This is a genomic window from Stenotrophomonas sp., from assembly GCF_032103445.1.
In the GTDB taxonomy this organism is placed as follows: Bacteria; Pseudomonadota; Gammaproteobacteria; order Xanthomonadales; family Xanthomonadaceae; genus Stenotrophomonas.
In genome coordinates this window covers 114,174-163,069 of record NZ_DAMDFR010000004.1, presented here as the reverse complement: position 1 = coordinate 163,069, position 48,896 = coordinate 114,174, and the positions used below count along the sequence as shown (strand labels likewise).

Annotated in this window: 55 protein-coding genes and 1 pseudogene (1 of these 56 only partly in view); 46 read left to right on the top strand and 10 right to left on the bottom strand. The window is 61.8% G+C overall.

Annotated elements, in window-relative coordinates; genetic code table 11:
* Positions 1 to 52: 52 nt before the first annotated feature.
* On the bottom strand, positions 53 to 2,608 hold the full coding sequence (gene mutS / locus RT551_RS03165; RefSeq protein ID WP_313455607.1) for a DNA mismatch repair protein MutS: 2,556 nt from the start codon (positions 2,606 to 2,608) through the stop codon (positions 53 to 55).
* A gap of 203 nt (positions 2,609 to 2,811) precedes the next feature.
* On the opposite strand from mutS, the gene RT551_RS03160 reads away from it, so the two are divergent.
* The 26 genes from RT551_RS03160 to RT551_RS03035 all read left to right on the top strand — a co-directional run bounded on the left by RT551_RS03160 (position 2,812) and on the right by RT551_RS03035 (position 25,206).
* Positions 2,812 to 4,755 carry an integrase gene (locus tag RT551_RS03160; RefSeq protein ID WP_040008484.1) on the top strand — a complete coding sequence of 648 codons (1,944 nt, stop codon included), beginning with the start codon at positions 2,812 to 2,814 and terminating at the stop codon, positions 4,753 to 4,755.
* Positions 4,742 to 5,512, top strand: coding sequence for a nucleotide-binding protein (locus RT551_RS03155; RefSeq protein ID WP_008266608.1), 771 nt, complete (start codon positions 4,742 to 4,744; stop codon positions 5,510 to 5,512). Before RT551_RS03160 ends, RT551_RS03155 begins: the two co-directional genes overlap by 14 nt.
* A 168-nt stretch (positions 5,513 to 5,680) precedes the next feature.
* Positions 5,681 to 6,226, top strand: a complete 546-nt coding sequence (locus tag RT551_RS03150; protein WP_049446852.1) for a hypothetical protein — start codon at positions 5,681 to 5,683, stop codon at positions 6,224 to 6,226.
* Positions 6,227 to 6,609: 383 nt separating this feature from the next.
* On the top strand, positions 6,610 to 6,963 hold the full coding sequence (locus tag RT551_RS03145) for a hypothetical protein (RefSeq protein ID WP_040008476.1): 354 nt from the start codon (positions 6,610 to 6,612) through the stop codon (positions 6,961 to 6,963).
* A 59-nt stretch (positions 6,964 to 7,022) separates the two neighbouring features.
* Entirely contained in the window at positions 7,023 to 7,451 is a 429-nt protein-coding gene (locus RT551_RS03140) for a hypothetical protein (RefSeq protein ID WP_146256386.1), read from the top strand.
* Between the two features lie 162 nt (positions 7,452 to 7,613).
* Positions 7,614 to 8,180: a hypothetical protein gene (locus RT551_RS03135; RefSeq protein WP_008267292.1), complete on the top strand. Its 567-nt coding sequence runs from the start codon at positions 7,614 to 7,616 to the stop codon at positions 8,178 to 8,180.
* 86 nt (positions 8,181 to 8,266) lie between these two features.
* On the top strand, positions 8,267 to 8,956 hold the full coding sequence (locus RT551_RS03130) for a DNA N-6-adenine-methyltransferase (RefSeq protein WP_313455605.1): 690 nt from the start codon (positions 8,267 to 8,269) through the stop codon (positions 8,954 to 8,956).
* A complete protein-coding gene (locus RT551_RS03125) occupies positions 8,949 to 9,737 on the top strand; it encodes a hypothetical protein (RefSeq protein ID WP_146256385.1) in 789 nt (262 codons plus the stop codon). The genes RT551_RS03130 and RT551_RS03125 overlap by 8 nt, the downstream gene beginning before the upstream one ends.
* Positions 9,730 to 10,392 carry an N-6 DNA methylase gene (locus RT551_RS03120; RefSeq protein WP_049451765.1) on the top strand — a complete coding sequence of 221 codons (663 nt, stop codon included), beginning with the start codon at positions 9,730 to 9,732 and terminating at the stop codon, positions 10,390 to 10,392. Before RT551_RS03125 ends, RT551_RS03120 begins: the two co-directional genes overlap by 8 nt.
* Positions 10,393 to 10,891: 499 nt before the next feature.
* Complete coding sequence (locus tag RT551_RS03115; protein WP_140222693.1) at positions 10,892 to 11,062, top strand: ribbon-helix-helix protein, CopG family; 171 nt, start codon at positions 10,892 to 10,894, stop codon at positions 11,060 to 11,062.
* A 46-nt stretch (positions 11,063 to 11,108) separates the two neighbouring features.
* Positions 11,109 to 12,758: a phage/plasmid primase, P4 family gene (locus RT551_RS03110; RefSeq protein WP_100468024.1), complete on the top strand. Its 1,650-nt coding sequence runs from the start codon at positions 11,109 to 11,111 to the stop codon at positions 12,756 to 12,758.
* Positions 12,759 to 12,820: 62 nt separating this feature from the next.
* Complete coding sequence (locus RT551_RS03105; RefSeq protein WP_100468025.1) at positions 12,821 to 13,066, top strand: hypothetical protein; 246 nt, start codon at positions 12,821 to 12,823, stop codon at positions 13,064 to 13,066.
* A gap of 66 nt (positions 13,067 to 13,132) precedes the next feature.
* Positions 13,133 to 14,146: a zincin-like metallopeptidase domain-containing protein gene (locus RT551_RS03100; RefSeq protein WP_100442698.1), complete on the top strand. Its 1,014-nt coding sequence runs from the start codon at positions 13,133 to 13,135 to the stop codon at positions 14,144 to 14,146.
* A gap of 594 nt (positions 14,147 to 14,740) precedes the next feature.
* Positions 14,741 to 16,267: an ankyrin repeat domain-containing protein gene (locus RT551_RS03095; RefSeq protein WP_049441817.1), complete on the top strand. Its 1,527-nt coding sequence runs from the start codon at positions 14,741 to 14,743 to the stop codon at positions 16,265 to 16,267.
* 107 nt (positions 16,268 to 16,374) lie between these two features.
* Positions 16,375 to 16,791, top strand: coding sequence for a hypothetical protein (locus RT551_RS03090; RefSeq protein WP_099605711.1), 417 nt, complete (start codon positions 16,375 to 16,377; stop codon positions 16,789 to 16,791).
* A gap of 100 nt (positions 16,792 to 16,891) precedes the next feature.
* Positions 16,892 to 17,365, top strand: coding sequence for a hypothetical protein (locus RT551_RS03085; RefSeq protein WP_049441812.1), 474 nt, complete (start codon positions 16,892 to 16,894; stop codon positions 17,363 to 17,365).
* Positions 17,365 to 17,562, top strand: coding sequence for a hypothetical protein (locus tag RT551_RS03080; RefSeq protein ID WP_049441810.1), 198 nt, complete (start codon positions 17,365 to 17,367; stop codon positions 17,560 to 17,562). Before RT551_RS03085 ends, RT551_RS03080 begins: the two co-directional genes overlap by 1 nt.
* The gene (locus RT551_RS03075) at positions 17,559 to 18,137 is read left to right on the top strand and encodes a hypothetical protein (protein WP_049441808.1); all 579 of its coding nucleotides are present in this window, start codon (positions 17,559 to 17,561) and stop codon (positions 18,135 to 18,137) included. The genes RT551_RS03080 and RT551_RS03075 overlap by 4 nt, the downstream gene beginning before the upstream one ends.
* 220 nt (positions 18,138 to 18,357) lie before the next feature.
* The gene (locus RT551_RS03070) at positions 18,358 to 18,678 is read left to right on the top strand and encodes a hypothetical protein (RefSeq protein ID WP_049441806.1); all 321 of its coding nucleotides are present in this window, start codon (positions 18,358 to 18,360) and stop codon (positions 18,676 to 18,678) included.
* A gap of 11 nt (positions 18,679 to 18,689) precedes the next feature.
* The gene (locus tag RT551_RS03065) at positions 18,690 to 18,989 is read left to right on the top strand and encodes a hypothetical protein (RefSeq protein WP_049419368.1); all 300 of its coding nucleotides are present in this window, start codon (positions 18,690 to 18,692) and stop codon (positions 18,987 to 18,989) included.
* Entirely contained in the window at positions 18,986 to 20,101 is a 1,116-nt protein-coding gene (locus RT551_RS03060) for a hypothetical protein (RefSeq protein ID WP_100468027.1), read from the top strand. The genes RT551_RS03065 and RT551_RS03060 overlap by 4 nt, the downstream gene beginning before the upstream one ends.
* Complete coding sequence (locus tag RT551_RS03055) at positions 20,098 to 20,622, top strand: hypothetical protein (protein ID WP_313455602.1); 525 nt, start codon at positions 20,098 to 20,100, stop codon at positions 20,620 to 20,622. Before RT551_RS03060 ends, RT551_RS03055 begins: the two co-directional genes overlap by 4 nt.
* A 303-nt stretch (positions 20,623 to 20,925) precedes the next feature.
* Positions 20,926 to 22,308 (top strand): Eco57I restriction-modification methylase domain-containing protein, encoded by a 1,383-nt coding sequence (locus RT551_RS03050; RefSeq protein ID WP_238380092.1) that lies wholly within the window; start codon positions 20,926 to 20,928, stop codon positions 22,306 to 22,308.
* Positions 22,305 to 23,246 carry a BsuBI/PstI family type II restriction endonuclease gene (locus RT551_RS03045; RefSeq protein ID WP_100468030.1) on the top strand — a complete coding sequence of 314 codons (942 nt, stop codon included), beginning with the start codon at positions 22,305 to 22,307 and terminating at the stop codon, positions 23,244 to 23,246. Before RT551_RS03050 ends, RT551_RS03045 begins: the two co-directional genes overlap by 4 nt.
* A gap of 69 nt (positions 23,247 to 23,315) precedes the next feature.
* Positions 23,316 to 24,401 carry a DUF697 domain-containing protein gene (locus RT551_RS03040; protein ID WP_100468031.1) on the top strand — a complete coding sequence of 362 codons (1,086 nt, stop codon included), beginning with the start codon at positions 23,316 to 23,318 and terminating at the stop codon, positions 24,399 to 24,401.
* 292 nt (positions 24,402 to 24,693) lie between these two features.
* Positions 24,694 to 25,206, top strand: coding sequence for an H-NS family nucleoid-associated regulatory protein (locus tag RT551_RS03035; RefSeq protein ID WP_100468032.1), 513 nt, complete (start codon positions 24,694 to 24,696; stop codon positions 25,204 to 25,206).
* 538 nt (positions 25,207 to 25,744) lie between these two features.
* Here RT551_RS03035 and RT551_RS03030 read toward each other — a convergent pair.
* Together RT551_RS03030 and RT551_RS21565 are read right to left on the bottom strand one after the other, a co-directional pair.
* A complete protein-coding gene (locus RT551_RS03030) occupies positions 25,745 to 26,695 on the bottom strand; it encodes a GIY-YIG nuclease family protein (RefSeq protein ID WP_197570716.1) in 951 nt (316 codons plus the stop codon).
* Positions 26,696 to 26,712: 17 nt separating this feature from the next.
* Positions 26,713 to 26,825: pseudogene (locus RT551_RS21565) on the bottom strand (hypothetical protein); the annotation flags it as partial.
* Between the two features lie 351 nt (positions 26,826 to 27,176).
* Between RT551_RS21565 and RT551_RS03025 the strand changes: the two are divergent.
* The 3 genes from RT551_RS03025 to RT551_RS03015 all read left to right on the top strand — a co-directional run bounded on the left by RT551_RS03025 (position 27,177) and on the right by RT551_RS03015 (position 30,658).
* Positions 27,177 to 27,674 (top strand): spore coat U domain-containing protein, encoded by a 498-nt coding sequence (locus RT551_RS03025; protein WP_008266871.1) that lies wholly within the window; start codon positions 27,177 to 27,179, stop codon positions 27,672 to 27,674.
* Between the two features lie 116 nt (positions 27,675 to 27,790).
* Positions 27,791 to 28,447: a fimbria/pilus periplasmic chaperone gene (locus tag RT551_RS03020; RefSeq protein ID WP_197570717.1), complete on the top strand. Its 657-nt coding sequence runs from the start codon at positions 27,791 to 27,793 to the stop codon at positions 28,445 to 28,447.
* Between the two features lie 9 nt (positions 28,448 to 28,456).
* On the top strand, positions 28,457 to 30,658 hold the full coding sequence (locus RT551_RS03015; RefSeq protein ID WP_313455598.1) for a fimbria/pilus outer membrane usher protein: 2,202 nt from the start codon (positions 28,457 to 28,459) through the stop codon (positions 30,656 to 30,658).
* Here the strand turns inward: RT551_RS03015 and RT551_RS03010 are convergent.
* A complete protein-coding gene (locus tag RT551_RS03010) occupies positions 30,655 to 31,488 on the bottom strand; it encodes a hypothetical protein (protein ID WP_008267208.1) in 834 nt (277 codons plus the stop codon). The genes RT551_RS03015 and RT551_RS03010 overlap by 4 nt on opposite strands.
* Positions 31,489 to 31,632: 144 nt before the next feature.
* Between RT551_RS03010 and RT551_RS03005 the strand changes: the two genes are divergently transcribed.
* Positions 31,633 to 32,085: a BLUF domain-containing protein gene (locus RT551_RS03005; RefSeq protein ID WP_040008429.1), complete on the top strand. Its 453-nt coding sequence runs from the start codon at positions 31,633 to 31,635 to the stop codon at positions 32,083 to 32,085.
* Positions 32,086 to 32,124: 39 nt separating this feature from the next.
* On the opposite strand, the gene RT551_RS03000 is transcribed toward RT551_RS03005, so the two are convergent.
* Positions 32,125 to 32,487 carry a response regulator gene (locus RT551_RS03000; protein ID WP_008264577.1) on the bottom strand — a complete coding sequence of 121 codons (363 nt, stop codon included), beginning with the start codon at positions 32,485 to 32,487 and terminating at the stop codon, positions 32,125 to 32,127.
* A 1-nt stretch (position 32,488) separates the two neighbouring features.
* The gene (locus tag RT551_RS02995; RefSeq protein ID WP_008267080.1) at positions 32,489 to 33,631 is read right to left on the bottom strand and encodes a PAS domain-containing sensor histidine kinase; all 1,143 of its coding nucleotides are present in this window, start codon (positions 33,629 to 33,631) and stop codon (positions 32,489 to 32,491) included.
* Positions 33,632 to 33,792: 161 nt separating this feature from the next.
* On the opposite strand from RT551_RS02995, the gene RT551_RS02990 reads away from it, so the two are divergent.
* Entirely contained in the window at positions 33,793 to 34,170 is a 378-nt protein-coding gene (locus tag RT551_RS02990; RefSeq protein ID WP_024957536.1) for a response regulator, read from the top strand.
* A 44-nt stretch (positions 34,171 to 34,214) separates the two neighbouring features.
* Here RT551_RS02990 and RT551_RS02985 read toward each other — a convergent pair whose 3' ends face one another.
* Positions 34,215 to 35,597: a YbhB/YbcL family Raf kinase inhibitor-like protein gene (locus RT551_RS02985; protein ID WP_197697522.1), complete on the bottom strand. Its 1,383-nt coding sequence runs from the start codon at positions 35,595 to 35,597 to the stop codon at positions 34,215 to 34,217.
* Between the two features lie 615 nt (positions 35,598 to 36,212).
* Between RT551_RS02985 and RT551_RS02980 the strand changes: the two genes are divergently transcribed.
* The 5 genes from RT551_RS02980 (at position 36,213) to RT551_RS02960 (ending at position 41,181) form a co-directional block, all read left to right on the top strand.
* On the top strand, positions 36,213 to 36,722 hold the full coding sequence (locus tag RT551_RS02980; RefSeq protein ID WP_049427000.1) for a DUF892 family protein: 510 nt from the start codon (positions 36,213 to 36,215) through the stop codon (positions 36,720 to 36,722).
* Between the two features lie 84 nt (positions 36,723 to 36,806).
* Positions 36,807 to 37,751 carry a Ku protein gene (locus RT551_RS02975; RefSeq protein WP_024957538.1) on the top strand — a complete coding sequence of 315 codons (945 nt, stop codon included), beginning with the start codon at positions 36,807 to 36,809 and terminating at the stop codon, positions 37,749 to 37,751.
* 18 nt (positions 37,752 to 37,769) lie between these two features.
* On the top strand, positions 37,770 to 37,946 hold the full coding sequence (locus RT551_RS02970; RefSeq protein WP_008266817.1) for a DUF3606 domain-containing protein: 177 nt from the start codon (positions 37,770 to 37,772) through the stop codon (positions 37,944 to 37,946).
* Positions 37,947 to 37,958: 12 nt separating this feature from the next.
* Positions 37,959 to 40,505, top strand: a complete 2,547-nt coding sequence (gene ligD / locus RT551_RS02965; protein ID WP_008264674.1) for a DNA ligase D — start codon at positions 37,959 to 37,961, stop codon at positions 40,503 to 40,505.
* A 106-nt stretch (positions 40,506 to 40,611) separates the two neighbouring features.
* Positions 40,612 to 41,181 carry a DUF488 domain-containing protein gene (locus RT551_RS02960; RefSeq protein WP_024957540.1) on the top strand — a complete coding sequence of 190 codons (570 nt, stop codon included), beginning with the start codon at positions 40,612 to 40,614 and terminating at the stop codon, positions 41,179 to 41,181.
* A 654-nt stretch (positions 41,182 to 41,835) separates the two neighbouring features.
* Here the strand turns inward: RT551_RS02960 and RT551_RS02955 are convergent.
* A complete protein-coding gene (locus tag RT551_RS02955; protein WP_080354857.1) occupies positions 41,836 to 42,114 on the bottom strand; it encodes a hypothetical protein in 279 nt (92 codons plus the stop codon).
* A gap of 6 nt (positions 42,115 to 42,120) precedes the next feature.
* Positions 42,121 to 42,375: a hypothetical protein gene (locus RT551_RS02950; RefSeq protein ID WP_049427005.1), complete on the bottom strand. Its 255-nt coding sequence runs from the start codon at positions 42,373 to 42,375 to the stop codon at positions 42,121 to 42,123.
* A 313-nt stretch (positions 42,376 to 42,688) separates the two neighbouring features.
* Here RT551_RS02950 and RT551_RS02945 point away from each other — a divergent pair, with 313 nt between their 5' ends.
* From RT551_RS02945 to RT551_RS02900, 10 genes are all read left to right on the top strand, one after another.
* Entirely contained in the window at positions 42,689 to 43,252 is a 564-nt protein-coding gene (locus RT551_RS02945; RefSeq protein ID WP_146264675.1) for a hypothetical protein, read from the top strand.
* 64 nt (positions 43,253 to 43,316) lie between these two features.
* Positions 43,317 to 44,012 (top strand): ankyrin repeat domain-containing protein, encoded by a 696-nt coding sequence (locus RT551_RS02940; protein ID WP_049427010.1) that lies wholly within the window; start codon positions 43,317 to 43,319, stop codon positions 44,010 to 44,012.
* Complete coding sequence (locus RT551_RS02935; protein ID WP_080354855.1) at positions 44,009 to 44,155, top strand: ankyrin repeat domain-containing protein; 147 nt, start codon at positions 44,009 to 44,011, stop codon at positions 44,153 to 44,155. The genes RT551_RS02940 and RT551_RS02935 overlap by 4 nt, the downstream gene beginning before the upstream one ends.
* A 61-nt stretch (positions 44,156 to 44,216) precedes the next feature.
* On the top strand, positions 44,217 to 44,603 hold the full coding sequence (locus RT551_RS02930; RefSeq protein WP_049427012.1) for an H-NS family nucleoid-associated regulatory protein: 387 nt from the start codon (positions 44,217 to 44,219) through the stop codon (positions 44,601 to 44,603).
* 815 nt (positions 44,604 to 45,418) lie between these two features.
* Positions 45,419 to 45,559, top strand: coding sequence for a hypothetical protein (locus tag RT551_RS02925; RefSeq protein ID WP_162792537.1), 141 nt, complete (start codon positions 45,419 to 45,421; stop codon positions 45,557 to 45,559).
* A gap of 40 nt (positions 45,560 to 45,599) precedes the next feature.
* Positions 45,600 to 45,839 (top strand): hypothetical protein, encoded by a 240-nt coding sequence (locus RT551_RS02920; RefSeq protein ID WP_040008402.1) that lies wholly within the window; start codon positions 45,600 to 45,602, stop codon positions 45,837 to 45,839.
* Entirely contained in the window at positions 45,836 to 46,210 is a 375-nt protein-coding gene (locus RT551_RS02915) for a hypothetical protein (protein ID WP_100468038.1), read from the top strand. The genes RT551_RS02920 and RT551_RS02915 overlap by 4 nt, the downstream gene beginning before the upstream one ends.
* 476 nt (positions 46,211 to 46,686) lie before the next feature.
* Positions 46,687 to 46,938 carry a hypothetical protein gene (locus RT551_RS02910; RefSeq protein WP_100468039.1) on the top strand — a complete coding sequence of 84 codons (252 nt, stop codon included), beginning with the start codon at positions 46,687 to 46,689 and terminating at the stop codon, positions 46,936 to 46,938.
* A 36-nt stretch (positions 46,939 to 46,974) separates the two neighbouring features.
* Complete coding sequence (locus RT551_RS02905) at positions 46,975 to 47,160, top strand: hypothetical protein (RefSeq protein ID WP_049452601.1); 186 nt, start codon at positions 46,975 to 46,977, stop codon at positions 47,158 to 47,160.
* On the top strand, positions 47,160 to 47,465 hold the full coding sequence (locus tag RT551_RS02900; protein ID WP_157806598.1) for a hypothetical protein: 306 nt from the start codon (positions 47,160 to 47,162) through the stop codon (positions 47,463 to 47,465). The genes RT551_RS02905 and RT551_RS02900 overlap by 1 nt, the downstream gene beginning before the upstream one ends.
* A 44-nt stretch (positions 47,466 to 47,509) precedes the next feature.
* Here the strand turns inward: RT551_RS02900 and RT551_RS02895 are convergent, their stop codons facing one another.
* A protein-coding gene (locus tag RT551_RS02895) for an AAA family ATPase (RefSeq protein ID WP_227851959.1) crosses the window boundary here: on the bottom strand, positions 47,510 to 48,896 show its 3' portion. Its footprint extends 1,220 nt past the window's final position; only the last 1,387 of its 2,607 coding nucleotides appear in the window; its start codon lies off the right edge, out of view; the stop codon is at positions 47,510 to 47,512.

Sequence of the window (48,896 nt, the reverse complement as noted above, 5' to 3'; positions counted from 1 at the left end):
CCGGCCCACGGACCGCCTGGGCCGGCCAACGGCCGGCGCTACCGGATCACCGTCAAATCAACGCCTTCAGGCGATACAACGCCTCCAGCGCCTGCTTCGGGGTCAACTCATCCGGATCAATCGCCGCCAGCGCCTCCTGTGCCTTGCTCGACGGCGCGGTAAACAACCCGAACTGCTGCGGGGCATCCAGCGCCTGCGGAGCCATGGTGGCGGCGACCGTCTCACCGCCGCGCTGCTCCAGCTCGGCCAGCCGACGCCGTGCCTGCGCCACTGTCGCACGCGGCAGGCCGGCCAGTGCGGCCACCTGCAGGCCGAAACTGCGGTTGGCCGGGCCATCCTTCACTGCATGCATGAACACCAGCTGCTCGCCGTGCTCCACGGCATCCAGATGCACGTTGGCAATGCCACTGGCACCGCCTTCATGCTGCTCGTCGGCCAGCGCGGTCAGCTCGAAATAATGCGTGGCAAACAGGGTGTAGCAGCGATTCTGGTACGCCAGGTGGCGCGCCACCGCATCTGCCAGGGCCAGGCCGTCGTACGTGGAGGTACCGCGCCCGATCTCATCCATCAGCACCAGCGAATGCTCGGTGGCGTGATGCAGGATGTAGCTGGTTTCAGACATTTCCACCATGAAGGTGGACTGCCCGCGCGCCAGGTCGTCGCCCGCGCCGATGCGGGTCAGAATGCGGTCGATCGGGCCGATCACCGCGCGGCTGGCCGGCACGAAACTGCCGATATGCGCCAGCAAAACGATCAATGCGTTCTGGCGCATGTAGGTGGACTTACCGCCCATGTTCGGGCCGGTGATGACCAGCATGCGGCGGTCCGGATGCAGGTCCAGGTCGTTCGGCTCGAATGGCTGTTCGCGCACCGCTTCCACCACCGGGTGGCGGCCGCGTTCAATGCGCAGGCAGGGCGCGGTTTCCAGTTCCGGGCGCGCCCAGTCCAGCGCCTGCGCGCGTTCGGCGAATGCGGCCAGCACGTCCAGCTCGCTCAATGCGGCGGCGCACTGCTTGAGGGGCTCCAGATTCGCGCCCAGCGTGTCCAGCAGTTGTTCGTACAACAGCTTCTCGCGCGACAGTGAACGCTCGCGTGCTGACAGCACCTTGTCTTCAAACGACTTCAGTTCTTCGGTGATGTAGCGCTCGGCATTGGTCAGAGTCTGGCGGCGGGTGTAGTGCACCGGTGCCTTGTCCGACTGACCCTTGCTGATCTCAATGTAGTAACCATGCACGCGGTTGTAGCCGACCTTCAGCGTGGCGATACCGCTGCTGGCGCGTTCGCGCTGTTCCAGGTCGATCAGGAACTGATCGGCGTTGGTGGACAGGCGGCGCAGTTCATCCAGTTCGGCATCGAAGCCCTCGGCAATCACGCCACCATCGCTGAGCTTCAGCGGCGGGGTCGGTGCAACCGCGGTTGCCAGCAGGTGCGCGCTTTCGTCGTGCTCGCCCAACGAAGCATGCAACGCCTGCAGGCGAGGGGAGTCCAGTTTGGCCAGCACCGCGCGCACGTCCGGCAGCAACGCCAGGCCATCACGCAGGGTGGAGAAATCACGCGGGCGCGCCGAGCGCAAGGCCACACGAGTAAGAATGCGTTCGAGGTCGCCAAGTGCGCGGAAGGCATCGCGCACGTCGCCATCGGCACCGCGATCAATCAGCGTGGCGACCGCGTCGTGGCGCTGCACCAGCACCTCGCGCAGGCGCAGCGGACGGTGCAGCCAGCGGCGCAGCAGGCGGCCGCCCATCGGCGTCACCGTGGTATCGAGCACGCCCAGCAGGGTATTGCGGGTGTCGCCATCAACGCGCGTATCCAGTTCCAGATGACGGCGCGTGGCCGCGTTCATGGCAATGGCTTCGCTGGCGGTTTCAGTGGCAATCGCAGTCAGATGCGGCAGGCGCTGCTTCTGGGTTTCTTCCACATAACCGAGCAGGGCACCGGCGGCGGCGGTAGCACGTGGCTTGTCGTCGATGCCGAAGCCGGTCAGGTCATGCAGCTTGAAGAAGTTCAGCAGCTGGCGGCGGCCACTGTCGGCATCGAACAGCCACGGCGCGCGGCGGCGGATGCCGCTGCGGTGCTTCAGGAATTCCGGCCAGTTCTCTTCATCGGGCACCAGCAGTTCGGCGGGCTCAAGGCGGGCCAGTTCGGCTTCCAGGGCGTCGTCGGTATCGACCTCGTTGACCAGGAAGCGGCCGCCAGCCAGATCGGCCCAGGCCAGCCCGTAACCTTGCTTGTTGCGCGACAGTGCCATCAGCAGGGTGTCGCGACGCTCGTCCAGCAGCGCCTCGTCGGTCACCGTGCCCGGGGTGACAATCCGCACCACCTTGCGTTCCACCAGCCCCTTGGCCAGCGCCGGGTCGCCGATCTGTTCGCAGATCGCCACCGATTCACCCAGCGCCACCAGCCGGGCCAGATAGCCCTCGTAGGCATGCACTGGCACGCCTGCCATCGGAATGGGGGCACCGCCCGAGCTGCCGCGCTGGGTCAGGGTGATGTCCAGCAGCCGGGCCGCCTTGCGTGCGTCGTCGTAGAACAGCTCGTAGAAGTCCCCCATGCGGAAGAACAGCAGCAGGTCCGGATAATCGGACTTGGCTGCGAAGAACTGCTTCATCAGGGGGGTGTGCTCTTGACTCCCCTTGGATTCGTTCCGTTTTGTTTTTGAATCAGTGGCTTGCAATGGAGTCCGTCTCGGTGAGTGAAGGCGGGTTGCCGTCAGAAACGGCAAGTAACGGGGTTTTTTGTTGCGATGGTGTTGCGACGGCCGGTTGCTTGGGCAAAGATCGTGTTGCGACGCCAATCGGGACACGGACGATCATGCCAAAAAATGTTGCGACGGACCGCGCCACCCGGCGCCAGGCCACCAAGTTTAGTCTGACCCACCAACAGGTGATGGAGCTTTCAGTTCGGCGCATCCCTGCGTCGGGAGGCTTGGGCAAGCGCGCCAAGCTGGTGGAGCGGCCGGCGGAGCAGGGCGATAAGGCCTATCGCGTGCTGGATGGAAACCAAGGGGCGCCGGTAGGGTTTGGCTTCTACGTGGGCAAGACCCGGACGACCTATGAAGTGGTTCGGCGCGGAACGCAGGGGGTCCGCCGCTTTGCGTTGGGCAACGTCACGGACATGGGGCTGGAAGAGGCCTACTCCGTGGCCCGGGAGCTGATTCAGGAGCTCAAGGCGTCAGGCGAGAACCCGAAGACTCGGGCAGCGCGGGCTAGCCAGCAGCAGCAAGAGGACGGTCGACTGGCTCGGCTCACCGTGGCCGACTGTTTCGACGTCTACATCGCCGACATGAAGGACCGGGTGACCAAGCGACTGGTGAAGCAGTCCAGCCTGACGGCGTTGGAGGACAGCCTTGCTCGATTGTCACGTCCGGAAGTGGGGTTCGCTCAGCGGGCCGTGGCCGATGTGACCGACGACGACGTGGAAGCCGCGTTCGACGCGTTGCGCAAGAGCGCGATGGTCCGATCCAACCGCATTCCGACCCCGATGCGAGAAGCTTTGGCGGGCTACGAGGACTGGGCGGAGCTGGATACGCGGACACTGGAAAGCCTGGGGATCACGGGAAAGTATGTCCAGCGCGTCCGGGCCAGTGGCCTGGCCGCCACCGAACACAGCTTCACGGATGCCCATCGCGCGGTGGCCATGGTGCTGAAACGTGAGAGCGTCCTGGCGGGACGGGAAGGGCGAGAGTCTAGGCTGAGGCACAACCCCCTGCAGGCCATCTTTGATAGGCACTTGCTGAGAGGCGCCCGGAACCTCCGCAAGCATTATGAGAAGGCGGCGGTCCGCAATCCGCTGACCGACAACACGCTCCCAAAGGTGTTGCAGTCGATTGTGGGGCGCCGGGATGAGCAGGGTGGCCACAACGCCGGCGCGTCCGATTATCTGCTGCTGACCTTGCTTTGGGGCACGCGTCGAAGCGAAGCCGCGCAACTGCGCTGGATGGATCGCTGTTCCCACAGCGAGTTGATCCAAGAAGAAGTGTCATGGGTCTGGCTGGGCCAGCCCGGGGAGATCAACCGCTATACGAAGCGGGAGGGCCCGCAGGTCTTCATGTTCGACACCAAATCGGGCGAAGAGCGCTTCCTGCCGATCAGCTACTTCGCGGAGAGGGTGCTGCGACTGCGCTTTGAAACCCGGCTGGACGACGACGGTGCCCTGCGCGAACTGGCTGCAGCAGAGTCGTTGCTGAAGTCAGCCAAGGCCAAGGGGGCGGCACGAACGGTCCTTGCTGCACTGGAGGCAGGCGTCCAGGAAGCGTTGCGCAAGGTGGACCGGACACGCTTCGTGTTCCCCGCCCGCTCTAGCCGCAGCAAGTCGGGCCATTACCTCGATAGCAAATCGATCCTCGCCAATGTGCGTCGCGACGCGGGCTTGGTTGGGCAGCAGGGAGATACGGGGGACATTCGGGATGACGTCGACCAGGGCCTGACCACGCATGATTTGCGGCGGACCCTTGGGCGTTATGCGGCCCTGAAGTTTGGCGAGAGCCGCATTGTCTCGCAGATGCTCCACCACCACGTCCGCACGGCCGGTGGCGATGGCATGTCTCCGGTCTCCGAACGCTACACGCAGCAGGAGTGGGCACGCCTTCGCGAGGCATTTGGTGAGGTTGAGGAGATGATGGTGGCCCGCAGTCCCCGGGTCTGGAACCGGCTCAAGGGGCTGGACAAGCCCCGCCTCGACGAGGCCGGCGAGGAGCCGGTTAAACTGTTCGCTCCAAGGAACAGGAAGTTGGCGCTGAGCCATGCAGACGATTGAAACGGTTCGCAGTGACGAGGACTACCGCGCCAAGCTTCAACGCGCGCTGGACCAAGAGCTGTCGCGCGCTGCAGCCGGCCTGACGCCCACCGTTTCAACCAAGGCCGCAGCCCAGTTTCTCGGGGTGCATTTCGACACGCTGGGCGAGTGGCGCCGCCGGTCGCCCCCGCTGGGGCCGCCCTTTCAAAAAGGCGCGGGCAGCCTTCACGGCGGGGCCAATCAGCACGTCCGCTATCTGTACGAGGATCTCGTCGAGTGGCAGCGCGCTCGATTGGGTCGCTCAGCCAAGGAGCGCCGGCTGGTGGCAGAGGAAGACGCTCTGCGCCAGCAGATCCGCGAGCTCGAGCGGGAGCTCGCGGTAAAGACGGGCCGGACGGAGTTGGAGAAGCTCAAGAAGGCGGTCGGCAAGGGCGTGTCCTTCCTGTCGTTGCGAGACTGCGTGTCGATCAGCCATGGGTGGGTAATGAGCGACGGCTGTATCGCCGGTCACGTTCTCTCGGTCTCGGAAGATCTGCTGGACCGGGCCCTGGACGAAGGCAACGTGTGGGATGCATCGCTGTCCGAGGCTCTGCTGGAGGCTTGGGTCAGCGTCGACGCAAGAGAACCCTACGACGCCGCCATGAGCGCTGCGTTGGACGAGGTGGAAAAGGTCTTGCGGGTGGCGCGTTCTTCTGCCCGCCAAGACGCATTGGACGACTCTCTGCCTGAGCCTGCCCGACCCGCAAAAGATGTCGGTGGCGGTCGATTCCGCTTCTGAGGCCGCCCAGTGAGAGAACGCCAGCCAACAGCTAAAGGTCGAGACCCAGGGATTATGGGGGGCAAGCGTCGTGGCCGGCCTCGAAAAGATCCGACGTCACCGCTCGTTACATTGAGCGAGCAACATCAGGACGAGCTATCGCGAGCAAGAAAAGGCTTGGAGCCTGATGTGAGCGGCGCCGTCGCCGCTTACACGATGGGCATCAGCCTAGACTCATTGAACAGTCGACGCCGGGCGGGGAAGGGGCTCTTTCCTGATTTCACGAGGGCGAAGAGCAACAAAGGTGGCACCCGTTACAACTGGAGATCCGTCCTGGATTGCAGCGAGGCGGAGGTGAACGGGCGATGGATATCGGCCGGCCGCCAACGTATCGAAGAGGATGAGGCAAGTGCGCTGTCGGCAGCATTGGCTGTAGCCAAGATCAGGCGCGCTGAGGCCGATGCCGAGATTGAATCCCTGACAAAGGCACTCAAGCGGCTTGGCATTAAGGCGCTTGAACGCGTGCTGCCTTGGGCGGTGGATGATCGAGGGCGGGTGCTTGGCTCTGCCGCGGCCTACCCTGCCCACCTCGCAAAGCCTCACACGACCCTGGAGGCGCTCCAGATGCCCTGGGTCGAGCGGCGTCTGCACGACGTGCTGATGGACGCTGTCGACTCGATCCTGAGCGATGTCCGCCAAGCGCTGAACAGGGCGCGTGAGGCAAGCCTCGGCTGAGGCAAAGGCTTACCGCGAAATGGGATGCCCGAATGCCGGGTCCTCGCGCACTTTGTCGTGAAAATGATTGCTTGCAAGCCCTTGAAAAACGATCACTTTCAGTGATTTAGCCCTTCATGGGAGGTCGCCAGCGAGTGGGTAGGATGGGCGCACAAGAAACGGAGACGCCCTTGAACACTTCCCCCGCCTACCAGGCCCGCCCAGTGGCACTGCTCTCAGCACGCACTTTGGGTCGGTGCCTAAGGAAACCTGTAGTCCGGGCGTGACCGCTTCCGAGTAAGGGCGTAGGTCAGGCCAAGCGGCTCACTACTTCGATCACTTCTTCCGCGCGGCAGATCTGCCGCGACGGCGAAGCTTTACCCAAAAACCAAGGAGATGCTCCCGTGGGACTCGATATGTTTGCAGGAAAAACCCGTAAAGACGTGGTGGACAACACCGCCGTGCCGATCATGGAATGGCGCAAGCACCCGGATCTGCATGGCTACATGCAGGCGCTGTATGCCAGCCGGAGCGGCTGCAAAGACCCGATGAAGTTCAACAAGAAGCCCCTGTTTCTGTCTAGGCAGGACCTGGAGGACCTCCGGCAGGCCGTGCTTTCCGGACAGCTTCCGAAAACGGAGGGGCACTTCTTTGGCGAGTCTCTTCCCGAAGAACAGCACTTCGACCTGATCTTCATCGATGGAGCGTGCCGCCTCATCGATCAGGGTTGGAATGTCTTCTACGACTCGTGGTGGTGATCTCTGTCCTCTCGTACCGCTACCCAACCTTCCGCATCCATCAACCTTCGGAGTCCATCGTGAGCAAGAAGCCCAGCAGCAAATCCCGCCGTAATCGGAAGTCGAATCGTTCCTCTCGATCTCATGGAGCGATCGTTCCGCAGATCTATTTGACGACCAGTGCGGCTTCCCTCATTGAGGGGATGGATAGCATTGAAAGGGAACTCTTTGAAATGACGCTCCCGGACTTGCTGACGTCGGAGGAAGTCACGTCCTGCATTCAAGTTTACGGTTCTTACCGAGCAGTCGTGACCCATTTCGACACGCAGTTTGTGGTCGAGTCCGTGGGGTGCCGCGCCGCTACGAAAGGCCATTCATCCAAGCCCGGCTTTGTTCTGGATACATACGATCAGCATGCACCCGGCGATTTGCAGCCTCCCTCGTGGCTCGGCAGCTTCCAGCCCCTCCTGCGCACGGCGCCGCTGCCCGGCTTGCAGTCCGAGTCGTAACCCCAACCCGGGCAGCGATCGCCTTTCCGGGCTTGCCTAAGGCAGTGCGGGCATCGCTTGCCTCTCTGCTGGCGCGCAGTAACCCAACCCCATAAAGCAAACGTTCAACGCGGCCCTTTGGCCGTGAGGGCGGAGCTTTGCCAAATCATCAAGGAACAGCCAATGAAACAGCGATACACCATCAGCGTCACCGGCCCGGTGTGGGTCGACTACAGCGTCGCCATGGATGTCACGTGTGTGTCCGATGCGATCAACCATCTTGAATCGCTTGATCCTGAAATCGCCGCACAGTGGCTGATTGAGTCATCGGCCTACTCTCTGGAAAGAATCGAACACGAGGTATGCGGAGGCGTGGGGGACGCGGTGTACGAGGCGATCCCGGACTACGTGTTCAACCGAGCCGGTGAGATGGAGTTCGGATCGGACGAGGAGGACGACCACGATGGTGTCGCCGATCCCGTCGCGCCCGCGTTGCCGCAACGCCTCTTGCTGACGGCGACGGGGCTCGCCAGCCGCCGCTACACCTTCGAAGCCGAGTCATGGGAAGACGCATTGAGTCAGTTTCACGGGCTCAGCACCGAGGAGCTCAATGCGCCGACGTGGAGCATTTGGGGAATTGATCTGGACGTGGACGTCAGCCTTGTCGTGGGGGCATTGGTCGAGGGCGGTGAAGCCGACGAAGACGCGCTGGAAGACATTGCCATGCACCTGGACGTGCAGCTGCCGTAGATGCCCTTGCTGTACCTCGGACCCGCTACGCAGGTCTGAATCCCTCGAACTAACAACAACTCCCTATCAACCATAAGGTGTGCACATTGAACATCCTCTCCGCTTCGTCTGACCCGAACAACCTCTTCATGCCGAAGGAGCGCAAAACCACCTCCATCCCCCGGACTAAAAAGCTCGCCGCAGCCACAGTTGGTTTCGACCGCTTGCCGCAGTTCGAGACAACCACCACTTGGCTCACCCCTCCGGAGCATATTTGGGGCAGCCCGAGGGAAGGCTTCACGGGCCTGGGGCCCTTCGACCTGGATCCGGCAACGCCCGAGAACGGGATGCCGTGGCCCACCGCGGCTCGGACGCTCAAGCCCAGCGATGACGGCCTGGCGTCGGAATGGCCGGCGGATGCCTTCGTTTTCATGAACCCGCCGTTCGGCCGGGGGCAAGAGGCCTGGATGGAGAAGATGGCCAACCACCCGGGGGGCGGCATCGCCCTGGTGTTTGCGCGAACCGAGACCCGCTGGTTCCAAAGTTTCGTGCTGAACCACCCCGATGTCAGCGCGGTGGTCTTCCAGGAGGGCCGCTTGAAGTTCCACCGGGCCAACGGAGACGTAGGTGACGCGCCCCCTGCTGGCCCTGCGTGGATTGCCTACGGCGAGGAGGGCGCCCGTCGCTTGAAGCGGGCGGTCAGGGAGGGGCAGATCCGCGGATGTTTCCTGGAGCTGGACTTTGCCCGGGTGAGTTCTGGGGTGGGCGCTGACGTGGGGGCGGCCAACGATGAGTAAGGGCACTTCGAAGAAGGCAAAGCCGACCGATCCCCGCAACAATGCTTACCAGCGGTTGTTGAAGGCTATCCAAGCCATCCCCGGGGAATCGCCCAGGGAAAAGATGCGCAAGTTCACCGCGTTTGCGCTGAAGGTTTGCGTGATCAATCAGGCCGAGGAGTTGTTCACCCGGGGATTTGGGCCCTTGGTCGCCTGGTGTGACTTGACGCTGCTTGGGACTGACGTGCAAGGAAGCGAGGATTGGTGCCACGAAGCGGGCCAGGCCTACGGCGGCGCAGTGGAAACCTTCGAGCCGTTCGAATGCATCCTGGGCCGATTGTTTAATGAGTTGGTGTGGTCAGGGAAAAAGAACGACGCTCAACATTTCACCCCTTGGGGCTTGGCGAGGGCGATGAACGCCTTTGCTCAAGCGCCTCAAAAAGACGAGTGGCCCATGGGTGACCCCACCTGCGGAGCCGGCACGCTGTTGCTTGTGAAGCTTCACGAACTGGCCGGGAAGGATTCGAAGGCCCTTCGGGGGCTTACCGTGAAAGCGAACGACCGCGATCCGTTGTGTGCTGCGATGACCGCACTTCAGTTGCTGTCAAACCAGTTGATCTGGCGGATGCCCATCGGGCGCGTGGTGGTCGAGTGCAAAGACATCATCACTCAATACCTGGAAACGCGGGTGGTGTTTTGGTCTCTCACGCGAGATCGGTTCATCGCCATGGATGAGGAGATCCGGCTCGAGAAGGCCAACCGGGTGACGGGCGCTGACATGGGGGCGGCCAACGATGAATGAGGTCGCCAACCTTGTGAAGGCCATCCGCGCCATCCCTTCCACTCCTGGCAAGCCGTGGAATCCGCGGGTTGCATTCGAAACGTTCGTTCAGCACGCACTGATGTCAATGGCACATATCCACGCAGACACCAAGGGTCACCTCGACACCAAAGTCCTTGCTTTTGGACCCTTGAAAAAAAATGTCGAAGAAGCGCCTGAAGTGGTAGCAGCCATCAACGCTTACATCAAAGCGGTCTTCGCAAGCAGGCCGTTTGACGATGTCCTGGGACGGGTCCATGCCGAGCTGCTGGCCAGGAAGGGTGGGGAAGGGCTGGGTCAGTCTTTCACTCCCGGCGATCTTCTCGATCTGGTTCAAACCCTTGCCACCAGGCATCGGCCTGGTGGGAGCGGAGCCAAGGTCTACGACAGCTGTTGCGGCGCGGGTTCGCTTGCCCTTGCCGCGATCAGGAGTCAACAGAAACACCTTCCAAGCGAAAAAATCCTGGTGCTGGCGGGGGACATCGATCCGTTGTGCGCAGCGATGACGGCTTTGCAGATCCACGCGAATCAAACGTTTCATTTCTTGCCGCTTGGGGCGGTCAAAGTCACGGTGGGGAACGAACTGATCGGTCCCAGGCGCCCCGGGTTTTGGTCCCGCTTCCACCTCTACGAGTAGAGGCCGGAGGCCCGCCTTTCCCTCTTCAAGACTCGGCGGCGAGCAGCCGCCGGCTCTTGCTTCAAGCCGCTTTTGCTCTTGTTTTTCCTAACAGGTAACAAGCACCTGTTACCCCCTTGTTACCCGTGAAAGCCTTGTCCCATAAGGAGGTAACAAGGGGTAACAGGGTAACGGGTGGATCGCGAGCTCCCGATGGGTGTATGCATGGATGTTGTGAGCGGTGAGTGGATTTTTCTTGCGTGGATCTCTTAAACCACTTGTTACCTTGTTACCACCTGTTACCCCCAGTAAACATAAGGGTTTGAAGGGTAACAAGTGGGTAACAAGCACTTGCTACCTCCCAGGCTGATGCTTGAGGTATTTCACACTTTCAAGTGTTTCTGGAGCATCGAAAGCAGAAACGAACATCCGTTGGCGCGAGCCCTTGCCAGTTCCGTAAAGCCTGCTTAGATGGATTTGTGGCCACAACAGGACCACAAATCAAGAAACGGAGCAGGCAGTGAAGACGAAACGCGAAAAGACCGCACGGGATGAGTTGTTGAAGGCCCGGGTCAGCAAAAGTTTTAAGGCGTTGGTGGAGGAGACGGCGGTGGCCCGTGGGCAAACCCCTTCCGAGGCCATGCGTCAGGCGCTTCAAGAGTGGGTGCATCGCCCCAGTCAAGCGGCATAAAAAACCCCGGGTGCGAACCGGGGCGTTTACTACTAGGGATTACAACATGAAGAGTAAGTCGAAGACTGGCCCTGTCAAGGGCGGGGAGGCCAATGGCGACGCCGTTGATCAGGCTCCTAAGAAAAAGGGCAAGGCCTTTGGGGCCGATGCCAATCCCAACGACGCCACGGATGACCTGGGCGTTATTGGGGAAGACCTCTCGTTTGAGCTGGCTTATGCCGACGATATGCGCCGCGCCAACTGTTTCCGCATTGGCGGCAAGATGGACAACGGCGAGATCGATTTTTCGCTGTATCAGTGGGATGAGTCCGAAGGCATCTGGGCCCTGCAAGCCACCCGGGAAGTAGAAGCCCACGCGTTGGACTGGATGCGCAAGCACGCCCCGGAGGACGCCAAGCAGAGCAGCGCGACCAGCTGCGTCAAGACGGCCATTCTCGAAATGATCCGCTTGCCAGGCATGAAGTTGCCTGAAAGCCAGCATCGGGCCATCGTGCCGCTGAAGGGCGGTTACCTGGAGATCCTCAAGGACGCCAACAAGAAGGCCTACATCGAATACCTGCCGGCCGACCCCAAACACGGGATCACTTCCTTGGTCCCAGCGAAGCTCAACCTCGACCAGGTGAGGTCCGGCCGCTACACCCCCAAGCCGTTGGACCCCAAGTCGCGGTGGGCCAAATATCTGGATCGCTTCATGCCTGACATGGCCGTGCGAGGGTTGCTTCAAGAAGCCATGGCGTCGTCGGTCATGCCGATGTGCCTGGAAAAAGCCTTCCTGTTGCTGGGAAGCGGCAGCAACGGCAAGAGCACCTTGCTTCACGTCCTGCGAGCCATCCACCCCAAGAACACTGCGGTCCGCATCGACAAGCTGGATGGGCAGTTCGCCATGGCACCTCTCGCTTCCAAGACTCTTTATCTGGCGACAGAGGCGCCCAAGGTCCTCTCCGATCCCATCCAGCAGGTCTTGAAGGCGCTTATCTCGCGCGATCCCATGTCAGCGGAGAACAAGGGCAAAGATGCCTACACCACGGTGCCGCGCGGCACGCTCTTCCTGGCACTGAACGCCATGTTCTCGGTGACGAGTCACGAACACGGCTTCTGGCGAAAGATTTGCATGATCCCGTTCAATGTGCGCCTGGCCGAGAACGACAAGGACCGCGATCCGGACTTCCACAAGAAGCTGACCGAGGACCCGGCGGAAATGGCCGTGATCATCGACTGGCTGCTGGAGGGGGCCATGCGCCTCATTGAGCGTGGCGGCCTGCCCGAGGAAATGCCCGAGGCCGTCAAAGCGCTGGCCGAGCAGACCCGGCAAGAGACGGACACCACGGCATCTTATTTCGCCGAGCGCATGGTCATCGAAGAAGAAGGCACGTGGACCGACAAGAACGACATCTATGCCGACTACCGCGATTACGTGCTGGAAGAGCTGGGGCGCAAGCCGGTGGGCGCAGAAGAGCTTTGGAAGCGCGTGCGCGAACGGATGCCGGGGCTCCAGCAGAAGCAAAAGAAGGCGACGAAGGGCTCGAAGGCCGAGCGCTGGGTCAACCTGCGCGTGGGGGGATTGAAGCCGCGCCTGGAGGGCGGGCCTCCCCAGGCCATCCCGGACGAGGAGGTTCCGTTGGGTGACCCTCTGAGCAAAGAGGCCATGGAAGCCATCGCCCTCCTGTCGGGCGCACCGATGGCTGAAGCCGCGTAGGCCTTTACAACCGGCGACGTTGCGCTATTGCAAAGGGGTATCCAAACCAAAACGGAGCCCCCATGCCATTGCCCAACCACATCCCCGACGACGCGTTCCCCGAATCGGCCATCGGCCCGGCCGATCTGGAGAGTCCAGAGACGCCGGAAGCGGACCCGCAATACTTGCTCGTGCAGAGCGGGTTTGGTCTCCACGTCCGTCTTGGCAAAGACGGCGACCAGGGATTGCGCAGCGAGGACGAAATCGCCGAGCTGGTGCGGCGAGCGTTGTATCACCGCAAGAGTCTGACCCTTCATATCGAGTTCTGACCCCATCCACCCACAACCACCTGTTGAGAGGCGCAGGAGGTTGAAAAAGATCTGAGGCAACCACCCATGTCCAAGTATTCGGATCTCATCCAAACCACCGCCGAGCGAATGCTCCAACTCATGCAGCAAGGCACCATCCCCTGGCGCCGGCCCTGGAACGACCCCGACGCCCCGCAGAACGGCTCGATCAACGGGCCGTGGAATCCAACCTCGGGCAAGTCCTATAGGGGCTCGAACACACTGATCCTTCTCGGGGCGCAGATGGCCCATGGCTACAACGACAATCGCTGGCTGACCTACCGGCAGGCAGAAAGCATTGGGGCCCAAGTCAGGCGCGGCGAGAAGGGCCAGCAGATCGCTTACTGGGATTTCAGCAAGACGGGCAAGGCCAAAGACGGGGCCGAGCCGTTGACCGAGGGCGAAGAGAAGAACGGATACCAAGGGCCATCGGTGTTCGTCGCCACGGTGTTCAATGCCAGCCAAATGGACGGCATGCCCGAGCCCCCGCCGCCCTTCGTCATGCCCGAGTCGATCCGCAACTTGCGTGTGCGGGAGTTGTTGGACAAGCACCAACCAAAACTTCATCACGATGGCGGCAACCGGGCTTTCTACTCCATCGCCGCGGATTCGATTCACCTGCCGAAGCACCACACTTTCAGCGATGACGTGAGCTACCAGGCCACGCTGCTCCACGAACTGGCCCATTGGACCGGGGCCAAGCACAGGCTCGGCCGCGATCTAACCGGGCGATTCGGGACGGAGGGGTATGCCAAGGAAGAGCTTTGTGCAGAAATCTCAAGTTTGTTCATTTTAGAGCGCCTCGGGATCGGGCTGGGGAAAGAACACGAAAAACAGCACGCAGCATACTTGCAGAGTTGGATGAAGGCCCTCGCCGATGACCCCAGGACCCTGTTCCGTGCAGCCAGCCAAGCGGAGAAGGTCATGACCTTTTTGGACATCCCGGCGTTTGAACGCGAGCCGCTGCCCCAGGTCAAGAAGGAGCAGGACATGGAGCAGGGGCGAAAGGCGGAAGCCGGCCGAAGGTCCCCATCGCGACGCAAGGAGCGCCAAGTTGCTTGACGCAGGTGGGGGATTGACCTTTTGAGGTTTTGAGTTAGAAATAAATGTGTCGGGGGAAGTCCTGGCCGTGCTTCGATTCCTATCCTTCTAAGTGATAACTTTTGCAGGGTGAGCAGTTAGGAGGTGATTGGGTGGTTATCCTTGCTGTATTGGTGGTTTCCGGTGGTTGCTGTCGCCGGGGTGGAAAGAATGCTTAGTTAACCGACCTGAGAAATCACTAACTAGGCGCCATGTTTTTTCTTGAGCTTCTTACGCTGGGTTGAGAGGGGTGGCGAAAGCCGCCCCTTTTCTCTTTGCAGCCCCTTGCGCATCCCCCTTTCTTTGTTAAGACATGAGTATCACTCACCAAGCGGAGGAACCATGGCTGGCAACGTCTTTTCAAATCTACTTCGACCCTTCATCCGTCAAAAGGACACGGAACTACCAGGCGTGGCTTCTTCTGAGCCGCCTGAACCCCCGGTCCGGGAGCGCTTGGATGATTCAAGCCAGCGGCCAGTGGCTTCAGCGGAGCCGGCAACCCTTTCGCCCGTTGAGGGCCCTCAAAGTGTGCCCCCATCGTTCAACGATGAGGCAACGGATCGGTTGGGGAACACTTTGGCCTTCGCTGGTCTGAAGACGAAGGGTCGCTTCGAGGACGAGGTAAGGCAGGCCATCGAAGACGGCGCCGATGTGAAAGGGTATCGCGACGCGCGCGGCGATTCCGCCTTGCATAAATGTCAGGAGCCGTGGCAGATGGAACTGCTTATCTCGGCTGGGGCGGATGTTCACGCGTTGGACAAACAAGGGCGTTCGCCTTTTGATCGCCTGTTGAGCACATACCAAAGGGAACCCGCTTGGTCCGAAAAACCTACTGCGGAAGGTTTGGCGCTGTTGGCGAAGGCCGGAGCGGATGTCAATGCCCTAAGCCAAGGGCAATCCGCTCTGCATGTTGCTGCGAAGCGAGGGCTTGAAGGCGATTGCCACATGCTTATCGATGCCGGCGCCGACGTGAATCTGCGGACGGACGGGGGAGACACCCCGCTCCACCTGGCCAGCGACCCAAGCGTTGTGCTGCGCTTGCTGGATGCCAAGGCCGATCCCTCCCTGCTGAACTCGAATGGCGAGCCAGCGCTCAAACATGATCCGGTGCTTTATCGAGAAAACGCTCGGAACCACCGAGACGATTTTTCGCCGCGTGAGCGCGTCGATGCGGCGACCGACCCGATTTTCCTGGCCGAAACGCCCAGCGAGCTTGTCGCTGCGTTGGGGCAGGGCGGTAGTGTGAGGGACACCGATGCGCTGGGCCGAACCGCGCTTCATTACGTCAAAACGGGGGAGATGGTGCAGGCGTTGGTGTTGGCCGGGGCCCAGGTTGACGCAAAAGACATGGAGGGAAACATTCCTGCCCATACCGCGGACGAGCGCGCGATGGAAGAGTTGGTCGATGGGGTGGGGCGAGGCGTTTCGCAACACCATGTGGAGAACGACAGGGGGGAAACCCCTTATGCGACCCGGGATTACTACCACGAGGATCGGTATTGGGATGCCGAAGCGGAAGAGCAGGCCGCGGAAAAGGCGGAGGAGACGAAGGAGGAGCAGGACCGCGTGCTCAACATTGTGGCCCTCGTTGAGGCCGGCGACGCCAAACGTCTGCTGGAGCAGGTGGATCCCAACGAAGAACTGGTCAGTCGGAACCGAACGTTCAACATCGACGGAGACGAGGGCTGGGCCTACAACAACTATGCCGGCTACAGCGTCCTCCATGAAGCGGCGAAGCAGGGAAAGACGGAACTCTGCCGAGAACTGGTGTTCGCAGGGGCGGACTGGGACAAGGGGTGTAAGCTCGTCGGCGAGCAAGGCTTTGACAACCATGTCAACGGCTTTCGAAACGAGCCTGGCATGAAGCCCATCGATTTTGCGAGCAACCGAGAGACCAAGTCGTTCTTGAACAACGCTGAGAACGAGCTGCGAGCCCACAACCGATCCAAGCTCTTGGACGAGCTTCTTCCCGCTGCCAATGCTTGGAAGCCACCGGAAGGCGGGTTTGCGGCCGACGCCCAGCGCCAGGTCGGTGCGGCCATGAAGGCCCACGGGCAGGACGGCCAAGCCCAGGAAGCCCCTCGCTTGCGAGCGCGCTTCTAAGGCCAAGGGAAAGGGCGGCGAAAGCCGCCTTTTTCTTTTCCATATCCCCTTGCGCATCTCCTTTTCTTTGTTATGGGTATTTCTACCTACACAAAAAAGGAAGATGTATGCGTAATCTTTGTTTGTCGGCCATCGCCGGTGCGTTGTTGCTCTCTGCGGGGTGTTCCAGTCAACCCAGCGCCGCTGCACTTGAAAGAGAAGCTGCGCCCACTGCGGTGATTCTGTTGGGCGAGGTAGACCTGCCCAAGGGGGCGACCCTGGACGATTTCCCCAGCCTTCTCAATGCCGGGGGCATCCCTTGGGAGAAGGTTCAAGAAAGAAAGGTTCAGCTCGAAGGCTCCTTCGACCGTCCTTGGAGCGACGGCCGTTCGTTGGCCGTGACCGCTGACGTTCTCGGCCGAACCACCCGGTTGATCGTGCGGGCTGGCGACCAGCCACGGCTTTCATCGCCGGCCATTTGTGTTCGCGGTGTTGGGTGGGATGCCGTCGCGTCGGATATTTCGCAAGCGCATCCCTGTAAGTAACGACAAAGGCGGCGAAAGCCGCCTTTTTCTTTTCCCGATCCCCTTGCGCAAACCAAACCTTTTGTTATGGGTAGTGCAACCCATAACAAAAGGAGGCCTCATGCGCGTTTTGGTTCTTTCTCTGGTCCTTGCCGGCCTGCTCCCCTTGACGGCCTCCGCTGCGGACAACAGTTCCGCCCGTCGTTACGGCACCAGTGAAACCTTGAGTGTTCAGAACGCCCGCCTGGGCGAGGTGCTCATGGTCCGCGAGGTCGTCCTCCAATCGGACAAGAAGGTTAACGCCGGCAGCGCCATCGGCGCGGCCGTGGGTTATGGGGCCGCTCGCGAGGTTAAAGGCGATTACCGCAGCGCCGCCAAGGTGGCGGGTGGGGTGATTGGGGGCGTCGCCGGCACGGCCGTTCAAAACGGTTTTCGCAAGCGCCGGGGCGTGGAGGTGTATGTCCGGGATCTGGAGAGCGGAAAAGTCATTGCCATTGTTCAGGCCGATGACCTGCCGATCCGCGCCGGGGACAAGGTGTTCCTGACCGGGAAGGGCAGCAAGACCCGCGTTGTGCCGATTGAGGGGCAGCGCTGATGGATACCGCATCGCAAGAAGTTTTTTCTGAAGAGCAGCGCCAAGAGGTCATCCGGAGCCAAGAGGGCATCCTGATGGAGATTCGGAAGCTTCATGTGAAGCACCAGGCCGATCTGACTGATCGCTTCAATAAGGGGTTGGTGTTGGGAATGTTTGTTGGAGCCGCGGCTCTAGCGCTTGGGATGATGCTCGGATGAACCTCTCTCTCCTCGCCCTAGCATGCCTGCTCCCCCTTGCCGCCAGCGCCGCCGAGCTCCGTAGTGATTCGGTCGCCGTTGCCGTCGGGGTGAATGCCACCGTGATCACGCCGCACACCATCGCAGTAAGGGTCACACACGCCTGGGAGGCGTCCCCCACGGAAAGCGCCACCGGGGTTCAGTCCTTCGAACCCATGGAAGCGCCGGGCCGTGGCCCACACGCGGCTTACAACTCAATCTTGAAAAAGAGCCCCGCAACACGCGAAAGCGTCACGCTGTGGGTGATTGACGAGGCGCAGCGTTACTACACGCTCCGAGTGACGTATGAGCGCGTCCCATGCCGCGACACGCGAAACAACGGTGTGGATGACAGCGTATGTGCGCTGCGCATCGATGGCCGCATTCTGCCGTTCTACATGCAGGGCGACGAGCAGGGGGCTTTTGAGGTGGGGGATCAAGTTTTTCTCCGCTCCGAAGGGACCGAGCAGCCAGTGATTACAGAGCTTGAGGCAGCTTCCGTATCCGTAGCCATCGGTGCGGGCAGAGAAAATGTAGCCGTTGGAGGGCAGCGCTGATGAAGTGGAACGCACTTTCTCGTAAGCGCGCCGCTCGCTTTTTGGCCTATGAAGACTGCAAGCGATACTCGCAGCTCTTCCTAGATGGCATGGACTGCTCCCCTGCGCAACCTCACGAGCTACACCACCTGCCAATGGCATGGAATCTCAAGCCCAGCCAGTGGGGCCAACCTCTCACTTTCCAGGCGCGCCCGCTGAGGAGTCGCGCGGGAGGCCGCCCATGGTGAGCGCGATTCTGTTGCTGACGCTGCTCGGCCTCATGGTCCTGATTCCGCTCTGGACGTTCAAGCGCTTTGCCGACGCCAAGGCAGCTTGGCAACGGGTGAAAGGCGGTGAGCGAGACGCTCGCACGCACGGCCGCTTCGTGATTCATGGCGGGCTGTTTGGAGTTGGGATGGTGGTCATCGCCGCGTTCTTGGCCCAAGCCACCTTCAGCGTCTGGCACCAGCTCGCCACCGGGGGAGGCCTGTTTGTCCTCGGCACGGTCGCGGTGCTCTGTCTGCTGGCCTTTTTCTGGGGCAAGGGGAGGTCGCGCGGATGAGTGCGTTGACGATGCTGGTCCTTTCCATGCTGGTCCTTGCTGTGTTTCTCTGCTCGGCGGCGTTTCTCTCTTTTATGATCGCGTTGACTTACCCGACCGTAAAGCAATCGCTGGCCCTATTCTGCGCCGGGAAGCGCGACGCATCGCTCTACGTGGATTTCGCGATTTTTGGGGGGATCTTCGCGGGTTGCGTCCTCACGCTCGCATTCGGGGCGGTGGTCATGGCCCTCAACATTTCCAGCGCTGAGGACGCCGCTCTATACGCGGCCACCTTGCTTAGCGCGGGGCTGGGCTACTGGGTGGGCCGATGAACCGCGAGCCTTCCACCTTGTTTGCCCCAGGCGTTCTTCCCGGGCCTGACGGCATCGAGCTGCTCCCCATGCCTGCGGAGATCCAAGCCATCTACGACGCTGCCCAACGCAACACGCCTTTCAGCATGGACGTGGACGACGCCCTGGCCGCGCACCGCAACGCACACGGCGAAGCGGAGCAAATCGAGCACGCTCAGCGTGTGGATCCTGCGGATGCCATGCCCTCGGAGCGCTACCGGGCTTATGTGAGCCAACGCCGCTATGCGGTCCGCGCCTGCATTCAGGCCGGCATGGCACGAAAGGACATCGCAAGGTTCCTCGGGGTGGCTGTTTACACCTTGCAGAAAGATGCTCAAGCCCTTGGACTGCGGTTGCCGGTCTGCCAACGACAACCGAGGAGCATTGCAGGGCACTCGGTTGAGGAAGTGCTGAGCCTGCTCCACGAACTGGGCACCCGCACCCGTGTGGCGGCTCGGATCGGCGTCACGCAGCAAGCGGTTAGCCTGTTTTGCAAGAAATACGAACTGGACATGCCGCAAAACGGAAAGAAGGCGGTTGTTCTGGCTCGGCGCAAAGAGGTGCGCCGGTTGAGCGAGGCCGGCCTATCGGTGTCTGAAATGGCGCAACAGTTGGCCGTGCCATACGCGTGCATAACGGCCGACCGCCAAGCGCTGAAGCTGCCGCGTGTGCGTCTGCCGGCAGAGAAAATGACCCTCTTGGGCTTGAGTCGAGCAGAGATCGAGGCCCTTCTTGCTCGATTCCAGACCATCAAGGCAGTGGCGTTGCATCTCGGAACCAGTGGGGCGCATGTGTCCTCTTACATGAAGAGAGCCGGCCTCAAAGCGCCACGGGACGGGCGATGCCGCCAGGCCACTACACCATCGACCGACCGCAAACCGCTGAAGCTTCCGGGCATGCGTAAACCGGCGGAGAAAATGACCCTCTCGGGCTTGAGTCGAGCAGAGGTCGAGATCCTGCTCGCCCGATTCCAGACGGCCAACGCTGTGGCTCTGCATCTGGGGGTCAGCGCGTCGTCTATATCTGTTTACATGAAAAGAGCAGGTCTCAAAGCGCCGCGCGATGGGCGACGTCGTCAGGCCACTCCATCATGATTCCACGCAAAGGCTTTCTCGGCGGCCGCTCCCCGACTGAAATCCAATCCTTGCTGGACGAAGGGGTGACTCAGCGCGCCTTGGCCCAACGCCTGGGCGTCACCCACCAAGCCGTGAACCGCTTTGTCCGGCGGCACCGCCTGGCGGGCTCCGGACGGCAGGCGTTCCGGGACCGCCAAGCCCGCGAGCTCGCTGAGCGTCGCCAGCAGGTGCAGCGGCTGGTCCGAGCCGGGCTGACCTCGGCCGAGGTGGCCCAGCGCTTGGGCTTGTCGCCGGCCACCATCGGCCTGGACCGCCGAGCCCTTCGCTTGGGGCGTGTCCTGAAAGGGCCGGAGCAGCGCAGCTTGCGAGGGCTGGGCCTGGACCAAGTTCGGGATCGCTTGAAGGTGGTCAGCCGGGCTCAGTTAGCGCGGGAGCTTGGGGTGAGCACTTCGGCCGTCTATGGTTACTGCAGGAAGGCGGGCCTCGTTCCATCTTGCGACGGCGTCACCAAGCCAGCCCTTCACCCTGAGTGCCCTTAACGGCTGCTTCAACAGGGTGCTTGACCTGCCAATCGTATGGGCTTTCGACTGCTTCGTTCTGGCTTGGAAACGGCCTAGACCCTTGGGATTCGGTGGCGCCCACCTTGCTCAAGCCTGCGATGCGGAGCTGTTCCAAGTGGTTGCATACCGAGGGGTTTGTATCAGCCCTTGAGACGCTCGGGTGCGATAAAATGGCCCCCAATGGTCCTAATGTGAACACCCATGCTCCAAAGAGCCGAACTGCAACGCCGGGAAGTCGCCGGCCTCACCCCCCGACTTCACAAGAGTGCCATGGGGCAGTTCATGACCAACGCCGACGTGGCCGCTTTCATGGCTGGTCTGCTGGAGCCCAAAGCGGGGCCGCACGTGCTGCTGGATCCTGGAGCGGGTTTGGGGGCCCTCAGCTGTGCGGTGCTGGATTCTTGGAAGAGCGGGAAGCTCGGCAGCGGCTCGATGTCGGTTGAGGCCCACGAGCTGGATGGCCGGCTGCGGGAACACCTCGAAGCGACGCTGGTGGGGTATGAATCAGACGGGGTGAGGGTGACGGTCCGAGAGGGCGATTACTTGGCCGCCGCAGCCGATGACTTGGAGAAGAGCAGGGCACCTTTCACGCTTTGCGTGATGAACCCTCCCTACAGAAAGATTGCTGCCAGTTCGAATGCACGCGTCCAAGCGAGGCGCATCGGACTGGAGACCGTGAACCTCTACTCGGCGTTTGTTGGGGCTGCGCTGGCGCAGATGGCCAATGGCGGGCAGCTGGTCGCGATTATCCCCCGCAGCTTCGCCAACGGGCCCTATTACAAGCCCTTCCGGCGCTTCATCCTGGATCGAGCCTCTCTCAAGCACATTCACCTGTTCGACAGCCGAACGAAGGCATTTCGCGACGACGAAGTATTGCAAGAGAACGTCATTCTTTTGCTGGAGCGCGGGGGGGAACAGGGGAACGTGACCATCACATCGTCAACCGACGATTCGTTCTCTGATCTGCGCACACAAGAGTTTCCGTTTTCGGCCATCGTGAAGCCTCAAGACAAGGAAAGCTTTATCCACGTCCCGACAGACGAGGCTGATCTCATTGAAGCCTCCCCTCTCGTGGGCGCATCGCTTGCAGACGTGGGGGTATCGGTCTCGACCGGCCCCATCGTGGACTTCCGGACGCGCGAGCATCTGCGTGCAATGCCGGAAGAGGGCACGGTGCCGTTGATTTACGCCTTCCACATCGATGGGACCAAGACGACCTGGCCCATTGAGGGGGCCAAAAAAGCGAACGCACTGGTTCGAGACGCGCGCACCGAACGCTCGATATGGCCGACCGGCTACTACGTTGTCGTGCGGCGGTTCTCGTCAAAGGAAGAAAAGCGCCGCGTGGTCGCCTACCTCGTGCAGCCGCAGGACCTCAAGGGGCAGGAGCGTCTAGCATTCGAAAACCACTCGAATGTTTTCCACTTCAACAAACAGGGTCTTGAAGAAGATGTGGCTTGGGGCCTATTTGTTTACCTCAATAGCACCGCCTTGGATGACCACCTGCGGCGGTTCTCTGGGCACACGCAGGTCAATGCAACTGACCTGCGGAACATGCCTTACCCCACGCGTGAAACCCTGGAAAAGATGGGGCGTTGGGCCAAGAAGGCCGCCGACCTCGGTCAGAAATCTATCGACAAGGAAATGGAGCAAGTGCTGGCATGACGCAGAAAAGGATTGATGCCGCCGAGGCAATCTTGGCCGCAGTGGGGATGCCCCGTGCGCAGTTGAACGAGCGCTCGGCGCTCTCGCTGCTGGCGCTTGCCGATCTGACGCCGGATAAGAAATGGGCGAGAGCTTCCGCGCCGTTGATTGGCATCACGCCGATCATGGATTGGGTGCGCGAGCAGTATGGCAAGTTGTATGCGCCCAACACCCGGGAAACGTTCCGGCGGCAGACGATGCACCAGTTCGTGGATGGCGGCATCGCGCTTTACAACCCGGACAATCCGGAACGACCGGTCAACAGCCCCAAGGCGGTCTATCAGCTCACCCCCGAGATGCTGGCGCTCATCAAAACCTACAACACGGCGGAGTGGGAAGCGTCTCTTGCTGTGTTCCGTGAGAGCAGGCAGTCACTTGCTGATCAATACGCGCGAGCCAGAGAGTTGAAGCAGGTGCCAGTCGTGATCCCGGGCGGCGGTGAAGTGATCTTGAGCCCAGGTGAGCATAGCCAGCTCATCAAGCAGATCATCGAGGTGTTCGCCCCGCATTTCGCCCCAGGCTCTGAACTCATCTACGCTGGCGACACCGGGCAGAAGGTTGGTGTCTTCGATAGAAAGGCACTCTCGCAGCTGGGTGTGACGGTGGACAGTCACGGGAAGATGCCGGACGTGGTGTTGTATGACCGCAAGCGGGAATGGCTGCTGCTCTGTGAAGCGGTGACCTCACATGGACCGGTAGATGGAAAGCGGCACCAAGAGCTTGAGAAACTCTTCAAGGACAGCAAAGCTGGCCTGGTCTATGTGTCGGCGTTCCCTGACCGCGCCACGATGCGCAAGTATCTGGCCGATATTGCTTGGGAAACCGAGGCTTGGGCCGCTGATGCCCCCACGCACCTGATGCACTTCAACGGTGAGCGGTTCCTCGGGCCTTACAAATAGAGCTACACGCGGTGGCTTAGCTGCGGGTTATTGTTGGTTGACTGGGTAAGAAAAAGGATACAGGGGAATATGGACGGAAACTTCGCTTCAACAATCGCAGACGCGGTCGCAGATGCGGCCAAGCAGATGGGCCATGTGAACATCCTGATCGCTGGTCGGTCTGGAGTCGGGAAGAGCACGCTGGTCAATGCCATTTTCCATGAGGATTTGGCTGAAACGGGGCAGGGGCGGCCTGTTACGAAGGAGACCAAGGAGATCACCAAGGAAGGGATGCCGGTATCGATCTTCGATACCCGTGGCTTGGAGATGGCTGACTATAAGAGCACCATTGGTGCGCTCACGGATTTCATCCAAGCTCGTAAAAACGAGGTTGACCCCACGAAGCACATCCATGTTGCTTGGATTTGTGTGATGGAGGACGGCCGCCGCGTGGAACCCGCGGAAGTGGAACTGCATGCTGCTCTTTCCAAAGTTGTTCCTGTCATCGGCGTGATCACGAAGCATCGCTCCGACCAAGGCTTCAAGAAGGAAGTGGAGGGCCTTCTGCCAGAGTGCAGGAATGTGGTCCAGGTGCGCGCAATCAAAGAGGAGCTTGATGACGACGTTGTATTGCAGCCCAAGGGCCTTTCGACCCTGGTTGAGGTCACTATCGGTGCGATCCCTGAAGGTGCAAAGCGTGCTTTCGCTTCTGCTCAAAAGGCGGATCTGAACACAAAAAAGTCTGAGGCTCGGAAGATCATTATGGCCGCAGCCACTGCGTCTGGTGCTGCTGGAGTCAGTCCGATTCCCTTTTCAGACGCGATGATCATCGCTCCTGTTCAGATTGGGATGATTGCAAAGATTACGTCGATCTTTGGCGTCAACCTGACCAACTCGATGCTCACTTCGCTTGTCAGTTCGGCTGTGGGTGTTGCAGGTGCAAGCTTTCTTGGGCGCACCTTGGTGAGTAACTTGATCAAGTTCATCCCAGGTGTAGGCACCGCAGCAGGCGCGGCTATTTCAGGGACGACCGCTGTTGCGCTGACATCCGCACTCGGAGAGGCGTATCTGGCCGCCATGGTTGCCATTTTCACCGATGATCCGGATGCGTCCCCAACGGGCGAAGAGATCGGCACTCGGTTTAAGAACGCCATGAGGGACATGCTCAAGAAATGATGCCGAGGCCCGGCTTGTCCGCGTGATAAGCCGGGCTGCTAACGTCTGAGAGACGGTTGGATGTCCTGGGTTGCGTCAGCAACAGAAAGTCCTCCCCCTTGAAGTGGGGTGTGGGGACACTTAACAAAGCCATCTTTCGGCGACTCGTTGTCTGAAGTGCATCTTGCTGAAGATGCCGCCTCGCGGAGTCATCAAGTCAACGTTTTCTGTCGTGCCTAGTATGAGTCTGTGATTTGGCCCTCATCCCACTAATGGGCTATAACCGTTGCTTGCCCTCAACGGAGTGTTTCCCTTGGCCTTGACCACCCTTCAGTCGATCAACGCGGAAATCAAACAACTCGAAGCCCAAAAACGGTTGGTGGAGAAACGCGACGGTGAGGTGCCCAAGGCCATCGCGGTGCTTCAGAAGTATGCGAAGGTTCTCAGTCCCGCCCAGCGTCGTCAGGTTGCCAAGCTCATTGGCGAGGCCATCGACGTCACGCCGGCGCGTTCCCCGAAACCTTCTGCGGGGCCGCTGAAAGGCCGAAAGCTCGGCAAAGTCGCCCCCAAGTATCGACTCCCGACGGGAGAGACCTGGGCAGGCCGAGGGCTGGCACCCAAGGCTTTCACGGCATGGGCCAAGTCGGCCGAAGGCAAGGCGTGGGCGCAGGCCAACCCTGGGGCCAAGTTCCCGCCCGCCGCTGGCAAGGTGAAGAAGGCCGCGGCTAAGGGAGCTGCGAGGGTGGGGAAGGTCGCCAAGAAAGCAGGGACGGCAAAGCCGATTCGGAAACCTGCCAAGAAGGCCAAGGCGAAGCCGGCTGCTTAATCCCGTGCACAAAGGCCCTGCGAATGCCCGTGCCAAGGCGTTGGCCGCTGCACACGTGTTGCTCGAAATGGCCGACGGGACGCTCTTGCAAGGGGAGGCTGGAACGCGACTGCGCACCGAGTTTGGGCTTCATTGGTCCGCCTTGACGTGCGTCCAATACTTGTCAGGGAAGGACGCGGTCGCTGCATTGGCCGCCCTTCCGGGCGAGTGGAGCGAGCAGGGGCGGACGAAATCGGATCTCCTCCAAGCCGTGGTCATGGCCCTGGCGATTGTCCGCGAGGCGCGCGGCAGTCGCGGAGGGAAGGTCTCTGCCAGTAAGCTGTCCCTGCGCCTTCAAGAGGTGCGAGCCGCGGCCGTGGGGCAGCCCCCGGGCGTGGAGCCTTGAGTGCCAATGCGACGGCTGCACAATCCGGATGGATGGATTGGATCGCCGAGCGCCTGCCTGTCTGAAAGAGCGTCCTGTGCCCAAAACGGCGTGCCTCGGGCATGCCGCTTACGATCACAAGATGACGGTTCGCTGCGGCTCAGCTGAACATTGCTAGTTGCGGTTGTAGCCGTTGCGGGACATCAAGATTCGCTTCCAATGCGACTCCCTCTTGTCGATCTGGCTCTCTTGGGAGCGCCGGTCCATGACTTCGAGGATCGAGAAGCGGAGATCGCGCTGGCGCTCGGTGGCCTTGATGCCGAACTCTTGGACCAACGCCTTGTTCCAGCCGTGCCCGGTGCTCGAATACTGGCACCAGCGACCCCAGATGCCGGCGTCGCCGTCCGCTTTTCCGACGTAGAGCAGGCCGGTCTTGCTGTCCGTTAAAAGGTAGATGCCTTTGACACTGGAAAGAGCTGCACGCCAAGAGTTGTTGCCGCTGGCAACGATGCGGTCCAGGGTATCTTTGTCGATGTCCACTTGACCGAACCCTGGGAACTCTCCGTCTCCCAGCTTTTCTGCCAGAAGTTCGTGCACCACCATGTCCCCCGAGAGGGTCTCGCCCCTGAGGTAGGAGGTGCGGCTGACGTATTTCCCCGTCACGAAGAGGCGTCCTTCTAACGCAAGTGTGCTGTCGATGCGTTTCAAGTTGTAGTCAACGTGGGGTGTTCCGTCGGCATCTACATCGGGTTTGCTTCCCACGGATCGGAAGAGGCCGGCGAACATCCAACGGTAAGTGTTGGGGACCTGGACGAGGGACAAGACCAGGTCCCGGTCAAAGTTTCGCTGCCGCTGCCAGCATTGCCAATCGTCAAACCGGCCGTCCAGCCAGACATCGATCGGATCGTCGATCTTGTTGTTCCGGGCCAAGTGAACCTTGGTGCGAGCCGGATCAAACGAAGGTTCGTATAGCTTGATGAGGTCATACAGGAGCACGTGCAATCCCTGGCGGCAGTCTGGACCACCATCTTCCCACTGCCAGCCGCTTCTGAACCAGCGACCGGAACGTTTCAGGGGAAGGAGCTGGCCCGCTTCGCTTGTGCCTGCACTGGTTGCACCGGGCATGCGCGGCCACCACGTTCCCGGATACGTCTCGGCCCCCGTCCTGCTGGGCGACCAGGTGCTCGGCGGTGCATTGAAAGGCTCGGGCCTTGCTGGGCTTCAGCCCAAGCTCTGAAGGAGCCGCGAGCCACATCGGAAGGCCGCAATAGAAGCAGCGGCCAGACTGGGCATGGAAGGCGGATGTGCGGATGGATTTGAGGCGCTTGGTCGTCATGGATGGCTCCGGAATCAAAAAAAGATTCCCGCGCCCCCATTGGGTGGACCTCGGGCACCCGGAGCCTATTGGCTATGCGGGCACAACACCGACGCTTCTGCGACCGGCGATTGCTTTTTAGCTCACTCGTGCCCTCGGTGCAAGCGCTTGGGTTGGCCCCTGCAACTCTTGTTGCCCGATCCTCTTGCGGAAATGGATTTATCGAGTATTGGTGAAGTAAGCCCAAGTCGGGCCGTATCCCTTTTTCCCAATATCCGAGGAGGATTTTTCATGCGCAAGACCCTTTCTTTTTCTCTGGCCTTGATGGCCGCGTTTTCTGCCACTTCGGCGTCCGCCGCTGACGTCACCGAAGACCTGATGATTTCTGCGACCGTGAACAACGAGTGCAGCCTGCTCGTGACCCAGCTGGGCGGCGGTGAATACAACGGCTTGGCGTCCGGCACGCAGGGCTATTCCAATGGTGCGTTGATGGTTCGCTGCAACCAAGGCACCGCCTTCAGCATCGTGCCCGGCGATGGGTTGAACTACGGCGCCGCGATTGCTCGTCCCAATCACCGCGCCGTGTCCGATGGGGCCGGAAACTTCGTCGCCTACGGCCTCTTCAAAGATCCTGGTGCCAGTCAAGTGTGGGGCAGTGGGGCCGACGCTTGGGAGGGCGTGGGAACCGGTGAGCAGCAGATGATTGGCATCGGTTATGCCTTCTATGATTTGAACAAGGTGCCCGGCGGGACCTTCTCCGACACCATTGCGGTCACCCTGACTTACTGACCCACGCAGGTTTTCTATCAAACCCCCGGATATCTCCGGGGGTTTTCTTTTGAGGGTGGGTTGACAACTTTAAATGTTTTGGTTGGATCAAGGGAGGTGATCGATTTGGAGGAATGATGTTGAAGCGTTTGTTGGTGGTTCCATTGTTTATGCTGTGCGCCGCTCCTGCGTGGGCGGGCAACGTGTCGTTGTTTCCCACAAGCATCGTGGCCCCGGCTGGAGAAAAGGCAGGGGCGTTGACCTTGGAAAACCACGGGGACATCCCCGAGCGCTTTCAGGTGACGGTGCTGGACTGGTCCCAAGATCCCAGCGGGCAGGACGTGACCGGCCCCGCCACCGCGGTGCTTGCGGCGCCGTCCATTGTCGAAATCCCGCCTGGGTCCCGCCGGGCCGTGCGGTTGGTGCGCACCCAAGGCATCGGCACGCCGGGCTACTACCGCGTGCTGCTGCGCCAGTTGCCCCAGCCGTCCACGGCGGGCCAGGTGCAGTTGTTGATCCACCAGAACCTGCCGGTGGGGTTTGAAGACGCCAAGGCCGGTCCTCCGGTGCTCACGGCCCGCCTGACCGCCAACGGTCTTCTGCTGACCAACACCGGTCCGACCGCCGCGCGCCTGACCGCCGTCGGTCCTCAAGGCATGCCGGCGTGGCGCGAAGGGGCGCTGGGGTGGGTGCTCCCTGGTCAGAGCAAGCTGGTTGAGCTCAAGCCCGGCTTGAAAGCGGCCTCGCTCTCGATCACGGTCAACGGGTCCCCCGTCGCCGTCCCCGTGAACTGAGGGCGACACATGCGGCGGGGAAGGGTCCTGGGCCTCGCGCTGGCCCTGTCCATCGGCAGCGCGCACGCGGCCATCCCAGAGGGGGTGGAGCCGGTGCTGGCCGCGCCAATCCGGGCCAACGGGCTGCCCGCCAAGGACCCCGTGTTGCTCTGGCAGCAAAGTGGGGCCTGGGTGGCCGAATCCACGACCTGGCAGAAGCTCGGCGTGACCCTTCGCCCGGGCGAGGAGGGCCAGGACCTGACCGACCAAGCCTTGGGCGTGACCGTGGCTTACACCCCCGAGAACGCCACCGTCCAGCTCACCATTCCGGCTGACCGCAAGCCGGCGCAGCAGCTCAGCCAGCACGGCACTCCGGTTTCTCAGGTGTCGCCCGGCATCGGGGGCGTCTTGGTCAACTACAACCTCGCCACCCAGATTGCAGGCGGGCAACAAGCGACGTCCTTGGCACTGGACGCGCGCACCGGAGGGCGTTGGGGCGTGGTCTCCACCACCGGGCAGCTCAACCAATCCCCCAACGGGTTTGGCATGCGCCGCGGCATGACCGCTTGGCAGAAAGACGACCTGCCGCGCCAACGGACTTGGCAAGCCGGCGATGTCTACGCCACGCCCCGCATCGGCCCGGTGGCGCTGGGCGGCATTCGCCTCGCGAAGGACCCGGCAGCGCTGGATCCGCTCACGCCGACGTGGCCCGTCCCGACCTTAGGGGGGATCGCGTTGGACCCGGGGCAGGTCAAGGTCCTGTCCAACCAGGCTGAAATCACACGCCAAGACGTCAAGGCCGGCCCCTTCACCGTGGACGGTCGAAACGTGGCATTTGGAGCCAGCCAGACGGCGGTGGTGGTGCGTGACGCCTACGGCCGGGAAACCGCCGTTTCCACTGCACGGCTCTATGTCGCCCCGACCCTGCTGCGTCCCGGGCTCTCCGCCTGGGAAATCGCCGCCGGCCAGGTCCGCGAAGACGAAAATCGCTACGGCACGGCCGGCGTCAGTGCTTCTTGGGCCAAGGGCGTCAACGACCGCTGGACCATCCGAGCCGGTGGGCAGGTGGACGAGAACGGCAAGGGCAACGTCACCGTGGGTTCCACCTGGGCCCCGGGCACCTGGGGCGTGCTTGACGGCGAGGTGGGCCGCTCAAGCGACGGCGGGACGCGCTGGGCTGCCCGCTACGACTACCGAGGGCCCGCGTTTGGCGTGCGGCTGGAACACGAAGAAAACGACGGCTTCTGGCGACTGCAGAGCGAGACGGCGCTGCCCATCGTTTCGCGCACCCAAGCCAGCGTTTCCTACCGCCCGGATCGCCGCTTCACTTTGCGTGGCATCTACAGCGCCATCGACACGGGGCGCTCCAGCCTGGCCTTCGCTTCCTTGGGCGTGAGCGCGAACTTGGGCACTGCAGGCCAGGTGTCCGCCAACGTGCTGAAGGACCTCAACGGCGGCGATCTCCAGGTATCGGCGAGCTACACGTATCGCTTCGGCAGCAAGGCCAGCGTGGGTGTGCGGGCCCGCCAGGCCCCAGGCCAGGATGCCCTGACCACCCGAGCGACCTACCGCACCGAGGGCGGCCTTCGCTTGGCGGCAGAGCACACCGAGGGCGATCAGGGCAGCACCCGGGCCACGGCGGATGCCATGACGCGTTACGGCGACGCCCGGATCATGCTGGACCGCTACGACGGGCAAACCCAGGTGGCGGCCAACTTCTCCGGCGCCGTGTTCCTGGACCACCGCGGCGTGGCCTTCGGGCGACCCGCCTACGCCAGCTTCGCCGTGGTGGATGTGCCCGGGCAAGCGGGCTTGCCGGTGCGGGTCAACGGGGCGCCGGTGGGCATCACCAACCGGCAGGGGCGCGTGCTGGTCACCGACGTTCCCTCCTTGCTGCCCACCACCGTCAGCCTCAAGGACAAGGAGCTGCCGGTGGGCGTGGAGATCGGGGAGACCGAAAAGCAATCGGTGGCCCCCCGCCAAGGCGGTGTGCGGGTGACCTTCCCCGTGCTGACGCAGAACGCCCGGGCCTTCACTCTGACAGGGGCCAGCATCGCGCCGGGCACCCTGGCATCTACGCCGAACGAACAAGCAATGGTGGGCTACGACGGAGCGCTCTACCTGGAACACCCCGAGCCGGGGATGGCCGTTGAGGTGTCGGACGTGTGCAAAGCCGTGTTGCCGTCTCCACTGCTGGGCGTGGACGAAGTGGCGAAGTTAAGGTGCAACTAGCCGCTCAGATCTCCCTCGCGAGTGGGCGGCACCCCTAGCACTCTTGCCTTTGCAGCAATGACTGCGCAAACGGTCAACCCACATTCCGGGCAAACCGCAGGCTTGAGGAGCCTCTCTGGCAAGATAGGAACGATGGCCCCGCATTCGCAGCGCAGCCCCAGGGCTTCGACCTTCTGCACCCGTCGCTCCGGGTCCCCCTTGATGGCCAAATAGCTCGAGTTGCACTTGGTATTCGGGCAGAAAACGGGCTTGTCCCCCGCTTGCTCTGCCGGGCCGAGAATCAGCACATGGCCGCAGTCGACGCATTTGCCCGTCGCGAGATCCTTGCCGGCAGCGATCAGCGTCGAGCTCGCAACCTCTTCCAGCTCACCGATGAGAACACGGAGCCTTTCGATCTTCGGCCGTGCGTTCGTCAGATCTTTGCGCAAATGGAGAAAGCTCCCCAACGAGTTGTAGTAACTGCGAAACTTGCCCCAAGGAATGCGTTTGGCCTCGCCTATCGGCAAAAAATCCTTGTCCTTGAAAGCGGCCTTCAAGTCAGTTGAGGCGAAATCGAGGTCTTCGGGCAGCGGCGTGACCGAGATGGAAAAGCTGGCTGTTTGATCAGAGTTGGGGTCGAACGTGGCCAGCATTTTGATGATCTGGTCCGGTCGCCATTCGCGAGCAAGCTCGGTGGAAACGTCTTCACCGTATGCAGCCAAGTTCTGATAAGCCACAGATTCCAAGCAGAATCGTAGTTCCAGCGCGGCGTAGATGAATGACGCGTCATCGCCCCTGCTGATTAGTTCTTTAGCCGTGCTTAAACGTTCCGCGATGTTGTAAAGGGCCATAATCAAAGGTTACTCGATTGGAACTCGGGATCAAGTTAACAGCCGCCTGTAGGCACTATCTCCCAACGAGATTGCCTAAATGCGTGGGCGGGACTAGAGTTCGTGGAAGGGGGGATGGCCAGACCAGTTGAGAAGGAGCGCCCAATGCCCATCAGGGCCGTGGTGTATGTCAGCGAGGCATCCGACGCGTTGCGCGGCGATCTGCTTGGCCTCCGGAGCGGCAAGCTCCAGGAGCTGGTCGACGACGCAACTCGATTTAACCGGGACGCAGGTGTCAGTGGGGTGCTCTTGTTCGACGGCACGCGCTTCCTCCAATACATGGAAGGCCCCCCGGACGGGTTGGACGTGGCGTTCTCAAGGGTGCTCGGAGCCTCGAGTCATCACGATCTGATCGAACTGCAAAGAGGGACGATCAAGGATCGCCGCTTGCCTTACTGGCCTATGCGCTGGTTGCCTGTGGAAGTCAAAGAGTTGAGCGAGGTCGCGGTGGGCGACTGGGCTGGTTTCAAGGTGCGCGGGGATGGAGAAGCGTTGAACGCAACGGCGATCGACCGGCTGCTGTTCCTAGTGAGCAGACGCGCACTGGTAGGACGATGAACCAGTGGCGACCGCCTGGCCGCGCAAGGAATCCGCCCCCTACGTGCAGCCCAAGTCTTCGTGGATCGCCGTAACAAGCTGTCGGAAGCGGTAAGGCTTCGGGAGAAATCGAACGTTCTCGGGCAGCGGGGGCAGCTGCGAGCGTTGAAGGCCAGACGCGAGCATGACGCGGGCCTGGGGTTGAGCAACCGCGGCTTCCGCCGCGACCTCCAGCCCGTCGGCGCTGTCCGGCATGTTGAAGTCGGTCACTACCACCGCGAACTTGGCGCTGCCGCGCAGGAGGACGAGGGCCTCGTCCCCGTTGCTGGCGGGAGTGACTTGGAAGCCCTGAGAGGTCAGGGCCTCGACGACGACGCTGCGGAGATCGTCTTCGTCTTCAACAAACAACACGTGGATCGGCATCTCAATGCTCTGGTGCGGGGAAGCAAAGGCTAACGCGGGTTCCCTTCCCAAGCTCGCTCTGGAGCTCGGTGAACCCGCCGGACTGGGCCGTGAAGCCAAACACTTGGCTCAAGCCCAGCCCGCTGCCCCTTCCAATGGGTTTGGTGGTGAAAAACGGTTCAAATACCCTGGCCTGCTGGTCTGCCTCAATCCCTGAACCGTCGTCTCGGATGCTCAGGCAGATGTAAGGTCTTTCACTGGTGTTGGGCAACGTAGGATCACGGGTTTGCCGCGCAGACGCCGTGATGAGGATCGTTCCGCCCTTCGGCATGGCGTCGCGGCTGTTGCACACCAGGTTAAGGATTGCGGCCTCCAGCTGTGCCTTGTCCAGCGACAGGGTCGGAAGGCCCCGGGAAACTTCGACGGTCAATGCGATCGCGTCGCCGGCGGAGCGGCGCAGCATCGCTTCGCATTCGGCCATCAAGGCGGCCAAGTCGACTGCCTCTGGCACCAAGGTTTGTCCCTTGCCGAAGGTCAGCAACTGCCGAGTCAGAAGGGCCCCGCGCTCGGCGGCCCGCTGCGCGGTATCGATGAGCTTGGCCACGCCTCCGTTTTTCACCCGCAGGCTGATGAGGTCTAAACAGTTGGCCACGATGGTCAACAGGTTGTTGAAATCGTGGGCCAAGCCGAGCGTGAACTTGCCGATGGCCTCCATCTTCTGCGCCTGCAGGAGATCGCGCTGGGCTTGGAGCAGCTGCTCCTGCGCTTCGTGGCGCTGGGTGATGTCGCGGGTGATTTTGGCAAACCCCACCAGTTCCCCGTCTTCCCAGATGGGATCGATCACGACGCTGGCACGAAAGCGGGTCCCGTCCTGCCGCAATCGCCAGCCCTCGGCGACGTAGCGCCCTTCTAAGGCCGCGGTCCGCAGGTTTCGCTCTGGTAGGCCGGCTTGGGCCTCCTCGGGCAGGTAGAAGCGGGAAAAGTTGGTGCCGACCACGTCGGCAGCCTGGTAGCCCTTGATTCGTTGCCCACCCGGGTTCCAGGTCTGGATCACCCCGCTGGGGTCGAGCATGTATAGGGCGTAGTCGGTGACCGAGTTCACCAGCAGGGCAAACTGCCGGCTCTCGTCCCTCAAATCGGTTTTCGCTTTCGCTGGTTGGTTCATGGGTCATCCTCTCGGCAGGGCCACCGAAGGGCGACAGAGTGCGCAGTGTAGAAGAGCGACGGCCGTCATCCTTTTGCGCCCTCTTAACAAATCGGGCGAGCCCTCGGGCCACACTGTCCAATCGTGGCACATCCACTCAGAGCGCTTGTAGGGAGAAAGTCATGGGATTGGACGGCAAAGCAGTAAGGGTTCTTCTTGTAGAGGACGAACCCACTCTCATGATGGTCTTGGAGCAGGCCATTGCCCAAGTCGGCTACGACGTCTCCAAGACGGCCGAAGATTTGCCCACAGCCTTGGTATGCGCCGAGGAGGCGGCCTTCGATGTTGCGGTGCTGGACGTCAACTTGAACGGGGTCGAGTCTTACCCCGTGGCCGATCGCTTGGTCGAGTTGGGGGTGCCGTTCCTGTTTACGACCGGCCTTGGGGCCAACCGGCTGCCCGAACGCTTCAAAGGCACGCCCTTCCTTGAAAAGCCGTTTCGCCTAAAAGAGATCGCCGCGGCCCTCCAGTCCCTTTGCCAGGAACTGGAGGTTCATTGAGTTTCCGGGCCTTGGGCACCGGTCGGGACCTTCGGGTCCCTTTTTTATTTCAGCGGGGCCTCGACCTGCTGGTAGGTGCCCACGGTCTCGCTCACGCCTAGGATGTGGCCCTTCGCGGCCTTCAGCACCTCGTCCCGCGTTGCCCCGGCCTTCATATCAAGCACGGTGTCCAAGGCCAACAGCTGGAAGTGGTAATGGTGGGGTCGATCGCCCACTGGCGGTTTGGGGCCGAAATACCCCACAGACCCCCGGCTGTTCACCCCCTGCAGCATTCCCTCCGGCTTCAGGAGTCGCGGATCGACCGGCAGGCCCTCCGGCAGCGATTGCGTGGTCGCTGGGATGTTGTAAGCGACCCAGTGAACGAAGGGTTTGACGTTGGCTGCATCCGGATCCTCCATGATCAGCGCATAGGACTTGGCACCAGGCACCGGGCTCCAAGAAAGAGCGGGCGATGCATCGTCGTGATACGCGCTGAAGCGGGGAGGCAATGCTTGGCCCGAGGAGAACGACGGGGAGCGGAACTCGAACGTGGCGGCTTTGCCGATCCGATCCTTGGCCAACGGCACGCCCGAGCCTTGATTGACTTGGGCCATCAAGGGCCCGCTAGGCACTGCGGTCGCGGGGGAGGCGGACGCTTGGCCTGGGCCGTAAGTCACTCTGTAGATGACGCCGTTGGCATCGTCGCCGACCAAAAGTGCACCGCCCTTCGTCATCGCCAGACCGACGGGCCTTGCGATATGCGCCTGGCCGTTGTCGACCAGGAAGCCTGTCAGGAAGGGCTCAAACCCGACCGGCTTGCCGGCGTTGAAACGAACCCGCACCACCTCGTAGCCCGACGCAGGCTTGCGGTTCCAGGAACCGCGCATCGTCACGAAGGCGTCCCCCCGGTAAGCTGCCGGGAACTGCTGGCCGGTGTAGAACAGCATCTGCATGGGGGCCGCGTGGGCGGTGTAGCCGAGCACCATGGGCTCGCTTGTCGCCGCCCATTGCTGTTTGCTGATCTGCCCTGGCGGGGTGCTCTGGGGATTCACCCCGTCCTTGCCCCAGATGTGGGGCCAACCATACTTCTTTCCTTTCTGAATGCGGTTGAGCTCCTCGGGCTGCTCATCGTTGCCCAAGTAGTCGATGCCGTGATCCATCCCCCACAGCTCCCCCGTTTTGGAGTTCCAAGCAAAGCCGATGGTGTTCCGCAGGCCGCTGGCAAAGATGGACCGGCTCTTGCCATCCGGCGAGGACCTCAGCAGCGCCGCATGCTCGGGATTGGTCTCGTTGCACGCGTTACAGGACGAGCCCACGCTGATGTAGAGCATCTCATCAGGGCCAAAGGCCAGCGTGCGGTTGGGGTGCTGACCGCCATCGGGCAGGTCGTTGATGATCCGTTCCTCTGGACCCAACGTGCCGTCCGGGCGTATGGGGGCGCGATACACGCGTCGTTGGCCGTGGCGACATACAGCTGCCCGTTGGCGATGGCCAGCCCGTGCGCTCCTGGACGTGAGAAGACCACCTTCGGTTCGGCGTCCAAGGCTCCGTCTTCATTGGCATCCTCCAGCAACAGCACGTCGCCTTGATCTCGACGTGAGATATAAATCCGCCCGTCCGGCGCTACGGCGATGATCCGGGGATTCTGAAGGCCTTGCGCAAGGGGACGCACCTGGAAGCCGCTGGGCACCTTCAGGGCCTGAACGTGCTCAGGCGTCGCCTCTGCCTTGGCCGGTTTGAACGTGTGGACGTTGGCTTGGACGTCGGTTCCGTCCCCCTGCTGAGCGAAGGCGAGAGAGGGGGCCAGCAAGACGAGCAAAAGCGCGGAACGGGTCATGAGGATGGCCTGGCGCTGAGGAGCGTTCAGCATGGGGCGGGAGCGGTCAATGGCCTGCGAATGCGTTGCATGCGCGCCGTTCACCACGAAGACCATCGATCGCCAGGCCCACACATCGGCGGTCTCGGACGCTCCGCCGTTCGCCAAGCCTTCACTCGGGGATCGCTTGATCCGCATCCCAGCCTCGATACGGTAAGGCTTCGCCCGACACGATAGGAGGAGATTCATGGCAGAGCTCAAAGAGAACCTGTTGGACTGGCTCCGCGACGCCCACGCGATGGAGCAGCAGGCGGAGACCATGCTCAAGGGGCAGGCGTCCCGCATCGAGCACTACCCGGTGCTGAAGGCGCGCATCGAGGAACACATTCAGGAAACCATCGGTCAACGCGAACTGCTGGAGGGGTGCATCAAGCGCTTGGGCGGCTCGCCGTCGACCCTCAAGGACGTGATGGGCAAGATGGCAGCCTTCGGTCAGGCCGTCGGCGGCATGACGGCCTCCGACGAGATCGTCAAAGGCGCGATGGCCGGTTACGTCTTCGAGCATTTCGAGATCGCCTCCTACACGGCCCTGATCGCCGCAGCGAAGACGGTGGGCGATGCAGAAACGGCCCGGATCTGCGAAGAAATCCTCGTGCAGGAAGAGGCGATGGCCGACTGGCTGGCGGCCCACCTGCCCGAGGTGACCGAAGAGTTCATGGTGCGCGACGCCACGCCGGGCGTCGAAGCCAAAAAGTAACCGCTGCGCCGCGCCGGCCGGGTTCACGCCCGGCCGACGCGGCCGGGCCTACAACGAAAGGCCCTAGGATTGGAGGCGGCTGGCATGCCCAGGCCCATCTGGAGTGGTTCGTTGTCCTTCGGGCTGCTCAACGTTCCGGTGTCCCTCATGTCCGGCGAGCGTCGCATGGATCTGAGCTTTCGCATGTTGGACGCACGAAACAAAAAGCCCATTCGCTACGAGCGGGTCAACGCCGAAACCGGCGAAGAAGTGCCTTGGAAGGACATCGTCAAAGCCTTTGAATACGACAAGGGCAGCTACGTCGTCATAGAGAAAGAAGACATCGCCGCGGCCGCCCCCGAGACGCACGAGTCCATCGACGTGGAGGCCTTTGTCGACGCCGAGAGCATCGGGCTGAGGTTCTTCGAAAAGCCCTACATCTTGGTGCCCGGCAAGAAGGCCGAAAAGGGCTATGTCCTGCTCCGAGAGACCCTGAAGGAAACCGGCAAGGTGGGCATCGCCAGGGTGGTCATCCGCACGCGCGAATACATTTGCGCGGTGATGCCCGAAGGCGATGCGTTGATCATGATCCTGCTTCGCTACCCGCAGGAGTTGGTGGCTCCGGACGAATACAAACTGCCGCAGGGGGGGGCGTCGGACTACCGGGTTGCGCCCAAAGAGCTCGAAATGGCCAAGCAGCTGATTGAGAGCATGACCTCTGAGTGGGAGCCGGACAGCTACCAGGACGAGTTCCGCGAGCGCCTGTCCGACATCATCAAGAAGCGGGTGAAGCAGGCCGGAGCCACGACCACCTTCGAGGAACCGGAACATCGCGAGGACTCGGCGACCAACGTGGTGGACTTCATGGCGCTGCTCCAGAAGAGCTTGGAAACCAACAAGCGCACCCCGGCGAAAGCAACGCCGGTGAAGACCGCCTCCAAGTCCTCCACCAAAGACAGCAAGCCTGCCAAGAAGGCCGCCATAAAGAAGGCCCCAGCAAAGAAAGCCGCAAAGAAAGCCCCCGCCAAGAAGGCTCTAAAGAGCGCCTGATCACCCAAGGAGAATCCCATGAGCGACGACAAGAAGAACACCGGCAGCCCGGACCGCGACCGCATCAACGTCAACGAAGACTACGAACTCCAGTATTGGACCAAGGCGCTGGGCGTGTCCGCCGACGAGCTCCGGGCCGCCGTCAAAGCCGTGGGCCCCACCGCTGCGGCCGTTCGCAAGCACCTGGGCAAGTAACGAGGAGCCGTCATGTCCTTGGTCGAATACCGCCGCAAGCGCCGCTTTGACCAGACCAAGGAGCCGGAGCCTGGCAAAGCGCTGCCCCAAGGGCAGCGCGCCATTTTCGTGGTCCAACTCCACCACGCCAGCCGCCGGCACTACGACTTCCGGCTGCAAATCGGCGACGCCCTGAAGAGTTGGGCCGTCCCCAAAGGCCCCAGTTACGACCCCAAGGTCAAGCGCATGGCCGTGGAAGTAGAAGACCATCCCGTCGACTACGCCAGCTTCGAAGGCGAGATCCCCAAAGGGCAATACGGTGGTGGGCACGTGGCCCAGTTTGATCACGGCGTCTGGGCCACCCAAGGAGACCCAGAGGCACAACTTGCCAAGGGTCACCTGCGCTTCGAGCTGTTTGGCACCAAGCTCAAAGGCGGGTGGCACCTGGTCCGCTCCGGCAAGCCTGCCCGTCAGCCGCAGTGGCTGTTGTTCAAGGACGACGATGCGTATGCGAGCGATCTGGAAGCGGACGATCTGCTCGCCGATGTGTCGGCGGCCCCAACGGCAGACATCAGGAGGGCCGGCGGCGGTAAAGCCGACAAGAAGAAGCTCAAAGCCCTCCCTGCAAAGCGTGCGCGACGGAAGAACTGGGCCAAGAAGGCCTTGGTCCTGCCCAAAGCGAAAGAGGCGGCTCCGCCTTCCGGCCCCTTCGAGCCCCAGTTGGCCACGCTGGGGGAGGCCCCGCCGCAGGGCGACCAATGGGTCCATGAGATCAAGTGGGACGGGTATCGGATCCTCGCAACGGTCGCCGATGGGGCCGTCCGGCTCTGGTCCCGCAACGCGTTGGAGTGGACCGACAAGATCCCCGAGATACGCGACGCCGTGGCGGAGTTGGGCCTTACCTCTGCTGCCTTGGATGGCGAACTCATCGCCGGATCGGGCACCAAGGAGGACTTCAACCTGCTCCAGGCGACATTGTCCGGGGAGCGGCAAGGCGCGCTGGCCTACGCGCTCTTCGACCTGCTCTACATCGATGGCGTGGACGTGGCCGCAGCACCTCTGTTGGAGCGCAAGGCGCTCCTGCAGGAGCTGCTGGCGGGCCAGGCCGGCCACTTGGCCTTCAGCTCTCACGTCCAAGGCGACGGCAACGAAGCCTACCGCCTGGCTGGCGAACAGCACTTTGAAGGCATCATTTCCAAGCGCGCCGATCGCGGCTACCACCTCGGCCGCAGCGACGACTGGCGCAAGACCAAGCAGCTGGCCAGCGACGAGTTCGCCGTGGTCGGTTACACGGCCCCCAAGGGCAGCCGCAGCGGCTTTGGCTCGCTTTTACTGGCCAAGCCCGACGCCAAACACGGTTGGCTCTACGTGGGCCGGGTGGGCACCGGGTTCTCCGACGCCTTGATCAAGGACGTGAGCAAGAGGATCCAAGGGGGAGGCAAGAAGCCGACGGCCTACGTGCCCACCGAGGACACCGATCTTCGCTCTGCCACGTGGTTCGAGCCGCGCTTCGTGGTGGAGGTGTTCTATCGCGGCATCGGGGGGCAGCAACTGCTGCGCCAAGCCTCCTTGAAAGCCGTGCGGGCCGACAAGGAAGTGAATGATTTGGCGGATTCGGATCGCGCCGCCCCGGCGAAACCGGCCCGTGGCAAACGGGCATCGGCGGCGTCTTCTGCCCGCAAGACCGCCGCAACGCCTCAAGTCGAACGCGTGCCCCCCAAACTGTCCTCCCCGAGCAAGGTCCTTTTCCCTGGCGACGGCTATACGAAGCAAGACGTTTGGGATTACTACTCGGCAGTGATGGATCACCTGCTGCCCGAGGTGATCAACCGGCCCTTGTCGATCATTCGCTGTCCCGCCGGCACTGGCAAGCCTTGCTTCTTCCAAAAGCACCACACCGCCGGGCTGGAGCTGGTGGACTCGGTCAAGCTGAAGGAGGACAGCGGCATCAACGCCCACTACCTCGTAGTGCGCGACGCGGCCAGCTTGCTGGAGCTGGTCCAGTTCAATGCCCTGGAGTTCCATCCGTGGGGAAGCCACGCGGAGGAGCCTGACCGTGCCGACCGGGTGGTATTCGATCTAGACCCCGGCCCAGATGTGCCTTTCGCGGAGGTAAAAAAGGCTGCCACTGATATCCGGAAGCTTCTGGCCCAACTAGAGCTGGAGTCCTTCCTGCGGGTATCTGGAGGCAAGGGCCTTCATGTCGTGGTGCCCTTGAATCCCGGGTGCGACTGGGACCTGACCAAGCGCTTCGCCAAAGGATTCGCCGACGCGTTGGCCCAGTCGGAACCTCAGCGGTTCTTGGCCACCGCCACCAAAGCCCTTCGAAACAAGCGGATCTTTGTCGACTACCTGCGTAACGGTCGAGGTGCCACCGCAGCGGCGTCGTATTCCCTGCGGGGTAGACCGGGCGCGCCTGTCGCGATGCCTCTGGCGTGGAGCGAGCTGCCAAACCTCAAACGGGCTGACGCGTTCACGATCAAGGACGTGCCGGGCAAGCTGAAACGTCGCCGCAAGGATCCCTGGGAGGGCATCGATGCGTTGAAGCAGAACTTGTCGAAATGGGCCCGAAACGACTAGCCGCTATCCCCGCGGTCGTGTCCGAGCGTAGACGGGCAGACGCGAGCGTCGTTGGCAGCTGCCGAGCACGTGATGAGCACGCGGGCTTGATGCCGGCTCCTGTCCAATGAGCCTCATGCAGTGCGATGCTCCCGCTCCGACCCCGGTGACCGTCTGGACCATCGGGCATTCCACTCGACCTTGGGACGAGTTCTTACACCTGCTGTTCGCACAAGGCATCTCGGCGATCGCGGACGTGCGTCGTTTCCCAGGATCGCGTCGTCACCCTTGGTTCGCATCCGAGCAGATGGCTAAAACGCTGCCAGCGCACGGCGTGGAGTATCTTTGGATTCCTGAACTGGGCGGGCGGCGCAAGGTGCAGCCGGATTCGCCCAATGGTGCGTGGGACAACGCCGCGTTTCAGGGCTACGCAGACCACATGGCGACCGCCGAGTTCGCCGGCGGGCTATCGAAGGTGCTTGCACTGGGGGGCGAACATCGGACCGCGCTGATGTGCGCGGAGGCACCGTGGTGGCGTTGCCACCGACGTCTCATCTCCGACCTGCTGACGCACCGGGGCCATGAGGTGCTGCACATCGTGTCCCACGCCGAACCCAAACCGCATCCGCTGAACCCGATGGCGCAGGCCGTCGGGCCAGCGCTTGTCTACCCACCGGCTCAGACGGAGCTGTTCTGAACCAACCAGTAGGGCGATCGCGTGTCGGGCCCGCCCGGCGCATTTTCTCCCTATCGAAGCTATGCGGACATGTCGGCTGCCTTGCAGTTGGCGCGCGCTTGCCGCACGGTGTTGTTGATAGACGACGGGCAGCCGCGCAACCCTGCCTGAATCGGCTTAGGCGGTCGTCCCTGGTCCCAGCTTCAGGTAATGGATCGGAGGCTGCCCCGTCAGAAAGTTGGCGTTCTCCTGAGGGATTCAGACTGGCTTTCGATCTTCATGTCTGCCATGAAGTAGTCTGGGATGGATGGTGAAGCGCAGGTTAGAAAACGATGCAAGGGGGAGGGGAGTGAGGAGTGCTCAGTATGATTCGCTTTGCAGCGCGCTCGATAGGATACATGGACAGCAAGCGCTGACGGATTTCGCCTCGGATTGGGGCCTCCACCGCAGTCCCAGCGAGGATGGCACAGTGGAGGTATGGAAAGGCGCGGCGATGGGGGCCGGCGTTGAGATCTTGTTGCTTCCGCCCGTGTCCGCTTCCAGCGACTGGGCCATCTCGACGCTGGTCACGGTCGGAGGCCGGGTCGAGCATGTCAGGCGGCGTCCGTTTCGGATCTGACGAAGAGTGGCTGCTAAACGCCTACCACGGCTTTCCTTGGTGCAGCCAATACTGGGTCAGCAGGGAGGCGGTGCGTCGGTTCGTCGACGTCGACGCCAAGCCAGGATCTGTCCCACCACGGCCGTGAGCAGCAGCAGGGCATTGGTCACCACAAACACCGTTGACCCCAAAAGTGCACTGTAGGCGGTGAACAGGGTCGACGCGGTCATCTGACCGACAAACAGCCATTTGGAGACCGTTTCCGGATGGGGAGACTGCCACTGTTTGATCATTTGCCGGACCAACGTGGCTATCAACACGGCGGTTGCAGTCCAGCCAAGAACATCAGGATGCATGGCCGCTCACCCGTCCTTTGGGTCGTGGACAGTTGAACCGTCTTGGCCGTGCGCCGGGCGCTTATGAGGCTCCTCAATGATTTCCTTGTTGAGGATGCGAACCTCGCCCACCATCAGCAGGCGCATGTCGCGCACGATGTAGTCGGCCAACGCCTTATCGGTGATGTCATCACCGGCGATGTCCAGCCGGAAGCCTTGGCCCTGAATCCCGCCCCCGTTGCTGAAATCAATCTCGAAATCAAAGCACACCCGCTTCTCCATGTTGCCCTCTCCATCGGTGAGACTGGGCGGCACTGAAAGGCCGCTTACTACGCTTAGAAGGCGATCATCGGCGTAAGGAGGGCAGCCCACAACTGGCCCCATGCCCGGATCTGAGGGCAGGCTCTCTGCCGTTCCCGCTTTCGGCGGTCGTAGAGTTTCATGTCCGCGCGATTGATGGTATCGGCCACCGATTCCGAGGGCCGACCAATGGCGCAACCGCCGGAAAAAGCGGATCGGTGCAGGTCAGCGTGGCCGAAATAGTGCGGCGGGCGTTGAACGATTTCTGACCGTGCCAGCACCCGTGGTGGTGCCCGTGTGCGACAAGATCCTGGCTTGCGGACACTACATCCACGGTCGCCAGTGGAAGCACCCGGAAACCCTCCGGGCCGTGTTTGAAAGTCGGCTCTACCTGCACCCGGCTGATCCGTCTGACGACACCGCAAGCGCTTGGAACTGGGTCAAGGCATGCTCGCCAGCGCAAGTGTGGACGCGCATGGGGGCTCCAACCCCAGCAGAGCTTGAGCGGGTCATACAGGCCGATACGAAGGCCCGAGATGCATTGCTTGCTCCGCGCTTGGAACTATCCGAGGAAGAAACGAGGCGATGCTTTGACGTTCGATTGATCGCCGGACTGGCCATGACCGTCGCCCGGAAAGGATGGCCAGGGGCGCCATTGATGCATGGCGCGTATGGCCGCCACTGGATCATCGAATCGACCGCGAGAAAGAGGGAAGATATCCTTCTGCAGGACATCGGATTGCGTGTCTGGGCCGAGACGATGGCCATGAAGGCCAATCGCGCCACCCAGCAGGCTGCATCCGATAAGACACGGGGCTCCGAAGGGTTCTTGGTGACGCACGAGGTGGGGAACTGCTGAAGCCGCTCCTGGGGCGCCCCCGGTAGCCGCTTTACTTTCGACGATTGCACGGTAGAACCTGGGGATGGACACGAAAACCACCCCCAGCATCACGGAGCTTCTCGAAACCTTTGAGCCCGAGGCGTGGGCCTCGCCCCCGACGTCGACCATCGCCAACCACGTTCAACGCACGTTGGGCGAGGGCGACCATCACCCTGCGCAGGTTCTCCAGGCTGCCGTGGCGTTTCTCCAGCAGCCGGTGGAAGGCGTGGACGGGTTTGGGGACCTGACCTGGGTCGCAGGGCCTGCCGAGCAGGGGTGGCCCTGGGTGAGGTTGGCGCTGGACTACGACGGCGAGAAAGCGGAGCTGGCGATGCTGGGGCCCATCACCCCGGAGAGCGTGGATGCCGCGCTTCACGACGAAAACAACGAACGCATCAGCGGGATCGTGCTGGACTACATCGATGAGCAGCTCGATGAAGAGGACCGCGCCGACACTCTGGCAGCCATCGCGATGGACGGGGTGGCGTTTCGCGAGCGCCAGCACCACGCTGAGCACCTCCAGCAGACCTGCGGTCGGCAAGCCTTCCTGGACGAAGCCGTGGAGAAAGGCGATTTGAAGCTGCTCCAGGCAGCATTGGGCCTGGGGGCGGCCGTCAATGCGCCGCGGATCGGCGGCAACACCGCGCTGCACGAGGCGATAGAGCGGGGGCACACGGGCTTGGTTGACCCCCTCCTTGAGGCTGGGCGCGGGTCAACGTCTTCAACCATGCCGGCATGACCCCGCTCCATTTGGCGTCCGACAAAGGCGGCACGGAAAGCTGCTTGCGGTTGATCGCCGAGGGCGTGGACGTGACGCTGAGTGACTTCCAGGGGCGAAGCCCCGTGGCACTGGCCCAGGGGAAGCCGGGGTTGAGCCGTTGAGGGTTTACAGTGGTCTCGCAAAACGGCAGGATCGGGGTTTGACCAACCCCAAGGGAAAACCGTGGCACTGACGCTCGAAGAAATCCGCAAGAAAAAGGCCGAAGCGGAGGCCTTGGTGGCCGAAATGGAAAAGGCCGAAGGCGACGCGCTGGCGGCCGAAGCAGTGGCCAGCTTTGCTGGCGTCTACGAGACCTTGCAGCAGTTTGGGCCGCATTACACGACCAAGCAGAAGAACGATCTGAAGGCGCTGCTGGAGCCGCGCCACGCTGCCACAACCAAGACGGGCACGAGCCGCCCTCCCAAGTTCCAAATCCCGGACGGCACCACCTGGGCAGGCACTGGCCGGCAACCCAGCGCTTTCCTCGCGTGGGCAGAAACCGCTGAAGGGAAGGCGTGGAAAAAGAAACACCCGGACCAAGAATGGCCGGCGCATCCGTTCAAGGCCTGATCGGATTTTCAGCGTTGCAGACAAAGCCCCGGTTTTCCGGGGCTTTTTTGTGGGCGTTGAACCAAGGCAAGGCAGAGCGGGGGCTGGGGCGGGAGCCCCGGCCCTGGGCCGTTCCTCCCCGGAGGGGGCTTTTCAGGCGCGGCCCCGGGCCGCGTTCTTTTAAAGTGCGTTGGAAAAAGGGCGGGTGGGGCCTCGGCTTCCACCGGGCCCGGTGCTGGGCGGGAAATGTGCTGCGGTTCAAGTTTTCCGGCGATCTGCGGCCCTTATGGCGGTTTTGATATTTAGTCGATAAAACGTAGGGTGAAAGTATTGCGATTTTTTTGAGGGGGCTTAGTTTGAGTGGGTAGTGAGGGAATGCCCCCTCTTCAAAGGTTTTCTAATGATTGCTTGCGCTATTGGCCGGTCAGGCTTTGTTGCCCTTGGTTATCGGGGGGTCTTCTAATGGCCCACCACCACGCCAGGCCCCTCCAACTCAAGTCGGGCGAATGGGGCGCCCGGGTGCCCGCCCCGAATGTTCGGAACGGCGACAGGCTCACTGTGGTTGCCCGGAGCGGCAGCTCCTGGGAAGCCGTGGTGGTCGGCGTGGTTTGGCAAGGCCCGGAGGTCGCGATTTGCCAAACCGCCCGGGGGCTCATGCAGTGCGGGTGCTGCGGGGAAGTGGGGCAGAAAGGGGCCTACCCCTTCTCAACGTATCCGGCAGAAATGCAGCGTTGCGACGATTGCGGGGGGGCTGCATGAAACCCCCAGCAACGCGTCGCCGCCGCTATTTCGCCTATCAACGCCGCTCTGGGTCCACGTGCTACTTCGACAAGGACATGCACGCCCACCTCCAGCGGTATCCCCACACCATCGGCCATTACCAGCTCACGCGTTTCCTGGGCACTTCCGCGTTGCTGACCGCTGAAGAAGCGGCCGCCCAAGGATGGATGGCCAAGCCCAGCCGGAGGACCGCATGAGAAGGCGCTACGTCCTCTGGCCCTCACAAGCAGGGTTCGAATGAAAGAGTTGATTGAAATCGAGAACGCCGGTTACCGCCACCGGGTCAAATACATGTGCGACTCAGAAGATGGCTTTGGCGTAGTGACTCGCCAGGAATACAGCTACCTCAAAGATGGGATTGTGGTCTGGAGTCAAGAGTTTCCGGCGGGCGTTTCGTTTCGCGAGATGGCCCTCGTTTTTATGGATTCGGGGTTGTATGTAAGAGCAGACCTGAAGGAGAAGAGGAGGAGCGGATGAGCCGCTACACGCTACAACCCAAGCGGAACAACATGCCACTTGTGGAGACCATCCACGAAACGTGGATTGACGCGCCTAGCAAAGCCGCGTTTCAAGCCCTGGCCGCCGCGCAAGGCCTGAGCATGCGCGCTGCACTGGCCCAGCTCATCGAGCAACACGCCCAGATTCGAGAACCGTTTTCCCCTCGACGCCCCACGCCTTGGACCGGAGAGGCGGCGAAGGGGCGAGAGCGCTACAAAACCGCGCTCCCCAGTGTGCAGGTGGCTCCCCAGGTCGCCATGGCCCTGCTCATCGACGCCAACCGAATCGGCATTCGTCAGCCAGAAGCCGTTCGCCAGTTGGTCTGGCGATGCATCCACGCCAGCGCTTGACGAATCGGACTCCCTTTTGGGGGGTGGGGCCAAGGACAGCCACCCGGAGGCTGGGGCGGAAGCCCCGGCCCAGGGTCTTTCCTCGCCAGAGGGAGCTTTTCAGGCGCGGCTTTGCCGCGTTCTTTTGAGCTCTTGAGGAGAAAAAGCAACGTCAAAAGCGGCTCAAAGCAAAGGCAAAAAATGGCGTGGAGAAGCGGCGGGAGGGGCCTCGGCTTCCGCCGGGCCCGGTGCTTGGCTGTAAATGTGAGTTATTTCAGGGTTTTCGTATTTTCTGCGGTTTTCCGTCAGTTTTTGTTTTAGTCAGGAAAATGTAGGGTAAATCTATTGCGAAAAGTTTGTTTTCTTTTACCTTGAGATCAGAGAGGAGCGCTGATGCTCTTTAAAAAAGGAAGCCCCATGTTGACGTTCTTTGCTTTTTGCCTCTTGGCTGGATTGGTCGCCGGACTGGCCATTGCTGACCGACTGGATGCGCTCTGATGAATACCCGCAGCCACACCCAAGCGCCCGCCCGGTCCTCCATCGCCACCACCTCAGCGCTCCTGCGATTCCTGTTCGACGCCATGTCAGGGATGGGAGCGGCCAAGCTGGGATGGGAGATGGTGACCGACCCCAAGGCCAAGCTGTCGGACATTGCCCTCGGCGTGCCGCTCTGCTTGGCTCCCGCAGTGATTGCGGCCACCTGGGCGCTTTGCCTGTTTGGCATTGCCCAGCATCACCAGCTTTTTTGAAACTCGAATCCCTGACAACAACGGAGGACCCCGCTCGTGCGAAAACTTTTCAACAAACTGCTCAACATCGCCCTTTTTGGCATGGTTCTGTTCGCCCTGGACCAAGTTCCGGAGCGCTTGGGACGCATGTCCAAAACCGCCCAGAACCTGGTTCAGCAGGTGGGCTACTCGGGCCCCATGCAGGGCATCCCTTCTGGCGTGCCAGACGGTTATGAGTTTTGATGAGCCCTCGTTGGCCACCTTCTGAACTCGTGCGCCTCGCCTGGGCTGCGCGCCGGGATCTTCTTGCCAGGCAGCACCTGCTTCAGGCGTTCCAAGAGGGGGCCGATTTCCATTCCCCTCTGTCCAGTAGCGATCTGAACAATGACCTGTTCGCCGTCGCCGGGGATTGCGTCGCGGGCGTGGTGGTTCGGGAGCTGACGGGCGTCAAGGACGCCGAAGAGTGGTTGCACGCGTTTCTTCGCGCGCACGACTTGCATCAAGCGCTGGCACCCGCAGTGGGAATCGCTGCCAAACGGCGCTTCTGATGGCAGCGATCCTCTGAGTAGCGGGGGCGGCGAATGGTCCTGATTTACGTGTTGGGGGCGGCCGCTGCCTTCGCGCGATCATTGAACGTTTTGCACCATTCGAGCATGTCTTGCACGTCCTTCAGCAGTTCGTCCGGATCCGGAAGCCAACTGGGGGTGTCGGTGGGTTGGGAGTGCTCGAATGCCGAATACTTCGTCATCATCCCGTCGATCAGTGCGCAGTCTGCTGGGGTGATGGCACTAAGCCGCTGTAGCTTGTTGAGCGTGTTGATCTCGCGCCGGTAGCGGTTGATGACGCCAGAACAAAGCTCGTCCTCTACAGAGCGCTCAACCAAGATTCGGAAGTTGCTGCAGGCGGCCTTCAGGGCAAGCTCTTTCAGCGGCGGATCGAGCTTCTTGAGCTGTCCGATGCTGCTGACCATTTGTCCCAAGCCGGACTGTGGCTTCAAAGAGAAGGTGTTGATCTGCGCCGGCATGCCGGTTCTGCTTCCGTCGCGGGCGATCGATTCAACCGCGACCTTGACCGTAGACTGATCGAGGTTGGCCCGCTGCTTGGCGGCACTCTGCAACAGGACCATCAGTGACAATCGATGCGTGAACACGATCACCTGGCGACGCTCGGCCAGATCTACCAGGCGTTTGGCGACCGCCTCCTCAAAGCGCTGATCCAGGGAGGAGATGGGGTCGTCGAAGATCACGGGCATGCCCCGTTCAAGGCCCGTCGCGTCGGCCAGGAAGGCCGCCAATGCCACGATGCGTTGCTCACCCTCGCTCAGGATCTCCCGATTCTTCTGGGCGCCTTGCGCGTCCTTCAGCTCCACGTAGAAGGTGAACGCGCCTTTGCCTTGGGAGCGATACGACATGCGGACAGGAAGCGAATGGCCCCCCAGCGCCCGCAACTCGGCATTGAAGCGGTCGCAGTAGCCCTTGGCCAACTCCGACTCGCCAATGTCATTGCTTTTCGTCGTCAACTGGCTGGTTGAGGTAGACCGAACAGCAGCCTCCACCGTTCCCACGCGTTTGAGGCGGATCACGTCGGCCCATACCGCATCGCGCTGCTCCGACAGCCACTGTTGTGCTTTCAGCTCTGCTAGGCGGGTTTCTTTCTCCTTCCGCCCCGTCGGGTCCAGCAAGCCCGCGAGCGCATCGCGATCAGCGCTGGTGGTCTTGACCTTCTGATCGTAGGCGTTGGTCCACACCGACCACTCCACCGCCGGAGCCGCCGTGGCCTCTGCCATGGCTTTCAATCTCGCATGGATGGCCTCAAGCAGCTCAGTGGCTTGGGCGGCTTCCAAGCCAATAGCGGCGCACTGGGCCTGCCAAGCGACATCGGTGAGAGGACTGGGCAACGCTTTCTTCAGCGCCGTCAGCGCGTCTTCCGCGCTCTTAGCTTCTGTCTGCAGGGTGTCGTTGAGGTAGCTTTCAAAGCTG

Excerpts from the sequence above, each read along its gene's own strand:
- mutS (WP_313455607.1), bottom strand. The coding sequence starts at position 2,608 with ATGAAGCAGTTCTTCGCAGCCAAGTCCGATTATCCGGACCTGCTGCTG.
- RT551_RS03160 (WP_040008484.1), top strand. The coding sequence starts at position 2,812 with ATGCCAAAAAATGTTGCGACGGACCGCGCCACCCGGCGCCAGGCCACC.
- RT551_RS03155 (WP_008266608.1), top strand. The coding sequence starts at position 4,742 with ATGCAGACGATTGAAACGGTTCGCAGTGACGAGGACTACCGCGCCAAG.
- RT551_RS03135 (WP_008267292.1), top strand. The coding sequence starts at position 7,614 with ATGAAACAGCGATACACCATCAGCGTCACCGGCCCGGTGTGGGTCGAC.
- RT551_RS03125 (WP_146256385.1), top strand. The coding sequence starts at position 8,949 with ATGAGTAAGGGCACTTCGAAGAAGGCAAAGCCGACCGATCCCCGCAAC.
- RT551_RS03120 (WP_049451765.1), top strand. The coding sequence starts at position 9,730 with ATGAATGAGGTCGCCAACCTTGTGAAGGCCATCCGCGCCATCCCTTCC.
- RT551_RS03110 (WP_100468024.1), top strand. The coding sequence starts at position 11,109 with ATGAAGAGTAAGTCGAAGACTGGCCCTGTCAAGGGCGGGGAGGCCAAT.
- RT551_RS03105 (WP_100468025.1), top strand. The coding sequence starts at position 12,821 with ATGCCATTGCCCAACCACATCCCCGACGACGCGTTCCCCGAATCGGCC.
- RT551_RS03100 (WP_100442698.1), top strand. The coding sequence starts at position 13,133 with ATGTCCAAGTATTCGGATCTCATCCAAACCACCGCCGAGCGAATGCTC.
- RT551_RS03090 (WP_099605711.1), top strand. The coding sequence starts at position 16,375 with ATGCGTAATCTTTGTTTGTCGGCCATCGCCGGTGCGTTGTTGCTCTCT.
- RT551_RS03085 (WP_049441812.1), top strand. The coding sequence starts at position 16,892 with ATGCGCGTTTTGGTTCTTTCTCTGGTCCTTGCCGGCCTGCTCCCCTTG.
- RT551_RS03080 (WP_049441810.1), top strand. The coding sequence starts at position 17,365 with ATGGATACCGCATCGCAAGAAGTTTTTTCTGAAGAGCAGCGCCAAGAG.
- RT551_RS03075 (WP_049441808.1), top strand. The coding sequence starts at position 17,559 with ATGAACCTCTCTCTCCTCGCCCTAGCATGCCTGCTCCCCCTTGCCGCC.
- RT551_RS03070 (WP_049441806.1), top strand. The coding sequence starts at position 18,358 with ATGGTGAGCGCGATTCTGTTGCTGACGCTGCTCGGCCTCATGGTCCTG.
- RT551_RS03065 (WP_049419368.1), top strand. The coding sequence starts at position 18,690 with ATGCTGGTCCTTTCCATGCTGGTCCTTGCTGTGTTTCTCTGCTCGGCG.
- RT551_RS03060 (WP_100468027.1), top strand. The coding sequence starts at position 18,986 with ATGAACCGCGAGCCTTCCACCTTGTTTGCCCCAGGCGTTCTTCCCGGG.
- RT551_RS03055 (WP_313455602.1), top strand. The coding sequence starts at position 20,098 with ATGATTCCACGCAAAGGCTTTCTCGGCGGCCGCTCCCCGACTGAAATC.
- RT551_RS03050 (WP_238380092.1), top strand. The coding sequence starts at position 20,926 with ATGACCAACGCCGACGTGGCCGCTTTCATGGCTGGTCTGCTGGAGCCC.
- RT551_RS03045 (WP_100468030.1), top strand. The coding sequence starts at position 22,305 with ATGACGCAGAAAAGGATTGATGCCGCCGAGGCAATCTTGGCCGCAGTG.
- RT551_RS03040 (WP_100468031.1), top strand. The coding sequence starts at position 23,316 with ATGGACGGAAACTTCGCTTCAACAATCGCAGACGCGGTCGCAGATGCG.
- RT551_RS03030 (WP_197570716.1), bottom strand. The coding sequence starts at position 26,695 with ATGCCCGGTGCAACCAGTGCAGGCACAAGCGAAGCGGGCCAGCTCCTT.
- RT551_RS03025 (WP_008266871.1), top strand. The coding sequence starts at position 27,177 with ATGCGCAAGACCCTTTCTTTTTCTCTGGCCTTGATGGCCGCGTTTTCT.
- RT551_RS03020 (WP_197570717.1), top strand. The coding sequence starts at position 27,791 with ATGTTGAAGCGTTTGTTGGTGGTTCCATTGTTTATGCTGTGCGCCGCT.
- RT551_RS03015 (WP_313455598.1), top strand. The coding sequence starts at position 28,457 with ATGCGGCGGGGAAGGGTCCTGGGCCTCGCGCTGGCCCTGTCCATCGGC.
- RT551_RS03010 (WP_008267208.1), bottom strand. The coding sequence starts at position 31,488 with ATGGCCCTTTACAACATCGCGGAACGTTTAAGCACGGCTAAAGAACTA.
- RT551_RS03005 (WP_040008429.1), top strand. The coding sequence starts at position 31,633 with ATGCCCATCAGGGCCGTGGTGTATGTCAGCGAGGCATCCGACGCGTTG.
- RT551_RS03000 (WP_008264577.1), bottom strand. The coding sequence starts at position 32,487 with ATGCCGATCCACGTGTTGTTTGTTGAAGACGAAGACGATCTCCGCAGC.
- RT551_RS02995 (WP_008267080.1), bottom strand. The coding sequence starts at position 33,631 with ATGAACCAACCAGCGAAAGCGAAAACCGATTTGAGGGACGAGAGCCGG.
- RT551_RS02990 (WP_024957536.1), top strand. The coding sequence starts at position 33,793 with ATGGGATTGGACGGCAAAGCAGTAAGGGTTCTTCTTGTAGAGGACGAA.
- RT551_RS02980 (WP_049427000.1), top strand. The coding sequence starts at position 36,213 with ATGGCAGAGCTCAAAGAGAACCTGTTGGACTGGCTCCGCGACGCCCAC.
- RT551_RS02975 (WP_024957538.1), top strand. The coding sequence starts at position 36,807 with ATGCCCAGGCCCATCTGGAGTGGTTCGTTGTCCTTCGGGCTGCTCAAC.
- RT551_RS02970 (WP_008266817.1), top strand. The coding sequence starts at position 37,770 with ATGAGCGACGACAAGAAGAACACCGGCAGCCCGGACCGCGACCGCATC.
- ligD (WP_008264674.1), top strand. The coding sequence starts at position 37,959 with ATGTCCTTGGTCGAATACCGCCGCAAGCGCCGCTTTGACCAGACCAAG.
- RT551_RS02960 (WP_024957540.1), top strand. The coding sequence starts at position 40,612 with ATGAGCCTCATGCAGTGCGATGCTCCCGCTCCGACCCCGGTGACCGTC.
- RT551_RS02955 (WP_080354857.1), bottom strand. The coding sequence starts at position 42,114 with ATGCATCCTGATGTTCTTGGCTGGACTGCAACCGCCGTGTTGATAGCC.
- RT551_RS02950 (WP_049427005.1), bottom strand. The coding sequence starts at position 42,375 with ATGGAGAAGCGGGTGTGCTTTGATTTCGAGATTGATTTCAGCAACGGG.
- RT551_RS02940 (WP_049427010.1), top strand. The coding sequence starts at position 43,317 with ATGGACACGAAAACCACCCCCAGCATCACGGAGCTTCTCGAAACCTTT.
- RT551_RS02935 (WP_080354855.1), top strand. The coding sequence starts at position 44,009 with ATGACCCCGCTCCATTTGGCGTCCGACAAAGGCGGCACGGAAAGCTGC.
- RT551_RS02925 (WP_162792537.1), top strand. The coding sequence starts at position 45,419 with ATGCACGCCCACCTCCAGCGGTATCCCCACACCATCGGCCATTACCAG.
- RT551_RS02920 (WP_040008402.1), top strand. The coding sequence starts at position 45,600 with ATGAAAGAGTTGATTGAAATCGAGAACGCCGGTTACCGCCACCGGGTC.
- RT551_RS02915 (WP_100468038.1), top strand. The coding sequence starts at position 45,836 with ATGAGCCGCTACACGCTACAACCCAAGCGGAACAACATGCCACTTGTG.
- RT551_RS02910 (WP_100468039.1), top strand. The coding sequence starts at position 46,687 with ATGAATACCCGCAGCCACACCCAAGCGCCCGCCCGGTCCTCCATCGCC.
- RT551_RS02900 (WP_157806598.1), top strand. The coding sequence starts at position 47,160 with ATGAGCCCTCGTTGGCCACCTTCTGAACTCGTGCGCCTCGCCTGGGCT.